We start from the raw sequence: 55,928 nt of genomic DNA, 5'->3' as shown, positions 1-55,928 counted from the left end.
TTTGTCGATGGCTGACACGGTCCGAGCTCTCGATGGCGAACGACCCTTCGGTCGGCGGCGATTCGATGCCGACCTCGACGAGTTCTATCAGTGGTAACGACGAAAAGAGACGGTCGGCGACGACAGTTCCACCGAGCGATAGTTATCCGCACGCGTCCAACTCACACGTATGGGGGAACGGGAAGACGAGGAGTTCGACCCGGAGCAACGGAGCGCTCGTGACGTGGCAACGAAGGCGGCGGGGGAGAGTTCCGAGTTCCTCTCGCTGATGCCACACTACTACCGCGGCGAAGTCTCGCAGATGTCCACGCGGTTGGACCGCTTGGACCTCACGATAGACTGGGCGATAGCGGTAATCGTGGCGATGCTCGCACTGTCGTTCGAAAGCGTGGACAGTCCGCCCTACTTCCTGCTGATAGGGATGTTCGCGATGGTCATGTTCCTGCTGTTCGACGTTCGACGGTATCGCACCTACGACGCGACGCGTTCGCGGGTGCGGATGATAGAGGAGAACGTCTTCGCGAACGTGTTCGACCCGGAGGGTGCAGTCCATCGCGATTGGCGCGAAAAAATCGGTTCGGACCTTCGCAAACCGACGGTGAAGGTGTCGCTTCGAGAGGCCCTATCTCGCCGACTGAAACGGATATATTTTCCCCTGCTCACGGTTCTCCTCGTGGCGTGGCTCTTCCGCATCACCGTCTTCGTTCCGAACGAGAGCCCGCTCGCGACCGCCGCAGTTCCGGGAATCCCCGGTGGAATCGTCATCGGCGGTGTGATTCTCTTCTATCTGCTGATGGCAATCGTGACGTTTTGGCGGTCGACGCGCGAAGCGAAAGGGGAGTTCCACGGCGAAGAGGCCGGTGAATGGAAAACCGAAGAGTAGACAAGAACGGATATATCGACACGGGGCGCCAAACGTCGAACGATTTCTCAAGTTAGAGGTTTCCAGTACGAAACGAGTCCCCGTGAGGATGTAAACGTTCGATTTTGTCAGTCCGAGCGAACCGGGTTGGCCGAATCCGGTCGCTGATCTCGCCCGAACACCCGTCGAGTGAACCGACCGAGAGGGGTCAACGCTTCACCGAGACGGCCGGCGATGCCGGTCGGTGTCGCGTAGACGACGACCGGAACACCGAGGGCGTCGGCCTTTCGGATGACTTGGTCGGGAGTCGAGCCGAGAATCCATCGTTTGAGCAACCGCGTTCGGGACGCGCCGATGAACAACGGTCCACCGTTCTCGGCGGCGACGTCTACCAATCCGTCGGCGACGCTTTCGGCCGTGACCTCGTGGCGCTCGATGGCGATGTCCGAGGGAAGCGAATCGAGGGTTTCCTGCATCTCCTCCGTCGTCCCGTTGTTGCTGGTCGGAGTGACGTTGATGACGTGAACCGTCGCGCCCGCCTTACCGAGCGTCCCGACGAGCGAGAGCATGGATTCGTGGTGCGGGCCGCCACCCGCGCCGACGTTGATTGCGTCGAGTTCCTCCGAATCTCCCGTCTCGAAGTTCTGGGCGAACAGCACGTCGCAGGGAGCGTTGTATTCGACTGCCTCCGCGATTTCGTAGTGTTCTTCGGGGTACCCCATCAGGATGAGGTCTATCCCTGTATCGCGAGCGGTTTCGTTGATGTCGAACCCGACGTCACGTGAGATGTGCCCTCCTACGGTATACTCGGCGCCGACGTCCACGGTGTCGAGACGCTCCATGAGTCGGTCGGCGCGTTTTTCGGCGGTATCCTGTACCATCTCGTACGGCGTCTGGTCGGGAATGTGTGTGACGTTGAGGACGTGAATGACGGGATTCTCGGCGCGGGCGTTCGCCAACGTCGCCGCCAACTTCACGTACTCGGGGGCGCGGTTGATGCGCGCCATCGGAACCAGAACGCGGTAGCGGTCTTCCGTCTCCCCTTCTGGCGCCTCCACGCCGGTATCCGGTTCCGATAGCGTCTCCGCTCCGGATTGGCTTTCCCCGGTCGTGCCGAGCGGTTGTGCCTGCTGTTCAACGGCGTGTCTGACTAATTCGTCCACGTTGGGCGCGCCGCCCCACACGAGGTACCCACTGATGAACAGTAGTTCGACGGCGACGCCGACGACGATTCCCGTCGGCGGCAACTTGGCGATGAGCGCGAGGTTGGCGACAATTCCCAACACGGGCAACCACGGCGAGAACGGAACCCTGATGGGTCGTTCGAGGTCGGGGAACCGACGCCGGGAGGCGATGAGCGCGACGTTGACGACCGCCAACGGCGCGAGCAGGTTCAGGTTCGCGAACCCGGTCAACGCGTTGAGACCGAGGTGAATCGGAGCGAACCCACCTTCGGCGGGAAACAGCGCGATGAAGCCCACGATGAGAACCGAAATGACCCCCGTCGTCGTGATGACGCTCCAGAACGGCGTGGCGTACGTCGGATGAATACGGCCGAACCGTCGGGGTGCTTGCCCCTGTTTTCCCATCAGGGAACCGATGCCCGACGCCGCTAAAATGGAGGCATTCGACGCCGACACCATGCTGAAGATGGCTCCGGCGACGATGAGCCACTTTCCGAACGAACCCAGGAACGCCGCGGCGACCTTCCCCATGGCGGTTTCGCCCTGCTTCGCGACGACTTCCGGCGGAATCGGGGAGTTGACCATCGCGACGATGACGAAGATGTAGAGGACCGTCACCGTGAGGATGCTCGCGGCGATGGCCTTGGGAACCGTCTTCCGCGGTTCGATTATCTCACCCGCGCTGGCGGCGATGGCGGAGAACCCGAAGAACGTGATGAACGCCACCGCGGCGACCGAGACGATGCCACCGACGTCGCTCTGAAAACTGGTCGCGAACTTTCCGACTGCTTGCGACGGTCCGGCAAATCCGAAGGCGCCAGCGATGAACACAACCAAGACGGCCACCTTCGCGCTGGTTACGAGTACCTGAAACGTACCGCTCTCCTCGGTCCCCTTCGAATTGAGGTAGCCGAGGAGAATCGCGGTGAGAACGGCGATACCGCCGTGCGGAATCGGGACACCGTGGGGAATGATGAACTGGTGGAACCATTCGCCCATGGTGGCGAGGTAGAACGCCGTGGTCGCACAGTAGCCGAGGAACAGCGACGACCCGATAGCGAACAGCAATCGGTCCTCCTCGAACGTGCGCGAGGAAAAGAGATATCCGCCGCCGTTTTCGCTGTAGATGGAGGCGAACTCCGAGTAGGTGTAAGCCGTGATGCTCGCGATGACCGCCGCGATGATGAACGAAATGATCGCACTGCTCCCTACCGCCGCCACCGCCGTTCCGGAGAGCGAGAAGATACCGGCGGCGATCATCGTTCCGAGGCCGAGCGCGAACGCTACCTTGAATCCGAGTGTACGGGTGTGTTCGACCATTTCTATAGGGAGATGACGCTACCCGGGTCGGAGTCGACCGGAGTCGATGGGCGTTCGGTGTCGGAATTCGATTCAGTCGTGCAATCGAGAGAGAGAGAAGTCGCAACGATGTGGATGGTTCGCCGAAATCGACATCGCCCTGCGAGCAGTGGTGTCTCATAGTAGTACCTTCTAACCGGATGTGGTAGTTGAGCATTATACTCGGTGTGGTTGCACATTCAAGCCGTAGTTTGGGCGACCGATTTTCGACCGCTCGATTGCCCCACGAACGAACTCGTGAGGTCCCGCGAGACTGTACGGATTACCCATGAAACAAGTCGTTTCGTATGCAATTCATCGAAGCGGTCAGAGCGATGTGAGTCGTTATCTACGTTCGAGGCGAAATGGATAGCATGGCCCACGTCACTGATCTCTTCATCACGGAAGCCGGGTCCGAACCGATGCAGTCGGTCTCGGCGGTCCACGCAGTCACCGACAGAGGACTTCGAGACGACCGATACTTCAACGGAACGGGCTACTACTCGCCGTTCGACGTCTGTCAGGTCACGCTGATAGCCCGGGAAGCCATCGAGGAGATAAATCGGGAGTTCGGCCTCGACCTGACGGCCGGCGAGCACCGGCGCAACATCGTCACCGAAGGCGTCGACGTGCACGATTTACTGGACCATCGGTTCAGGGTCGGTGACGCGCTGTTGGAGGGGACGAGACCGCGCCCGCCCTGTGCGCACGTCGAACAGCTCAACGAACAAGACGGCGTCGCGCGAGCGCTCAAAAACGGCCGCGGCGGAATCTGTGCGGACGTGGTCGAATCCGGACGGATAGGCGTCGGCGATTCGATTACCGATATCGAGTCGCTCGACAAGACCGCCGGCATCATCGAGCGACTGCGGTCGAAGTAGTCGACGTCTCCGCCGCGCTACGTCGTCGGACCAGCGACGGAATCGGGCGTCGCCACTTACTGTCGGGAATCCGTAGTGGAGTCAGTATGACCGACGGCCCGTTCGAGCCGAACATTCCGTCGACGTAGTGCGAGAGGCGGAACCGTTCCCCGAAGCGGCGAAGCCGAAATGGTCAACCTCGGTTGGACCTCGGTGAGGAGTCGCTCCAGTCGGCGGATACCGGTGAAGACGGACAGGGAGCCGAACGTTGATGGTCGCGGCATACGAGCCGAGAGTCATGACGAGAGCGAACGTGTTCGAGGAGATCGAAAGCGAGCGGGAACGATTGGTGACGATGACACAACGCATCTGGGAAAGCCCGGAACTCGGCCTCCACGAGGAGGAGTCCGTGCAGGTCCTCATCGACCGGTTGGACGAGGAAGGGTTCGACGTCGAGGTCGGAATCGGCGGAATGCCGACGGCGTTCAAGGCCGCGTACGGAAGCGGCGACCCGACGGTCGGCATTCTCGGGGAGTACGACGCGCTCCCGGACCTCTCACAGAAGGTGACGGCGGAACACGACCCCGTCGAACCCGGCGCGCCGGGACACGGCTGCGGACACAACCTCTTCGGCGTCGCCGGAGTCGGCGGAGCCATCGGGGTCAAGCGCGCCATCGAACGCGGCGACATCGACGGAACGGTCGAATTCTACGGCTGTCCGGCGGAGGAAACGCTCGTCGGGAAGGTCTTCATGGCCCGCGACGGTGCCTTCGACGACCTCGATGCGGCCATCACGTGGCATCCGTCGACCCTCAGCACGCCCACGCTGGACCGCTCGCTCGCGATGGACTCGATTCAGTTCACGTTCGAAGGCGTCTCCGCCCACGCCGCCGCGGCACCGGAATCAGGTCGCAGCGCGCTCGACGCCGTCGAACTCCTCAACACCGGTGTCGAATACATGCGGGAACACATCTCCGAGAAGGCCCGCGTCCACTACGTCATCACGGACGGCGGCGACGCACCGAACGTGGTCCCCGCGACGGCGACCGTGTGGTACTACGTCCGCGCACCGACGCGGTCCGAAGTCGAACACATCAGCGACTGGTTGACGGACATCGCCGACGGTGCGGCCACGATGACGCAGACGGACGTGAATCGCCGGTTCGTCACCGGGTGCTGGGACTACCTTCCCAACCGAACCGTCTCCGACGTCATCTGGGAGACCATGCGGGAACTCGGGGAGGTCGGATATTCCGACGAGGACCGGGCGTTCGCGGGGGAACTCAAAGAGACCATCCCCGACGACCGAGTCGAAGCGAGCCTCGAAGACGTCCCCGAGGAGTACGCCGAGGAGATACGCGACGCGACCCTCTACGACGAACCGGTTCCACCGCACGCGGAAGGAACGGTCGGTGGGGGTTCGACCGACGTAGGGGACGTGAGTTGGATAACGCCGACGGGCCAGTTCCGTGCGGCGACGTGGGCGGTCGGAACGCCGGGCCACACGTGGCAGGCGACCGCGGCGAACGGCGATTTCGGGGCGAAAGGGGCCGTCTACGCCGCGAAAGTTCTCGGTGGAACCGCGTACTCCCTCATCGAGAATCCGGCCGTCGTCGCGGAAGCGAACGAGGAGTTCGAGGACGAAACCGGAGAACAGGGCTACGAGACACCTCTTCCGGCGGAAACGGAACCGCCGTTCGACATGACGTCGTTGTGAGATGGGGCGGGCTTGTCGTCCGGTGGGAAATACGCCGAGGACATTTCCGTCCCCCTCGCATAGCAGACCGCATGCGAGTGACGGTGTACGGCCCGCTTCGAAGCGCGACGGGCGAGAAAACGGTATCGCTGGCGTTCGACGGCGGGTCCGTGAGAGAGGCGCTCGACGCCTTCGTCGAAAAATACCCCAGAGCGAAAACCCAGTTGTACGGCGACGATGGCAGTCTACAGAGCAGCGCGCGCATCTCGGTAAACGGGGAACGGGTCGACGTGAACGATGGGTGTCCGAGCGATGCGGAACTGACGGTGTTTCCGCCGGTTCAGGGCGGTTGCGAAGACGGACGGTAACGGGAATCGAACGGGGGGTCGACTTACAGGTCGTACTGTTCACGAACGAGGTCCGCGATTCCGCGTTCTTCGAGGCGCTCCATCGGCGCGAGCATCGTGAGTTGCACGACGCCGGGGAGGCGTCCGATTTCGACGCCGCCGGTGAACGTGCACCGGGCGCGCACCTCTCCTTCGGTCATATCGAGGAGGGTTCCCGCGCGTTCGAAGGCATTGTCCGTCGCGTCGTTTATCGTCGCACCGCTTCCGACGACTTGTAGCGGTCCCATCTCGGCGACGTCGTCGACGTCGTACTCGGCCGCGAGTTGTTGGCCGCGCTCGCGCTCCTGTGCCGAGTAGGGCTTGCTGATGTACGGAAGGTCCGCTTCGTTCGGGAGCAACAGCGGGCCGTCGATGTCGAGGCCCTTGATGACTTCGACGTCGAACTTCGCACGGCCGCTCACGTCGGTGGTGTGAAGCGAGAGTTCACCGTCGCCCTGGTTGGCGTGCATGTCGCCGACGTAGACGCCGCCGCCGTCGATTTTGACGGGACAGATGAGGACCGCTCCTTCGCGGACGGCGTTGATGTCCATGTGACCGTCGGTTCGTCGTGCGAGCGCGTCCTCGTCCGGAAGCCCCCAGTCGTGGTCCGCGCCGATCAGGAACTGGCCGAAGTCCCCGGCGTTGTGGGAATCGGGGATTTCGATGGGCGGCGTCGTCCCGACGTTGCCGATAAACGGTCGGAGATGACCTAACGTGCCCGGCATCTCCGACGGTTTGTACAGGAGAATCGGATGCTGACGCGAGTTCTCGGGGAGCGCCATCGCCTCGTCCGCCCGGTTCGCCAACTCGTCGGCACCCGCTTCGCCGACGGTTAATCCGACCGTGTGCTCGTCGTCGAACGCGACCGTGTACCCGTATTCGAATCCGAACGAAGAGGCGTTTGCACCACACTCGGCGCATTTGATCGACTCCTCACCGGTTCCCTCGACGAGGCTCTCCGGCCACTCCGTCCCACAGTCCGGGCATTTGTGGTCGACGAACGGGTCGTCGCCGAACGCGCCGTCGCGCTCCCGCATGCTGCCGGTACTCGTCGCGATGCTCGTCACGTCGATGGCTTTGATTTTGAGCGCGATCGCATCGCCCACCTCGGCGTTCTCCACCCGAATCGGACGGGTCACTTCGTGTCCGCCCCTGAACTCGGGTGTTATCATCGGTCCCCAGCACGCCGGCGGTGTGTGCGTTTCGATGGTGCCGCCATCAGCGACGGTTCCGGCCCACTCCTGTTCCGGGCCGACCAAACCGAGCGTGTATCGGTCGACCGTGAGTTCCTGTTGGACTTCTTGCTGTGCCATACGACGAAGGTACGTCGTGAGCTACCAAATACCTTGGATGCGTCATCGTTCGCTCGCAGAGGAGGTACAGTCAGCACTGTTTCGGATATCGGGGGACAGAACGCTGTATCGACGGAGTACAGGCTCGTCGACGTTTCGTCTCGATATCGCGTCGAACCGTTACGAGGAGAGTGAAGTGCGCGGTAAAAGCAGACGTCGTGTGACGCCTACCCTGTGGCGTGGACGACAGGCAATCATTCCTGAACTACCTTGGTTGTAAAGCTGTACGACGACAAATCCATGTTAGAGAGTATCACACATAACTGTTACTATTAGACAGATACAGTGTGTACCAAGAGAGCAAGTCCGTTTCGCTCACTACGATAGGGACACCGCACCCACTCTCGGCGGGTAGCGGCAGTCGAGGGAAAAGATGGAGTGCAAGCCGTGCGCTCACAGGCAGTCGGTGAAAGTGGTGTGTCCGAGTGATGGCGCCGGACCGTGTGTCTCTGTTCAAGCCGTGTGAGTGCATCCAAATCGACGACCCGGGATCAAAAATAGCTACCTGAAGCACAAAATTTGATTTTAGTATCCGACCTATGGAATCATATCGGGACCTTTACCCACGGCTACTGGACCGAACTGGTAGTATACGGGTTGTCCATAGACAAACGACATCCCGAACTACGAAGCGATCGTCGTGTAGGTCCCGATTTATTTTCATCGCCATTCGACGTTATTCCGGAGTAATCGGCTATTACTGAAATAGATGGGGACAAAATAGAAGGTATGCCGAGTAAGGCAAGTGTCACTGAGGCGACCTGGTTCGAAGACGAGTGCAACTGTCCGGGTCCGAGCGTACCACCCCAGTACGCCTTGCAACGGACACGTTCCGTCGGCCCAGACGAATCCCTAACGGTGAGTCTCGTCGAAGCGGTCGTCGATACGTTGGAGCCGCCGGAAAGACAGGCCTCACTTTGCTTGTACGAGTACGTCAATCCGGAGGCACTGGAGGACCTCATCGAAGCGAGTGGAGCGAAAGAGAGCGGCATCGAAGTGCGATTCACGATCGATGATTATCTCGTCACCGTTCGTAGTAACGGGACTATCCTCATCCACGAGCGGATACTGTGACACCGAGACGGGGATACAGTGGAGAGAGCTACGGCTCGGACCTCGACTCGAACGTTCAGGCGGCCGGATCGTCCCGTTCACTTCCCTTCTTTCGCGACCCGTCAGATGCAACGGAGCCACACTCGTTGTCCAGTCAGGATTCCCCGTAGTCCCCGCCGTATCGCAGGAGGAAATACCCGATTCCTAAGACGAACGCGAGCGCACCGGTGGCTGCCAGGCCCAACGTCTTTGCCTTGCTCGGAATCGCTGGTTGGGACGAGCCACTCGAAGCGCCGACGGTGACGGTGCCGGTCATGCCGGCGCTCCGATGGGGCACACAGTAGTACTCGTACTCACCGTTGGTGTTGAACGTGTGTGAGTAGGTGTAGCCGGTGTCGTACAACTTGCTCTGGCCGCCCGGCGTTCCGTCCCAGTTCCCGCCGTCGGGCTGATTTTCGACGAAGATGTTGTGGCCGTCCGAATCCCAGACCCATTCCAACGTCGTTCCGGGCGTTATCGTCACCGAGTCCGGGTCGAATATGAGGTCGCCACCGGGACCGACTTGCACCGTCTGTGTCGTGCCACCGCCGCCGCCCGAACTCCCGTTTCCGGAGCTATCGTTCCCTCCCGACCCTCCTTCCTGTGCGGCCGTCGGTTCGGACGCAGCGGTCGCTGCGACGCTACTGGCCCCGAGGAGAAATCCTCGTCGTGTAACCGATGTATCCGCCATCCCCCCTGTCATGGACCTCATATCGGTACGACGAACACTGAGTGTTATGGTACACTCTCCGGGCCAAGAGGGAACCGACCGGTACGTCCGGGTCGAAAGGGAAACCAACGGTACGCCGCTGTCGGCGAGTGACCGTCTCCAAAAAATCCGTTCCGTGTGGCCGACTCGGGACGTCAGTCGTCGGCTTCCGCGAGCGCCGGACTCCGTTCGAGGAGTCGGTTGAACGCGTCGAGCATGACGGTAACGCTGGCGCGAGTGATGTCCGAATCGCTCGCGCTCACCGTCACCGAATGGTCGCCGAGCGACACTTCGACTTCGACGGTGACGAGCGCGTCCGTCCCGCCGGTAATCGCATCGACGTGATACGATTCGAGCGTCGCGTCGATGTCGAGCGCTCGTCGGGTTGCGGTGATGGCGGCATCGACGGGACCGCTCCCGACGCCGCTCGCCACCTGCTCTTCGCCGTCGACGGACAGTCGAACGCTCGCGGTCGGTGTCGCGCCCCCGCTCGTCGCCGTGAGGTCCAGCAGTTCCACACGCTGGTTCCGTTCGCGGCCCTGTACCTCGTCCGCGATGGCGAGCAGGTCGGTGTCGGTTACGCGTTTTCCTCGCTCACCGATTTCTTTCACCTGCTCGACTATCGCGTTCAGTTCCTCCCCTGTTACGCTCACGTCGTGTTCGTCGAGTGCCGCACGGACGCCCGCTCGTCCGGCGTGCTTTCCGAGGACGAGTCGCCGCTCACGCCCGACGGTGCTCGGGGAGTACGGTTCGTACATCGCATCGTCTTTGAGCGTCCCGTCAGTGTGGATTCCCGACTCGTGTGTGAACGCGTTCTCGCCGACGACGGCTTTGTTCGGTGCGAGCGGGACGTCCGTCGCCGTCGCAACCGTCTGTGCGAGGTCGTACAACTCCTCGGTCGAGACCGTCTCGACGTCGTAGCCGTGGTCGAGCGCGACCGCAACCTCTTCCAGCGCGACGTTACCGGCGCGTTCACCGATGCCGTTCACGGTGGCGTGAACGAGGTCGGCCCCGGCCGCGATGCTCACCAGCGCGTTCGTCAGCGCCAATCCGAGGTCGTCGTGGGTGTGAGTACCCGTGGGACCGAGGGGTGCCAATCGGGAGATGACGTCCGCCGTGTGGTCCGGCGTCGCGTGCCCGACCGTATCGCAGTAGCAGATGCGGTCGGCACCGGCATCGAGGCCCGCACGCATCAACCGTTCGAGGAAGTCGAGGTCGGCGCGCGAACCGTCCTCGCCGAGGACTTCGACCCACAGGCCGTGGTCCTTGGCATATTCGGTGAGCCGAACGGCGGTATCGACCACTTCGTCGCGTGTCGTCCCGACTTTCCCCTCGATATGGCGGTCGCTCGCCGGGACCACGAGGTTGACGCCGTCGACTCCGCAGTCGAGCGCCAAGTCGATGTCGCCCTTGATGCCGCGAGCGAAGCTCGTCACCGTCGCGTCGAGGCCGAGGTCGGCGACGCGTGAAATCGTCTCTCTCTCGCCCGCTCCCGTACAGGCGCTGCCCGCTTCGATGACGCTGACGCCGGTCGCATCGAGTTTTCGTGCGATTTCGGCCTTGTCGGTCGGCGTGAGCGAAATGCCGGGCGCTTGTTCGCCATCACGGAGCGTGGTATCGAGGAACTGTACGTCAGAATCAGAAGGTGGAGTTTGTTCGGGGAAGTCCCCGAATAAATCGATCCCTGGTCATGATATCCAGTTGTGTGTGGTACCCAGACCCATATAAGATGAGCGAGTCTGGCAGATATTGTTGTTTGAACGCAACACTAATAAGACGGACGACGGATTCGCGTGAGAGGATGCGATGGTACCCAGCGGCAATCGTCCGTGCGATGGTGCGTACTGAGCGCCGGATCGGATAGAGAGGACAGTTAGAACAGGCACCAAAGGTGGAATAGGTACAATAGGTATCTATGAAAACGATTGTACCTATCCCTCTCCGTTCGTCCTCGATATCCATGTATCATACCTCGAACCGGAACCCATCCCAGTGGACGATACGGGTCAGTGTTACATCCGTCCGGATGTAATGGTACGCTTCCGAAATTGTAACAGCGGGAACCTTTATCCATATTCGTGAAAATTAGAGAATATGGAAGACGTTCTCGTGGGGCGACTGATGTCTACCACGCTCCAAACGGTCACACCCGAAACGCTCGTGGAGGAGGCGGCACAGAAGATGCTCTCCAACGAAGTGGGGTCGGTAATCGTCATCGACGACGAAAACCGCCTCGAAGGAATCCTGACGACGACGGATTTCGTCAAAATCGTCGCCGAACGCCAGCCCAAGGACGAAACCCCCGTCTCCACGTACATGAGTACCGACGTGATTACCGCGACGGCACAGGATTCGATTAGTAAAGTCTCCGACCGCATGGTCGAGCGCGGATTTCACCACATGCCGGTGGTCGACGAGACCGAAGGCGTCATCGGAATGATCACCACGACGGACCTCACGGGGTATATCTCACACGTACAGACGTCGAGTCCGTCGTAAACGGACTCGACGCGGTATTCATCTCGAATCGGCACCTTTCAGCCCGTGCATTCCTGTGGCGATGCCACCGAGAGCGAGAGAACCAGCTCGTTTTGACGGAGATTGCAAGCCCCTCGCCGAGGGGGAGGACGTACGTCTCGAACTCGTCGGCAGCATCGAGATGTTCGTAGAAATCCGCGACGAATCGGGTACGGTCGTTCGGAGCGTCCTCGCCGTCGAGTGCCGCCAGTAGTCCAGCGGGCGTGAGAACATCTTCGTAGCAAGCGACGTTGTCCGTGACGATGGCCCCGCCGGGTTCGACCAATTCTCTGACGGTTTCGAACCCGCACACGTATTCGTGGGTATCGTCATCGACCGGAGCGTAACGAGCGACACCTGAGGCGGGTACGCCTTTTTCATTCGAATGGCAGTCCCTGCCGTTACCAACGTTATTTAGTCTCCGTCCCTACGACGGACCAGTATACGATGGTACAGGCTAGCGTTATCGGGTGTGGAAACATGGGAGGTGCCCTCGTGAAGGGACTCTCCAGAACTGGAAACCACACCGTAGTTGCATACGATATAGACCCGGAGGCCCTCGATGCAGTTTCGGAGTATTGCTCGGAGACGACGATGGACGTCGACGTCGCAACCGAGCCGGAAATCGTGTTCGTCGCGGTCAAACCCGACTTGGTCGGGGACGTCGTCGCGGAACTCGAACTCGGCCCGGAACAGACGCTGATCACCATCGCTGCGGGCGTTCCGACGGCGATGCTCGAAGCGAACACCGACGCGACGGTCGTTCGGGTGATGCCGAACCTCGCGGCGGAATCGGGAACGATGGCGGCGGCGGTCGCCGGAGCGGCGGTCACGGACGACGTCGAGTCGCTCCTCGGAGACGTGGGCATCTTCGTCGAAATAGACGAAGCACAGATGGACGTCGCAACCGCCGTCAACGGAAGCGGACCCGCGTTCGTCTTCTATCTACTCAACGCGGTACAGCAGGCCGGGGTGAACAGTGGTCTCAGCCCGGAGGACGCGAGGGTTCTCGCCGCACAGACGTTCAAAGGCGCCGCCGAGACGGTGCTCCGGTCCGACGAGAGCATCGACGAACTGATAAACGCGGTGTGTTCACCGAAGGGAACGACGATAGCGGGGATGGAGGTCCTCCGCGACAGTTCCGTAGAGGAAACGATTGGGGAAGCAGTGACGGCGGCGGAAAACCGCTCCAAGGAGTTGGCACCCGACTATGACGATGAATGAGGCGAGCGAAACACGGGCACTGGGACGGGCGCGGCGGAAGGCGGCGACGGCCGACAGAGTCGTCATCAAGGCCGGAACGAACTCGTTGACGGACGAGACGTCGAAGCTCGACAACGAAAAACTAGACAAACTCGTGGACGACGTCATGAAACTCCGTGAGCGCGGCCGGGACGTCCTCTTCGTCTCGTCCGGGGCCATCGGCGCTGGGAAGGGCCGAGTCGGGTATCCGAACGATACCATCGAAGAGTCACAGGCCCTCTCGACGGTCGGTCAGTCCCACCTCATGCGTCGGTACACGGAGAGCTTCGAGCGCTACGACCAGAAAATCGCCCAGATACTGGTCACGCAAAACGACCTCGACAGCGCGGAGCGGTTCACCAACTTCAAGAACACCATCGAAACGCTGCTGGGGTGGGGAATCGTCCCGATAATCAACGAGAACGACGCGGTGGCGACCGAGGAGATTCGGATCGGCGACAACGATATGCTCTCGTCGTCGGTGGCGGTCGGCGTGGACGCGGGACTGCTCGTCACGCTCACAGACGTCGGCGGCGTCTACACCAGCAACCCGAAGGAAAATCCCGCCGCGGAACGTATCGAAGCGGTGGGACACAACTACGGGGACGTACAGGAGATGGTCGACGAGAGCGCGAGCGCGAAGTTCGGCGGCATCCAAACGAAGGTGGCCGGTGCCCATTCGGTGAGCGAACGGGGAATCCCGGCCATCATCGCGCGATCCACGAAGGAGGACGTCGTCGAACGAATCGTCGACGAGAAGGCGGTCGGAACGATATTCGTCCCGGAGGACACCACCGATGACTGAGAAACCCACGGAAACGAAAGTCGAAGAGGCAGAGAGCGCCGCGCTGGAACTCGCCAAGCTATCCGACGACGAGCGGTCGGCGGCGTTGAACGCGATTGCGGATGCTCTCATCGAGCGAAGCGACGAGATACTCGACGCCAACGAACGCGACGTTAGCGAGGCCGAAGAACTCCTCGCGGCGGGGGAGTACAGTCAGGCCCTCGTGGACCGACTCGAACTCTCCCCGTCGAAACTCGACAGCATCGCCGAGATGGTTCGGAGCGTCGCCGACCAAGACGACCCGTTAGGAAAGACCCAAACGGCGCGCGAACTGGACGAAAACTTGGAACTGTACAAGTGTACCGTCCCCATCGGCGTCATCGGAACCATCTTCGAATCGCGGCCCGACGCGCTCGTTCAAATCGCCGCCCTCGGCCTCAAGTCGGGGAACGCGGTGATACTGAAAGGGGGGAGCGAGGCGAGCCATTCGAACCGGATACTCTTCGAGGTTATCCGGGAAGCGACGTCCGAGATGCCCGATGGATGGTCACAACTCATCGAGGCACGGGCGGACGTGGATACGCTGCTCGAAATGGACGACGCCATCGACCTCCTCATGCCGCGGGGCAGTTCGGAGTTCGTCGGCTACATACAGGACAACACGAGTATCGCCGTCCTCGGGCACACGGAGGGAATCTGTCACGTCTACGTCGACGACGCGGCGGACCTCTCGATGGCGACGGACATCGCGTACGACGCGAAAGTGCAGTACCCCGCCGTCTGTAACGCGATGGAAACCCTGCTCGTCCACGAGAGCGTGGCAGAGGAGTTCCTGCCGGAGATAGCCGAGCGGTACGAGGACGCGAACGTCGAGATGCGAGGGGACGAAGCGTCCCGCGAAATAGTCGCTATGGAAGCGGCACGGGAAGACGACTGGTCGACGGAGTACGGCGATTTGATTATCGCCGTCAAAGTCGTGGACTCGCTCGCCGATGCCATCGAACACATCAGCGCGTACAGTTCGAAACACACGGAGTCCATCGTGACTGAGGATTCCGAGCGCGCGCGTCGCTTCATGCGCGGCCTCGATTCGGCGAGCGTGTTCCACAACGCCTCGACCCGGTTCAGTGACGGTTATCGGTTCGGTCTGGGAGCCGAAGTCGGAATCAGCACGGGCAAGATACACGCGAGGGGACCGGTCGGCCTCGAAGGCCTGACGACCTACCAGTACTACCTCGAAGGAGACGGACAGGTCGTCGGAACCTACGCCGGGGCGGACGCGAAGCCGTTCACCCACGAGGACTTCGACGGGTCGTGGAATCCGGGGTCGCTGTCCGACCGGTAGGAGTTCGGGCGGCGGTCACTGAAGTTGCATTTGGTCGGCGTGTTCGGCCGCGAGGTCGGCGATTTCGTCGGCGGTGACGTCGGAGCGGTCCGCGAGTACGCGAAGCAACATCGCCAATTGGGTGACGGTCATCTCCTGTAGTTCGTCGTTTTCTTCGACGTCGTTTCCGAAGTAGTACTCCTGTTCGCCGCGGTGGTGGACGAGTCCGACGTATACGGACTTGAGGTCGTCGCCCTCGACCGCATTGGCCGCTCGCTTCTGCAGTTCTTCGAATTCGGGGTTTTCCATCGTTCGGTAAACGGAACGAAGCTCCGTCAATCCACGGGTAGAACGGCCGCTCGCACACCGATTCCGGAGTCGACGGGTCGTTCTATCACGTTCGAACGATACCGGATTGGTACAAATCCTTATGCTGTTGCATATCCTATATGTAGTTGAAGAGGGACGAGGGAGGGTTTCTATCGGGGGTACGACGGTAGTACAGTCGGGGGCGGCTGTCGGTGAAAACCGAAAAATCGGTGAACCACCCGTCGGACATCCAACGTCCGTGACTTCCCATCGACTTTCGTATTCCGTCTCGCAGTTCTGCGGCGGATTCCACGCATTCCTACTCGACAGAGGGGGTGTCAAACATGACGAACAAGAAACAAGAAGTGCGGTCCGAATACGACCGTGGCTACGACGAGGGGTACGAACAGGCACAGAATCGCACTCGCCGGTCGAATCGACGGGGAACCTTGGGCATCGTTCTCGGGACCATCGTCGTCGTCTTGATGGCGATACTGGTGATACTGGCCGTCCTTTTGGGCGGGATTTGGCTCGGCTCGCTCGTCGCCGACCGGCCAGCGAACGCGCCGGTCACACCCGTCGTTCCGGCAGGCACGGGAGTCACCGGCGACGTGACGGTCGTAGAGGGAGACACGACGGTGACGGTCGCGGGGACGGGCGTGGCGAGCGTCCCCAATCCCGGTGGCGGTCACGTCGTCATCACGGTCGAACCGACGACCGTCACGGTCCCGACGAACGGCGACCTATCGGCGATTTCGATTCGAACGGGCGGCATCACCGTTCGCGGATGACGTCGTTTCGAACGGCGAGCGACGGTGAGACGGCGGGTACCGTAACAGCACGGATAGTGCCGTGAGACCGACACTAGTTATCTCGGACGGGGGCCGGTCCGCGGAATCGTCGACCCCTCCATCTCGGCCATCCAGTCCGGGTACTCCTTGCGCTCGGTTCCCTCGAAGTCCGGGTCGCCGGACATCGCCTTGATGGCACGGGCGTCGTCGAGGCTCCAGACGGCACCGTCCTCGTGAAAGAGGCCGTTCACAACGCCTTGTTTGCGGAAATGGAGTTCCGAGGCCGGGCGTAACATGAGCGACCAGAAGAAGTTCCCGACGTTCGCTTCGTGAATGAGCGGGGCGAGCGACGAGTAGTCCGGAAAGCGTGCGTCGCCGGTCACGTCCGCGAAGAATCCCTCTCCCGGACGAACCCGCTGCCATTCGGAGAGCCACACTTGTCTCCCCTGTCTGGATTTCGTGAGCGCCGCCTGTTCGAGTACTCGCCGGAACAACTCGGGGGTCTGGACGAAATTGTAGTGGAACTGGAGGATGTCCAACCCCCAATCGAGGTATCGGGTGTTGTTCGAGAGACTCGTCGACCCCATCGTGAGCGGTCTCGACCCCCGATAGAGCGTCAGTACCTTCGCCATCGCCTCGACGAACTTTCGGGACGACTTCTTCCACCCCGGTTCGTTCGAGAGTTCGATGGCGAGCAACCGTTCGTCGTTCCGGTATCGACGCATGAACCACCGGATGAAGTCGCGGGGTGCATCCCAGAGCTGTTTGTCGAGCATCGTTCTCGTCGACGGGGAGAACGTCTGAACGGCGGAAAGGAGGTCCGAGCCGTACAAGTTCTCGAAGGTGGGTTCCTCGCCGATACTGTCGAACAGTCCGAGGAGGACCTGAATTCCGTACGAGTCAGCGGTTTCGAGGAAATGTTCCAATCGCTCTTCGTGTGCGGTGCTGTCTTCGAGCCAGAACTCGTAGCTCAGCCACGTTCTGATGGCGTTGAGGTTCAAATCGGCGGCGTAGCCGAGGTCGCGTTCGATAACCTCGGGGTCGTACTCGCTCCACATCTGGAACCGGTTGAACGCCCGCGTCGGGATGTAGATGGCCCCGCGGACGTCCACTGGCTCCCGATTCGACGCCAGTTCGCGCGACCTGTCGACGCCCCGTGTTCGTTTCGTTCCATCGGCCGGCGACGTCGACCACGTGTTACAGCCGGCGAGACCGACGGAGGACGAGGTTGCGCCTACTCGGAGGAAATGACGACGAGTCATCCGGGAATCCATTCGTTGGAGGGCGATTGGTCGAGTCGTAGGATAAAGACTGTGCCCGCCGGAAATGATTTTACGGATTGTTGAGTAGTGTTTCCCCTAACTCGCCTGAGAAAAGGGAACGCGGACGTGGTTACACGCGACGTGAGTCACCCCGCCGGGCGAACCCGAACGACCAGCACCCCCGGGTTCTCGTACGAGATTTCATATCGGGCGCTCCGTTCGAGCGACCGGCGCATGCGGTCCGATTGAACGGTGGAGATACCGCGTACCGTGTACTCCCCTTTCGGGATGTAGAGGTACGACGGTCGATACCCAGTCGAGCGGAGCGTATGGGTCAAACAGCGTGCAGTGTCGCAGTCCGAAAGGTCCTTGTACGCGTCCATCTGGCGCTGGTAGGCCGTCGGCGTCTTCCATTCGACGCCCCACGGACCGACGAGAATCGTCCGGTCGGTGAAGTACGGGAACCATTCCGCGGCGTCGCCGACGACGACGAACTCCGCGTCGGACGGCGTCTCCGCTTGCACCCACGACATCGCGGTCGTATCCTCTCGGTCGATGAACGCCGGCATCGCATCGTGGTTCGTGACCGACTGACCCGCGACGAACAGGCCGCCGAGACTGACGAGCAAACAGAGGACGACTGCGGTAATCGCTATCTGAGAGGTGGCAGTTCGTTTCGAAGCGGACCCGGAGAGGCGGGCGTAAATGGCGGGCAACACGTCCGTCAGCCCTATCGTGAGAATCATGACACCGGGGATGAACGCGAACCGTATCTCGTCCATCAGGAAGACGGAGGCCACGAACCAGAGGGGAAGGAAGTACCGTTTCCGCCGGACGAAGGCGTAAATTCCCAAGAGAAGCAATACGTACCAGACGACGGTAGCGGGGGTCGCGACGAACGGGTCCCCGAGTCGGTCCAAAAAGACGGTTACTCCCGCTCCGAGGCCGCCGTGTGTCCCCGCCGCCGACGTGAAAACGTCGAGGCCGTGCGTCGAGACGACGCGCAGTATCCACGGGCTTGCTATCAGCAGTCCGCCGGCGGCGACGACGAGTCCCCGTCCGAGACCGTCGAGCGACCGCTGCTCCCGGAGGAAAAAGAGGACGTAACTGGCCGCGAAAAACGTGGAGTACGTCGGGTGTGTGAGCAACATTAGTCCGAAGAGGACGGGTGCAACGGTGAGCGACAGACGGGTCCGATAGCGAAACAGCCGAACGCCGACGTACAGGCCGGACAGGAGGAGGAAAAACGCGGGCGCACGGACGATACCGCCGGCCGAGAGATGCCACTGCAGGAGCATCGGGGTGACGGCAGCGATGATCGCGGCAACACCGGCCTTCCCCGACGAGGGAAGGAACTCACGGGCGAGATAGAAGTAGGGAACGAAGGCGATGGACGTCACCATCGCCGGAAGCACGCGTGCGATTCGGAGGGGACTCACTCCGAGGTCGAGGAGGACGGCGTTGACGTAGAAGGCCAGCGGTGGATACGCGAACGGAACACCGTTTCGCGTGTAGCCCACCACTCGGGCGGGAAACGCGTAGTTTCCACTCACGATGGTTTCGGAGATCTTGAGGAAGAGTCCGGCACCGTACGCGGGATATCGGTGCGTCAGGAGGTACGTGGAACCGATGAAGACGGCGGTAGTGAGGACGAGAGCCACTTTTCGGTTCCCCCTGAACAGCGTGGTTTCGAAGAGTTCGTACGATTTTTCGAGGAGATACTCCATGCTTCCCGTATATTCGTCATCGTCGCGTTCGATATTACTCATTGAAGAATGGGATTAGTGTATCGGAGAGGGCCATCGAACGGTATAGGAATTGTGGCCACCGGACTACAGGACCGAGGGGAGGCGTCACCGAGATATCCGTACTCGTACGGCAGGGACACTCTGTGAAGTCGGTTAGATCGGGAAATTTGCTCCCCCGGCTACCGAAAGGAAGTGAAGAAATACTGAAGTTTCGGTGGCTGGTATTCTTTTATATGTGTTCAACGCTTTTGGGCGAAGTCACGTTTCTCGCATTGCAAGCTTCTGAGCCCGATATCGTCGCCCGTTATCAAGCGTTCCTCTACAAACTCCTCGTATTCGCCGTGACGTTCGTCGTCGTCACGCTCCTCGCACGGGTCGCGGCGATTCCGCTCATCGAACGGCTTCTCGACAACGAACGCGTCAGCCTCACCGTTCGCCGACCCGCGATTAGAACCGCTCGCGTCGTCAGTTACTTCGTCGCGTTCATTCTCGGACTGTTCTTCGCCCGGTTGGAATCCCTGTTGACGGTGACGGGTGGGTTCGCCGCCGCGTTGACCCTCGCCATCGGTTTCGCGTCCCGTGATATCCTCAACAACGTCGTCGGCGGCCTGTTCATGATCACCGACCCGAAGTTCAACATCGGTGATTGGATCGAATGGAACAGCGAAAGCAGCGTCGAGGAGACCAGCAGCGGGGAAAACAGCAGCGAGGGAATCATCGAGGACATCAGCTTTCGCGCGACGCGAGTACGAACGTTCCAGAACGAACTCATCACCGTTCCGAACTCGACGCTCGCCGACACCATGGTGACGAACCACGACATCAGGGACAGGCTTCGAATCGACCATCCGTTCAGCGTCATGTACGACGGTGATATCGATGTCATGCGGACGGTCCTCCTCGAGGAGGCCGAAGCGGACCCGCGAATTCTCACGGACCCCGAACCGACGGTGGTGGTGGACGGCGTTACAGCGGCTGGCATCGACGTTGTCTCTCGGTTTTGGATTTCGAGTCCGAGTCGGGAGAAGTATCTCACCGTTCGGTCGGCGTACTTTCAAGCGGTCAAAGAGCGGTTCGAACGCGAAGGAATCGAGATGTCGCCGGACCTCCTCGAAGTGACGGGGGACGTCGGTTTCGGCACCGCACCGGTCGCCGTGCAAACAGGGGACCGAGAAACCGACTGACCCGAAGACGGCCTCCATATCGCTGCAGTTGAGACACCCCCGAAAGAACACGTATCATATTCAACATCGAGAGACGGCGGACGCGGGAACGAACCGTATGAACGGTACGCATCGGTATTTTACGAGCGGAACGAGAAGAACTGGGCGTGACCGAGACAGTCGTGGTTACCGGCGGAAGCGGCCGGGTCGGACGCGGGGTGTTAGCGTACTTGAACGAGGAGGGCTACCGAACCGCGAACCTCTCGCGGGGCAAGCGTGACGAGAAGCACTCGGACGTCTATCTTCGGACGGACTTGGTCGACGCGGGAGAGGTGTACAGTTCGCTCGCCAAAAGCGACGCCGATGCCGTCGTCCACTTGGGAATGATTCCGACGCCGGACGAAACGCCGGGCTATCGGACGTACGAAAGCAACGTCATGTCCAGCTATCTCGTTTTAGAGGCGGCGGGGGCGCTCGGAATCGACACGGTGGTTCTGGCATCGAGTTTCAGCGCGGTCGGTGGCGGATTCGAACCCGAGCGAATCACCGTCGACTACCTCCCGCTCGACGAAAATCACCGTTCGACGCCGTCGAACCCCTACGGACTGGGAAAACAGACGCTCGAAATCACCGCCGATGCGTTCGCCCGCCGCGTCGAAGACCGGCCGCGGACGATACTCTCGCTACGATTCCCGTGGGTGGTCGACGATAGCTTGGCGCGCGAGACGTTCGTCGAGGCCGACCGAACCCTCGAAGGGATGCGAAACTCCGACAGTTTTCACACGCAGCGAAACACGCTGTTCACGTACGTTCACCTGTCGGACGCGGTCGAAATCGTTCGGTTGGCGGTCGAGGCGACCGTTCGGGGCCACGAGCGTTTCTGGGTGTCAGCGCCGGATACCAGCGCCGAAACGCCCACCCGCGAACTCGTCAGGGAAGTCTTCCCCGACGTCGAGGTTCGTGATTCGCTCGGCGACGGCGAGTACGCGTCGCTGGTCGATACGGGGAAGGCACGGGAGATACTCGGATGGGAACCCGAATGGAGTTGGCGACAGTCGGCGTGACTGCGGTTGTGGTAGCCGACTCACCGATGGGCGCATTTCTCGAAGTTCCGTCCTGAGGGCTGCTATCGGTCGAAATAATCCGTCGAAAGTTCGGCCGCGAGCGGACGTAATTCCGGCGCACAATCGAGTTCGAACCGGTCAAAGACGGCTGAGTGGATTCAGACTGGCGAAATCGAACGAGAGACGGGAGTTCGGAGTCAGCGCTCCGAATACCACGCCTGCTTTCGCTCGTCACCGTCGGCACCCTCGCCGTCAGGAGCGTTGCTTTTCTCGGGGTGCTGTTCCAACTCCGTAATCCGCTGTTGAAGCTCGTCTATCTCCTCGCCGAGCGTGGTTATCGTCTCGCTGAGAACGCCGATTATCTTCCGTGTGTCCGGGTCAAGACCGCGTGCGGCCTGCATTTCGTTCACCTGCTGTAGTAGTTCGTCGTGTGAGTCAGTCATGAACGGAGCATGGGAGGGAACCATCACAAATCATTTGGTCGATTATATGAGTTATTTAATTTTCATATTCAAACAAGAACAAAATTGTGAGGAGGGAACGATCAGACATCGGTCAATCAGTTCGAAGAGAACACGTCGTCACGAGGCGGACTGACGCCGTTTATCTTCGAACCAGTAACCGAACGGCGTCGGACAGCGCGTTCACTCGCGCGGCATGCTCGTACGACTCCTCGCGGATGCCGTTGGTCACGTAGGCGAAGCCGACATTCAGGTTCGGGTCGCCCCAGCCGAAGATGCTCCCGAGTCCGGCGTGTCCGAACGTCCGCTCAGTGCTGACGGTACCGAACATGTCGTTTGGCAAGCCGCCGGTCCAGAAGCCGAGCGCGTACCGAGCCGGCCGCGAAAGCGTCCCGTCGGACTCGGTTTCGGCGTGCGTTCGAGTCGCCGTCTCTACCGTCTCTTCCGTAAGAAGTCGAGTTCCGTCGAGTTCGCCTCCGTTCGCGATACACGCGTAGAACCGTGCCATGTCCCGCGCCGTCCCGATACCGTTTGCCGCCGGAATCACCGCCCGATGGACGGCCTCCGAATTGAACGCCTCGGCCGATTCGCTGGCCGGAATGCCCAACCCTTCGCCCGGGTCACGACACCGGTCGAACACTTCGAACCCGGAAAGGGTGGCGACGTCGTCCGCCTCGTCTTCGTCGAGGCCGATGGAGGTGTCGTCCATACCGAGGGGTTCGAACACGTTTCGAGCGACGTACTCGTCGACAGGGTGGCCGCTGATTCGGCGGACGAGTTCGCCGACAACCCAGCCATAGTTGAACGCGTGATACGCGGGTTGTTCACCCGGCGGAAAGACGGGGTCGATGTCCTCCATCGCTTGCACGACGGCGTCCCAGTCCCCCCACTTATCGGCCCGTTCGTCGAACTCCCCGTACGGGATGCCGGCGGTGTGGCTGAGGACGTGTCGAATGGTGATGTCGGCCTTTTCGCTCCCCTCGTCGGCGAATTCGGGCCAGTGGTCGACGACGGGGTCGTCGTACTCCGCCTTGCCCCGTTCGATTAGTTGGTGCAACCCGACTCCCGCGTAGGGTTTCGTACAGGAGAAAACGATGTGTGGGGTTTCCGTGGTCGTCGGCTCGCCATCCGGGGCGGTCGAACCGCCGGCAAAATTCACCGCGAGTTCTCCGTCTACGTACACCGCCAATTGGGCACCGTGATGCAACCCGACGTCCAGTTGCCGGTCGAACGCGGCACGGAGCTGTCGCTTCTGTGCATTCGAAATCAGTGACATAATAAACTAGTTTCGCTGATGTCGCTTAACGCTATTGTAAGGATACATAGAACGACCATCGAACCGATCCGCCGAGGCACCTACTTTTTACGTCGGTTCCACACGGAGGTCGGGTCCGAGGAGAAACGACAGGGATACACGGCCCGAACCCTCAGGGACGAAGGGATGGTTCGGGAGTTCCTTCGTGACCTCCGACGCGGCACGCTACCGCAGTTACGGCGGTTCGTCGTCGTCGGGAGCATCGCCGCAGGCGTCCAACTCGTCCTGCTGTGGATGTTCGTCGATAAGGCCGGACTCGACTACTTGCTCGGCGCGTTGATCGCCATCGAAATCACCATTTTGTTCCAGTATACGGTCAACAACGCCTGGACGTTCCGAGCGACTCGAAACGCCACGACGAGCGACTATCTCACCGGCTTGCTCAAAACGAACGTCGTGCGTGGGACGGCGATTCCGATTCAACTCGGTATCCTCTACGTCCTCGTGAACTCGGGGGACATCCTCTACCTCGTAGCGAACGCTATCGCAATCGTAATCAGCGGCGTCTATCGGTTCGCCCTCGATTCGCGTTGGACGTGGGGGTGATGCGGGAAAGGGGGGGAGTAGCATCGAACGACGGCGAACAGCCGATTTTCCCTATTCGAGAGACACGTACGGCAACGTCGCCAGCGCTTCAGCGGAGTAGTCGAGTGCCGCCTCTTGTGAATCGTCCGCTGTTGTAATCACGTCGATGAGCAGCGGCGCTTGGTCGACGGCATCGGCCTCGGCACCGCCGAACCGGTGGCCGGTGGCCGCCGCGAGAACGGGCCTGAATTTGCCGTACTCTTCGGAGCCGACACCGGCGACGATTTCCAGGTTTTCGAGGTCGGTTCCGCCGAAGGCGTCGTGAGCGATATCCAGCGTGACCGTCCCGGCATCGAAGTCGACGTTGGGACGAAGGGCGACGGCGTTTCCGTTCTCGTCGGTCAACGCGGAGCCTCCCGCGTTGACTGCGGCCATCGCCCATCCGGAGATGTGCAGGCGGTAGTGCCACGGTCGCTCGAAGGAGACGTTCGCCCCGAGGTCGTCGAGGCTCTCGGTCGTTCCCCCGCTCATGTCGGGGTCGCGCAACCACAAGACGAACATGTGCGGCGAGAAGCGGCCACCCCACACGTCGTAGAGGTTCTCGACCTCGAACGTGAACCGGGCCAGACTGGGCGTCTGTGCGACCGAAACTGACGACAAGTCGAACGCTCCGTCGCGGTACGCGTCGGCGGTCGGATAGGTGTACGCGCCGGGACCGTCGTCGTCGCCGGTCGCGTCGTCGATGGCGGCGACGGTCTCCGGCGGCGTGACCGTCACTGTTTCCGTCGCCAGGGTGTCCCCGTCCGTCGTCCGAATCGTTACTTCGTAGGTCCCCGGTTCATCGAGGGCGTAGGCGAACTCGTCGGTCGCCTCCGCGGTGTTGGGCGGGAACCGAACGTTCGATACGGTTCGGACTTCGCCGTCGACGACCACTTCGACGGTGGTGCCGCCGATGTAGTCGCCGTCGTTCGACCCCGTCGCCGTGACGAACGGCTCTCGGATGAACGTCCCGTCGTCGATGTCGACCTCGACGTCCTGTTCGGGTCGCTCGTACGTCGGTAACTCGTGAATTTCCCGGCCGCGAGCGGGACGAAGCCGGACGGCGGTACCGCCGCTTCCGACCATCGAGGCCACAAGCGTCGTGTCCGGCGTTACGATGGCTTCGTCTACGCGAACCGGTTCGAGGTTCCCGTCGTAGCTCGCGTCGATGCCGTCCGAATAGATTTCGGCGACGTACTTCGGTCCCCTCGGACAGTGGCAGTCGCCGCGTCCGTGTCGTCCTCCCTCTCCGCGCCGTCCGTCTTTTCCATGCTTCCTTCCGTTTCCGTGGTTTCTCCCGTTCCGGTGCTTTCCACCTCTTTTATGCTTCCTCCCGTTTCGATGCCTCCTCCCCCTCCCCGACTGGGGGCTGAGGAATCCGAGGTCGATGTCGAGCGCGCGACCACCCTCGTCGGTCATCGCACCGACGTACCAGACATCGTCCTTCTTTCGTGCCGTAACCATGTGGTCGCCGATGGCGGAATCGAGGACGCGGGTGTCGCCCCACCCTGCCGCGGGAACGTCCTCGATGAACTGGAAGGCGTCGACGGTCGGGCCACGAATCGGCGCTGTTTCCGGTTCCGGCATCGGTTCGCCGGTGTCGGTGAGGGCGGCCGAATCGAGGTTGAATCCGCCGCTGTCGGCCTCGGAGAGCAGAACGCCCACGGTCTCGGTGTCTTCTTCGAGCGTCACGGTCGCCGAGACGGAATCCCAGACGTCCCAGTAGTCGGTCGTCGGGAACGTGACCTGTGCAGCGGGTGAGCCGTCGACGGTGATGGTGGCAGTTCGTGGCTGGTCGGCGGGCACGGCGTTGTTCTCCGCGTCGCTGGCGTACCGCAGGTGCATGTCGTACTCGCCCGTCGCCGCGTCTTCGAGCGTCCACGTGACCGTCGAACCGGGGGCGGCGCTGTTGGGGTCCACCTCGACGTACCGCTCACCTTGGGCGTTGGCCCAACTCGAAGCCGTACCGAAGCCGTCGTTGTCGCCGAACTCGGCCTGCGCGACGTCGCCGACGGAGATAGTGGGAGGCTGGTCGGCCAAGTAGGAACTCGGGAGGTCGGCGACCATCTGGAGGCCGCTGAAGTACGTCGGGTACATCGCGAGCTGTTTCGCTCGCGTCGTCTCGATTCCGCCCGACCCGGAGTCCATGTCGAAGATGCCGGGGGTGAACTCGACGGGGCCGCCGAGCATCCGGGTGAACGGGAACGTGACGTGGTGAGACGGCGGAACCTCGCCGAAGGAGTCGTACTCCTGTCCGTACACGCCCTCGCGGGTCATCAGGTTGGGATAGGACCGTCGACGCCCCGTGGGGTGAATCGGCTCGTGCATCTCCAACAACTGCCGGTTGGCCGCGGCCGTCCGAGCGACGAGGTGATGGTGGTTTACCAGTACCTGATTGTGGTGGTTGTGTCCCTCGCCGGCGAGGTCGCCGTCGTCGTTGACGTACCCCATCTTGACCGTGTGAATCCCGAGGTCGTCGTACAGCGGGAACGCCTCGTCGAGTTGGGACTCGTAGTTCTCGAAGCCGCCCGCGGTCTCGTTGTGCATCGTCATCTGCGTCGGCGGGTCAAGGCTCGGCCCGTAGCTCGTCACCTCCCGTAGGTCGAAGTCCGGGTACGGTTCGGTGAAGTCGAACGACCCGCCGCCGCCGTCGGGATAGCTCGACCAGCCTTCGTTCCACCCCTCGACGAGGACGCCGGAGATGTCGTGTTCGCTCGCGAAGTCCATGTACTGTTTTACCCGACCGGTCTGGGCACCGTGATTGCCGGTCTGCATGCCCTGATACTCCCACTGGGCGCGACCGGTTATCATCAACCACCACACGCCGATGAACTTCTGTGGCTCTATCCAATCGACACCCTGCGGGAACTCGTCGGGGTCGTACTCCTCGTTGAGGTTGACTATCAGGTTCGACTCGACGAGGTCGCCGGGGCGTTCGCCGAGTTGAATCGTCCGCCACGGCGTCCGATGTGGTTCCGAAGCCGCCACTTTCGTCCCGTCGGGCAGCGGTGCTAACGCGGTTTCGAAGGTCGTACCCCCGTCCGAAGCGGGTTCGACTGCCATCCCCGCGTAGTCGACGAGGTCCGCCTCGTGGACGCTCACGTACAGGTCGTCGGCAGCCTGCATCGTGATTGGCGTGTGCGCACCGCCGAAGGAACTCTCGGCACCGATGTCGCTCAGCGGCGTCTCGTTGTACGTGTACTCGTAGCTGTTGAAGTCATTCGGAATCCACCACGCGGCATAATCGTCCGCGAAGGCGAACTCGGTGCGCTCGGCGCTCACGACGAAGTCGCCGAAGCCACCCTCCTCCGGGAAGACGTATCGAAACCCGACGCCGTCGTCGAAGGCGCGAATCTCCACCGTCAGCGCACGTCCGTCCTCACCGGACTCGGCCAAACCGAAACGCAACTCCTCGTAGTGTTCCCGAATCTCGTCGTACTGGTCCCACACCGGCGTCCACGTCTCGTCCGTCGTGGAGCGTTCGCTACCGGTCACGGTGAGTCCCTCGACGAAGTCCGGTTGGTCCTGAAATTCGAAGCCCAATCGCGCGTCGTCCACGACGGTCGTTCCGTCGTAGGCGACGCTGTACCTCGGCACGCCGTCCGCGACGTCCGCTAACACCTCGACGGTGCCGTCCGGCGACCTGAGTCGTTGTGTTGGCCTATCGTCGCCGTCGGTTACCTGCGCGGCCGTTTCGTCCGCGACGGTGAGCGAAAAGGCCGACGCCGCGACGAGCGACGCCAACCCACCGACGAAGCGTCGTCGGGTCGTCGCGTTGGCTCCCGCCGTCGGCCCTTTGTTTCCCAGTGCATCCGTCTCTGTACTATCTCGTCTTCCCGCTTCATCCGTGCTTTTCGGAGGATTATCTTGTGTCATTAGCGCCTTCAAATAGCAACTCGGGGGCGAGTGATATAATAATTGAGGGTGAAAAATTACTTCCAAGATGTATACTGACGTTGACGGCCTTCGGTCGGCCTCCGAAGCAGCGCAGTTCTCGATTTCGACGATATTTCCTTCGTCAGTAGAAGCTAACGGGCCGACGAAGAGGTAGGTGGTTTTGTCAGTAGCAACTGCCACGAAATCGTCGCCGTGAGTACGATTACGAGACGTCGAATTCGACGATTTGGGACGACCCACAGACAGGACAGGTTTGGTCAGCGGAGTCCAACGTCGTTCCACAGTGCCGACATTCGTAAATCAGGCCGCTATCGTCAGCTAACCACTGCCGCACTGCAGCAGAGAGTGACATGACCTCTGCGCTTCGTCATCCAACATAATAAGGATTTCTGTGTCGGTCGTGGCACCGGACGGCGGAGCGTGTTCGGTGAGAACGGACGCCGTTTGTTTGTGGCTAAAACAGCGATACTAAACGAAATCGGCCACACAGTCGGCACCGCACAGCACCGATTCTTCGAAACGGTCATCGTCGTCCGCCTCTGGACGGGAAGCGGAGACGTATTTGTGTCGCTGGTCGAGGTTCACTTCGACCCCACAATTGGCACAAAGAGCGGTTCGTGAGGTCATCAGTACACGAGTAGAAACGTGTACGAGTTCGGGTGATCTATCTCGCTGTGATACTGTACTCATTGCTACCTCCTGACGTAGTCATCCGGTATGAAGGAAGTGACCACGCCACATTTTGCCACAACTGCTCATCCCGGTGTCAGGTTTCGGCTAGAAGGAGGCGGAATAGCTTCCGATATCGGTGGAGTCAAGGTTCTGTTCGTATAACGTGATACTGAAAGAGAGTTTCTATGGATATTCCCGACGAATTACTTGGCGTATTTAGTGCGACGGTGAACGAAGACGGCGATTCGTACACGATCACCATCCCCGAACGGGAGATTACGAAGGGTGACGTCGAACGTGGTGAGGCGTATCGGATAGCCATACTCGGACCAGTCAACCGCCCCGACTCGGAGAACGAAGAACCGGTGACGTCGAGTAAACGGCCACAGCAAGCACAACAGCAACAACAACCACAACAGCAACAAGAGCCACGGCAAGCACAGCAAGAACCGCCGGTCGAGGAAGGGGACCGTCACACGGTCGAAATAGAAGGTATCGGCGACCAAGGCGACGGAATCGCCCGTATCGACCGGGGCTACGTACTCATCGTTCCCGACACCGAAAAGCGCGACCGTGTCACCGTCGAAATCACCAACGTCGCGCCGAACGTCGCTTTTGCGGAGGTCGTCGAACGAAAACCGTACTACGAGTAACCCGCGACCGCTATTCGGGAACCGCGTCCACCGTCGTATGCACCGACAGTTCGGGATACGGCTTCTAGCTACGCGTGCGGGGTCGTTTCGCCGGTCTCCCGACCCCATTCTTACTTTCTGAAAATCATCGGTTCGACTATCGTGTATGCCACTCACAGTCATAGCGAGACCGAAGCGGACGGAGTCGTACAATGGAACAGCGAACACGATCCCCTGACCGGCAAACCGAAACGGATCACGAGAGCCGCGAAAATCGGAACGTCGATACCGGCGCTCGCGAGTGTCCGGAGTGTGAAGCGCAGATTACGGCCTCGAGCGATGCGGCCGAGATAGTCTGTGATGACTGCGGACTCGTCGTCTCGGAGAGCCGAATCGACCGCGGCCCCGAGTGGCGTTCGTTCTCTACCGAGGAGAACCAGCAACGCAGTCGGGTCGGAGCACCCATGACGTACCAACTCCACGACAAGGGGTTGAGTGCGAGAATCGGCCAGCGAAACGTGGATGCGTACGGGAACGCCCTCGCGAACCGAAAGCGGCGGAAGATGCAGCGACTCCGGACGTGGGACGAACGATATCGCTCGAAATCGAATCGGGAGCGGAATCTCAAACACGCGCTGGGAGAGATCTCTCGGATGGCAGCGGCGCTCGACATCTCGAAATCGAATGCCGAAACTGCCAGCGTCATTTACCGACGGGCGCTCGAAGACGACCTGCTTCCCGGACGCTCCATCGAAGGGATGGCGACCGCGAGCCTCTATGCGGCGGCTCGACAGGGGGACGTACCGCTCAGTCTCGACGATTTCGCGGTCGTCAGTCGAGTCGAACGACGACGCATTCAACGGGCGTATCGCTATATCACGAGCGAGTTAGCCATCGGAATCGCTCCCACCGACCCGACGCAGTTCGTTCCCCGATTCGTCTCCGAACTCGATTTGAGCGACGAATCCGAACGGCAGGCTCGTGGACTCCTCGATGCCGCGAAGCGTCACAACGTACACAGCGGGAAGAGTCCCGTCGCGCTCGCGGCGGCGGCGGTGTACGCGGCCGCAACGCTCAGCAACGAACCGGTGACACAGGAGCGAGTCGGAACCGTCGCCCGCGTCGCCCCCGTGACCATCAGAAAACGATATACAGAGCTGTTGGAGGTGTATGAGGACTGAACGCCGACCGAATACCGCCGTTCGTCTGTGGATAAAATCCGTGAGAATTACGACGAACACGACACAATATATTTCCGACGCTGTGTCCTCCCCAGCGTATGGAAACGGTCGCCGACGACGAAACCGTCGCGAATTTCGACACCCGTCGCTGGTGGACGCTGGCGATTTTCGGGTTCATCGCGCTCGAAGGGGCCGCGTTGCAGATGCGGGGGGCCATCATCCCCATCCTCCGGGACAATTTCGGTACCTCCCAGTGGCAGTTGGGGTTGGTCGCGCCCGCGGGGACGGTCGGATTCCTGATTTTCGTCGCCGCCGTCGGTGCGGTCGCCGGACGGTACGATACACGGCTACTCCTGTTGCTCGGTATCGCCGGTGCCGGCGTCGGCGTCCTCGCGATGGGGTTGGTCCCGTCGTTCGGATTCTTTTTGGTCGCCTTGGTCCTTCGGGGGTCGTTCAGAGGCATCGGGCGCGGGAGCGATAGACCGCTGTTGAGCCACCTGTATCCCCACAGACGCGGTCAACTGTTCGGCTACTACGACATGATGTGGGCCGTCGGCGCGACGCTCGGCCCGCTTGCCGTGACTGCCGCGCTCTGGGCCGGTAACTGGCGGTTCGCGTACTATGCGCTGGGCGCGTCGTTTCTCCCGGTCGTCGCGCTCATGTGGTATCTCCCGAGGCCGTCGGTCGATGGGGGCGACGACCCGCTGACGGTAGCGGGGTTGCGCCGAATCAGTCGCAAGCCTGCGGTGTTGGTGATGGCGGCCTGTATCCTGTTCTCGACGGGCGTCGAGGGAGGGCTGTTCACGTGGCTCACGACGTACACCCAAGGTCGGCTTCCCGGGTCGTTAGTAACCGTCTCGCTGAGCGTGTTGCTGGTCGCCTATATCCCCGGACGGTTCGTCGCGGGGTCGCTCGCGGAGCGATTCGGCTACGTCCCGCTGACCTTCGGGTTAGGAAGCATCTGTCTGCTGTCGGCAGTCTATACGTTCGTGTTAGCGTCGGGGGTCACCGTACTGGTCGGCGTCTTCGGTATCGGACTCTCGCTCTCGGGGCTGTATCCAACGTTGCTGGCGTACGCCACGGAGAGTACGCCCGAACACAGCGCGCCGGTCAACGCTATCGCCCTCGTCGTCTCCTCCTGCGGTATCGCGGGCGTTCCCGCGGCGATGGGATTCGTCATCGACGGGGTGGGCGTCGTCCGTGCGATGCGACTCCTGTTCGTCCCGCTCGTCGGATTACTGGTCGTCACCGCCATAGCGTGGGTACGAATCGGCACGGTCGACCGCACCGACGCGTAATCCGACGCGATTCACTTCGACCCCCACCGTCGACTGCCGGTGAGCGAACCCTTTTGCCACTGTCTGTAAATAGCTAGCACATGACGATACGGGAACGGGAGTCCGAGAAGGAGACGGTAAAGGAGGCGTTGTTCGACACCATCGAAGCCGAGCGTGAGCGATTGCAGACGGTTGCCCGCGACATCTGGGAGAATCCAGAAGTCGCGCTCCGGGAGTCCGAATCGAGCGAACGGCTCCAGTCGGTTCTCCGGGAGGAAGGGTTCGAGGTGACGACCGGCGTCGGCGGCATCGAGACGGCGTTTATCGCCCGATACGGGGAGGAAGAACCCGTGGTCGGGACCATGGGCGAATTCGACGCCTTGCCGGGGATGAGCCAGACGGCGACCGCCGAACGCGAACCGATCGAAGCCGGTGCACCGGGTCACGGCTGCGGTCACAATCTCTTCGGCGTCGGTAGTCTCGGCGGTGCCATCGCCGTCAAGCGCGCCATCGAAGGCGGCGAGTTGTCAGGGTCGGTCGTCTTCTTCGGCACGCCAGCGGAAGAAGCCGGAGGCGGGAAGGTGTACATGGTCCGCGACGGGGCCTTCGACGACGTGGGCGCGGTCGTCTCGTGGCATCCCGGCTGGTACAACGCGCCCGGAAAGGGGTCGTGTCTCGCCGTCGATGCCTTCGACTTCACGTTCCGCGGGGAGACCTCACACGCCGCGGCCGCGCCCGAATCCGGGCGGTCGGCGCTCGATGCAGTACAGCTCCTGAACATGGGCGTGGAGTTCATGCGCGAACACGTCGCCGACGCCGCGCGTATCCACTACGTCATCCAGAACGGCGGCTCCGCGGCGAACGTCGTTCCCGGCGAGGCGAGCGTGGAGTACCTCGTACGTGCCCCCGAGCGCGAGGAAGTGGAACGGATTTCCGACTGGGTCCGCGACATCGCCGAGGCGGCCGCAGCGATGACGCGAACGGACCTCGACGCGACGAAGACGTCCGGGATGTACGGCGTCCTGCCGAATCACACCCTCGCCGACGCGATTTTGGAGAACATGAAACGGGCCGATTTCCCGCTCGACGACGAACAGGAAGCGTTCGCCGCCGAACTCCGCGAAACGCTCGGCGACGTGGAGGGAGCCCTCCAAGAACTCCCCGAATCGGAACGTGGGGGCGCCCGAGAGGAAGCGATATTCTCCAAGCCCATCGACGCGCCGGACGAGGGACGAACCGGTTCCTACTCGACGGATTCCGGCGACGTCTCGTGGAACGTCCCGCTCGGTCGGTTCAGGGCCGCGACGTGGCCCGTCGGCACTCCCGCTCACTCCTGGCAAGCCGTGGCGTCCGGGAAGAGTTTGGGGACGGCGGGAATGGAGTTCGCGTCGAAGACCATCGCGGCGACGCTCGCGGACCTGCTCGAAGACGAAGAACTCCGACAGCGGGCACATGCGGAGTTCGAGGAGCGGGTGACAGGCCACGAATACGAGAGTCCGCTTCCCGACGGAGCCGACCCCTACGAACTCGTGAGCCGCTAACCGTCCCGGTCGAGTTTTCCCCGATTCACGTGATAAAGTGCGATTCCGTACCAGCCAAAGACATTTACGTGGCGATATTGCAGTACGCGTAATGGTTAGCAGATCTATATATGTTGGTGCGTCCATAACGGCTGTGAGTAGCGCGTTCGCGGGTAGCATCGGTGGAAGCGGTGCCGTCGCACCGTGGGGGATACTCGGCGGACTGGTCGCCGGATGGACCGCGGAAACGATATCGGATGGGATGTTCGATGGCGGTCTCGCGGGGCTTCTCGGCGGCGTTGCAACGATGGTACTATTGGGGGCTTTCAGCGCGGCGAGAACGGTTCTCACTACCGCCGACATCGGGACCGGTGGCTTCGTCGGCGCGTACACCTCCGTCGTCGTCGGACTGATGATCATTCCCACCTTCGCGGTCGAGGGAATCGTTATCGGTCCCCTTTCGAGATACCTGAAGGTCTCTTTCGAGTGACGGGCGGAGTACGAACAGAGGGTCCCTGCGAGGGATTACGCTATGGCACGCGTGCAAGCAGGGGGACGTGGCGGGGCGGGTAGGGGGTGGGTCGGGAGTGATGGCGCCAGACCCGAGAGACCTAATCAGGGTGTCGAAGACGACCGCGCCACAAGTGGTCCTTTGTGGGTTATGGTAAATGCTTTGTGCAACAGTTAGGATATGAGACAGTCCGATTGGAGACCATAAACGGCGCCGTCCGTCTGGGGAATATCATCGAGTGTCGCTCACTTTTCGAAGAGAGAACCACAGCAGAAGCGAGCCAATACAATGATAGATAGCTGGGTTACCTACTATACCTATTGTAGCAATTATACCTATTACATCTATTCTTAGAGACCATCTGATTCCAGACGCGCGATTTTCCAACCTTCGGAAACCGTTTTACGCTGTCATGGTACGCAGCCCGAAGGTGAGATGCAGGTCTCCGATGCCAATTATTGCGTTGGTGCCGGCCTGTGCCACGAGACTACCGAATCGACACTGGTAACAATATGTCGATACGGAAAACGAAACGAGAACCGCGAACAGGACAGATGTTTTTATAGAATATTTATCATGTTGTGGAACCTATCCTTATCCGATCATGAAAATAGATTGGAGAGCTGTCATCACCGGATTCCTGACCGCGTTCATCCTCGGACTACTCGCTGCTTGGTTCATCCCGCTCACGGCGATGTCGGGACTCGTTCACGCGTTGCCCGGCCTCATCGGCGGTTTCGTCGCCGGCTACATGGTCGTCGGGACCGAACGCGGCGCGGTCCACGGTGGACTCGCCACCGTCATCGGAGGGGTGGCCCTCCTCGTCGTCTGGGCGGTGTTCGGTGCCCTGTTCGCCGGACTGTTCCCGGCGTTCACCGGATTCGCACTCGGACTGTTCATCCTCCTCATCCAAGCGATTCCCGGTGCCATCGCCGGTGCCATCGGTGGGTGGGCGAAGGGTCGCAGCGCCACGACCCGTGAAACGGTCGAAACCGCCCGCTGACGGGAATAGGTCGGTTCTGACCGGTTCCATTTTTCATCGAGATTGCGTCAGTAACCGAGTTGCGGCTTTTTCCACGTGTCCGTGACGGCCAGACGAATTCGTAGTGGACACGGCTAGAAGTGTTTCGAAGCGCAGTCGACTGAACGCCCGTCGTTCGACTCCGTCCGCAGGTTGCTCCGTTCGGAAGACAGTAGTCGTATCCGATGATAGGTTCGCGTATGGTCCGAACCTGTAACGACCACGGGCATTTTGTAGGTGAGTCGTGTCCCGTCTGTGGCGATACGGGAGAGACGGTTCTCGGAGAGAATCGACGCGTTCGCCTCTCGAAGTTCATGAGTGGAGTGCTACGCCATTTTCCTGCCGACGTGGGGCTTACGCTCGATACCCGAGGATGGGTCGATTACGACGCGTTCGTCGACGCTGTGACGGACAACTACTCGTGGGCAAAACCCCAGCAGGTCGCCGCGGTGGTCACCACCGATTCGAAGGGCCAGTTCGAACGCCTCGACGACCGGATTCGGGCCGTGTACGGCCATTCGGTTGACGTAAGCATCCAAGCGACGGAGGCGGACGTCCCGACTCGGCTGTATCACGGGACGGCACCTCGAAACCTCGACAGCATCGCCGAGGAAGGGCTCAAACCGATGAGTCGCCAGCATGTTCATCTCTCGAAAACGCCACGGGAAGCCCTCGCGGTGGGCGGGCGTCACGCCGACGAGCCGGTAGTTCTGGTAATCGACTCCGAAACCATGGCGCGGGACGGCTTCGAAATCGACAAGCGCGGTCACGACATCTACACCGTCGACTCCATCCCACCCGAATACATCGAACAGCGCGACGAATCGTCTCCCACTGGCCAGTAGCGCCAACCCCTCGTCCACGAGTTTCATCGAGGCGCTTCGAGGAGTGACATCCAGCAACGGATGTGCGGGAAGATACCCCATCCGACGACGTGTGACTCACCGAATCGTGGCTACGTCGAGCCGAATATCGCCGGCCGAGCGACCGATTTCGACGACGTATTCCCCCTCGTCGACGAGCCATCCTTCGTTTTCGTCGTACCGACGGAAGGCCGCGTCGTCGAGCGAAACGGGAACGGAAACGGTTTCACCGGCGGGAATCTCGACAGCGGTGAAGCCACCGAGTTCCCGAACGGGCCGACTGACCCCGTCGACTTCCGGCGGCGAGACGTATGCCTGGACGACTTCGCGGCCGTCGCGGTCGGCGACGTTCTCGACGGTGACGGACACCGTCTCGTCGTCGGTCAGTTCGGCGTGGCGGTACTCGTAGTCGGCGTAGGAGCGACCGTGACCGAATGGGAAGGTCGGTTCAACGTGCTCCGCGTCGAAGTACCGATACCCGACGAAGACTCCCTCGTCGTAGTGGACGACGTCGTCGACGCCGGGGAACGCCCGCTCGTCCGCCGTCGGATAATCGCTCTCCGGTGCGAACGTGACGGGGAGGCGACCGCCGGGGTCGGCGTCGCCGTACAGTATCGCGGCAATCGCGTTCCCGTCGGCTTGGCCGGGATACCAACTTTCGAGGATGGCTGCGACGTCGTCTCGCCACGGGAGTTCGACCGGTCCGCTGGATTGAACGACGACGACCGTGCGGTCGTTCGCTGCGGCCACCGCCTCCACGAGTTCGTCTTGGTCGCCCGGGAGACGGAGGTCCTCCCGGTCGATGGCTTCGGATACGGTGTCGCGCACGACCACCACCGCAGCGTCGGCGTCTTCGGCCGCGGCCGTCGCCGCTTCGATGTCGCTTTCGTCCGTGCCGTCGTCGCTCTCCTTCGAGTCCTCGAAGAACGAGAACTCCTCTATTTCGGCGATTCCCCGTTCGACGGTCACGGTGCCGCCCGCCCGCCCACGGATGCCGTCGGCGGTCGGTATCTGTTCGAACGGGTCCATCTCGGAGGAACCCCCGCCGCCCAACATTGCCGTCGTCGCGCCCGAACCGAGGACGGCCACGTCGGCGTTCTCGCCGAGCGGAAGCGTCCCGTCGTTCGTCAGCAGAACCGACCCGCGACGGGCGATAGATTCCGCGAGACTGCGGTGTGAAGGCGTATCGAGTTCGCCCTCCCTCTCCTCGTCATCGAACAGGCCGATGCGTTTCAGCTGACGAAGGAGACGCGCGACCATGTCATCGAGACGGCCCTCGGGCACGTCTCCGTTCTCGACCGCTTCACCGAGCGGTCCGGCGAACAGCCCCGTCTCCGTGGCGTTGGGCATACCGTCGTGGTCCTCGAAGTCGAGCGAGTCCTCGATGCCGAACGCCGTCCGGAGTTCCTCCTGTGAGATTCCGGGCATTTCGAGGTCGAGGCCGGCGTTCGCGGCACCGACGGTACTCTCGGTCCCGAACCAGTCGGAGACGACGTACCCGTCGAACTCCCACTCGTCCTTCAGAATCTCGGTGACGAGGTGATGATGGTCGCTCGTGTGCGTTCCGTTGACGCGGTTGTACGAGGTCATCACGGCCCCCGCTCCCGCTTCGACGGCGGCACGGAACCCCGGAAGGTACAACTCGCGGAGCGTTCGCTCGCTCACCGCCGCGCTGACGGTTGTGCGACCGGTTTCCTGATTGTTCGCGACGTAGTGTTTGGGCGTCGCGACCACGTCTTCGGCCTGGGTACCCTCGACCACCGCCGCGGCGAACGCGCCGGAGAGGAGCGGGTCCTCCGAGAAGTATTCGAAATTTCGGCCGCAGTGGGGCGTTCTGATGATGTTGAGTCCCGGCCCGAGGACCGCGTCTTGCCCGTGTGCCTTGGCCTCGCGCCCGAGTGCGACGCCCTGACGTCGCGCGAGGTCGACGTCGAACGTCGCCGCGAGGGAAATCGATGCGGGAAACGCGGTCGACGAGCGGCCCGGGACCCGTACCCCGAGCGGCCCGTCAGCGAGTCTGAATTCCGGTACGCCGAGCCGTTCGACCCCGGGAACGTATCCCGTTGCCGTTCCGTCCGGGTCGACGGCACCGTGGACGAGGCGGAGCTTCTCTTCCATCGTAAGCGCCGAAACGATGTCGTCGACGGCAGTGGTATCGACTGGCATGAATGTGCTAGCGTTCAGTTATTCTCTACTTAGTCATTGGCATCGAGTCCCATTTCCTCCCGTCACGACCGACGGGCGGGACGACCCTCAGAGATTATAATTATGTCTTTCTGATGCCGAAAGAAAAAAAACTGGTCGGGAGCTCAACCCTATCTAAATGCATCGAATCGAAAGGGACTCGCATCAAACTATCGACGAAGCGAGTACCACGTCACATCACGTTGCACTCTTTTCGCTCCCGGCGTACGGTCACGTCAATCCCACGCTCAGAACGGCGCGCGAGCTCAACGAGCGGGGTCACGAAGTCACGTACTACTTGCCGGAGCGGTTCGCGGCGGTCGTCGAACCGACCGGTGCGACGTTCGAACGTCTCGACGATGGCTACGATTTGATGGGTCGTATCGACGCCAAGAAGCCCAGTACGGATTCGGCCGATAACGGCGCTGACGAGCGCCGAGAGCGCCTCGTTCAGTTCATGAGCGAGAGCCTCGACGACGTCCCGTCGCTCGTGGACCGCGTCGCTGCTGACGGCGCCGACTGCGTCGTCACGGACCCGATGTGTCTGTGGGGTCGTGCCGTGGCCGACGAACTCGGCGTGCCGACCGTGTCGTTCAACACGTCGTTCGCCATGCGGAAGGGGTCGCCGCTGATAGAACACATCCGTTCGTCGGACGGCGGGGACACCCCGCTTCCGAGCGCGATAACGGACGTACTCACTTCCATCGACATCGACGACCCGGACCCGAGCGACTTCTTCGTCGCGGACGCCGACCGGTCCATCGTCCCGCTCACCCGGGAGTTCCAACCCGACGCCGAGTCCTTCGGTGACGACCACGCCTTCGTCGGTCCGATGGTTCGCGCAGGAGACGAGCAACGAGACGCCGGGCTGCCGCTCGACCGACTCGCAGAGCGGACCTCGGTGTATATTTCGCTCGGAACGGTCGTCCACGGGGACGACGACTTTTTCGAGACATGCATCGAAGCCTTCGACGACGGCAACTGGGAAGTCGTGTTGAAGGCGAAGGGCGATGCTGAACGCCTCGACGCCGCGAGTCCGGAGAACGTGCACGTCCGCTCGCGCGTTCCGCAGCTCGACGTGCTCGAACGGGTCGACGCGTTCGTCACTCACGGCGGGATGAACTCGACGATGGAATCGCTCTCGCTCGGGACGCCGCCGGTCGTCGTCCCGCAGATGGCCGACCAGTATCTCGTCGCCGAACAGGTCGAAACGTCGGGAGTCGGTATCGCTCTCGGTCGTGACGACCCGACCGCCGCAAAACTCCGCGACGCAGTCGAAACGGTCTCCGCTGCGGCGTACTACGGCGCAATCGAGGAGTTCAACGCGTCCGCTGGTGCCGCGGGAGGTGCCGAGCGAGCGGCCGACACCGTCGAACGGGCGATGGGTAGCGAATGAGACGTCGATAGAACGCGCTCGCACGACCTATTCGGCGAACAGCTCCGATGGTTAGACAGAATTTTGACAACAGAGGGGGAGAAAATCAACGGGGAACAACCCCGCCTGATAGACCCATATTGTAAATTGATTAATGTATGGTGAAGTCGTTTGTGCGAGTGGATGCCAACGCAGAAGTTTCGAGGTTCGGTTTTTATCATACTTCTAGTACTTCTCGCGCCCGTCGTGGCGAGCGGCGTGATGCACGAGGACTTGACCGTCTCGAAGGAGGGGAGTCAACAGGCCGACGATATCCCCGCCGAGAACGTCACGTTCGTCTCCGCGCAGGGGAAGGAGTTCCCCACGGGACAGGCGAGATTGGTCGCGTTCGACACGGCGACGAACGAGCCCATCTGGATGCACAGCGAGTACGACCGCTATATGGACGTCGACCCGCTCGGGCCGAATCGCGTCCTGTTCGTCGCGCGGGATGGGAGCATGGAGAAGTCCGCATTTTCGTTCGACGTGACGTTTTACGCCATCGAGATGAACTGGCGAACAGGGGAGGTGCTGCGGAAGTTCGAAATTCCGCCCGGAACACACGACATCGACTACCTCGGCGGTGACCGGTACGCTATCGCCGACCTGAGCAGGGACAACCGCGTTTTCGTGTACGACCGCTCCGAAGACAGGGTCGTCTGGGAGTATCGGTTCCGCGAACACTTTCCCAAGAGCGCGGGTGGCGGACCCGGTGGCTACACCCACCTGAACGACATCGACGCGGTGGATAACGGCTCCGCGTTCCTCGTCAGTCCCCGGAACTTCGACCGCGTCATGCTCATCGACCGGGAGTCAAAGCGCGTTCGCTGGACGCTGGGGGAGGAGGACAACTACGACATCCTCAACGAACAGCACAACCCGGTCCTCCTCTCGCAGGACCCCGTCACCGTCCTCGTCGCGGACAGCGAGAACGACCGCGTCGTCGAGTACGAGCGAACGAAGAACGGGTGGAAACGGACGTGGAGCTACGGGAAGGGGTTGGACTGGCCGCGGGACGCGGACCGCCTCCCGAACGGAAACACGCTCATCGTCGACAGCAACAACAACAGGGCGCTCGAAGTGACGCCGGACGGTGAGGTCGTCTGGGACGTCGATATCTCGTTCGAACCGTACGACGTCGAACGGCCGGTGTACGGTGACGAACCGGCGGGACCCACGATGAGCGAACTCGAAGCGAGAAGCGACGTCGGAACGACCGGAGTCAAGGGAGAAAGCGATAGCCTCGTCGACAGACTCGGTGCGCGGTACACGTACGTCTACACGACCGCTCAGTGGGTTTTTCCGACGTGGATCGGCCCGCTCGAATTCAACCTCCTCGTCCTCGCGGCGCTTCTCGTCGGGGTGTGGGGGACGGTGGAACTGTTCCACTGGAGGAACTGGACACTTCGGAGTCACACGGGTCCCCGAGACGACCGCTGACGGCGATTATATCTTCGAGTGATGGTCGCCACTCGCGACCGAGAGGTGCAAACTCAATTTTCGGACAGTTACGTTCACGTCTTGGTCGTCCCCGAGACACATCATGGCGGGGTCACTGGGCGCACGCTTCTCGTCGACGACGCGACCGTACTCCTCTCGGTTCCCACCGAGGACGACCGCTCGGCCCGTTCGAGGAAGTCGAGCACGGGCCGCGAACACGAGCATCGGTCACATCCTCACGCGGTTCATAGGCGACTATCCGGCGGACACACAAGAACGAAAGTGAGTCTCTCGACGGTCGGTCCCGCTAGGTTACAGGATTGAGAAGGCGGAATACAGTATACATACCCACGAAATGGTCGCAAAGACGATTCCGATGAGGAGTCCCATCCACGTCTCTTTCGTCCCACCGATATATCTCCCACTTTCCCACTGCAGTTCGTGCGGGACATCATCACAAACGTCCATGTAGAATACGTATCCCTCCTTCCCCATATTTATTCTGGTAGATTCGGTTTTGACGAAACGGGAGTGATGACTATCGACAGGAAACGCAACCGGATTCCGGGCCGTCTATCGCTGAACGGACTAGTGGGTTCATCTCCATTTCGAACGTAGTAGGAGCGTTATGCAGCCCACCGAGGATGCGCGGGTCGTGGTCGTTACCGGCGCGAACGAGGGAATCGGGTATCACGTGCTCGCCACGCTCGTCGAGAACGGCTATCGCGTCGCCGGACTCGACGTCAACGGGGAGGCCATCGAATCGCTCCAAGAGGCCCATCCCGCGCGTGTTCGGTATTACGAGTGCGACGTGACGATGGATGAAGGGGTCGAGACGGCACTATCGGCGGTCATCGAAGAATGGGACCGGATCGATATCTTGGTCAACAACGCCGCGATCCTCGGCTTCGGGTTTTTCGAGGACCAGACCCTCGCGGACACGAAACGGGTGTTCGAGGTCAACTACTTCGGATACGTTCGGACGATACGCGCCGTTTTGCCCCACATGAAGGCCCGTAATCGGGGAATCATCCACAACGTGAGTTCCGGCGTCAGTCGGGTCGGCAATCCGGGGCTCTCGGGATACGCGTCCACGAAGGGAGCCATCGAATCGCTCACGCGCTCCCTACGGCACGAACTACGCCACGAGAACGTGTCGTGTACGATAATGCATCCCCGACTGGCGGAAACGCGGTCGGCGACGAGACTGGGGTATCCGGCATCGCAGATGAGCGACCCCGCGTACGTTGGACGCAAACTCGCCGAGCAGATAGAATCGACCCGTCCCGTCATCTACACCGATTGGATTACGCGGATGGGACTCTTTTTCGCCCAACGATTTCCCGTCCTCGTCAGGAGAGGCACCGAACGGTTCCTCGAGGAGCACGAGACGACCGGGGGCGCGGAGGGTCGTTTGTAACGCCGAGACGAACGGGCAATGGCTGACGTGCTAGGTGCGGGGTATCCGAAACCGCCGAACACGATGGAGCGGCCTTCACCGGTTCGGATACGACGGTGGAAGCTATTTTCCGTCGCTACGCTGCTTCCCGTGGTCCGCACAGAGGATGTCGCCAGTCTCCGTATCGAAGAAGAACGGGTCGCCCGGCATGATGCGTTTCCCGTCCTCTCCACAGCCGTCTTCGTGGTTGAGGAAGTATTTTCCCTCCTCTCGACCGCTCTCCAAGCGGCCCGCTTTCACCGCGAATCGCACGAGACCCTCGCCGATCTGTGTCCGTTCCGTCGAATCCGCGGTCTCGAATCGAAGCAGTGGCATGCGTTCTCCCTCTACGACCCGCGCACAGGACGAATAAATCCGGCACATCGTTCATCCCGAAACGGAAATCGAACGGTGTGTAACGCCGGTTTCGGACTCCCGATGGACGGTTCAAGTGTCCGCTATCCGTGACGAGCGCCGTCAACGCTATCCATATCCCCGTAGAGCGGCGTCCTATGGACGTCATTGACACGACCTCGATTCACGAGGAGTTCGACGGCGAGCGACTTCCGCCGGGGCAGCGACGCACCGAACAGTTCCCCGTCCTCTCGAAGAGCGGCGTTCCGGAGTGGGATATGGAAACGTGGGAGTTCACCGTCACGGGCGCGATCGATACCGACCTCTCCCTTTCGTGGTCGGAGTTCACCGACGGACCGCGCGAAACGCAGCGTCAGGATTTCCACTGCGTGACGGGATGGAGTCGATTCGACAACGAGTTCACCGGCGTCCCGTTTCCCGCGCTGGCGGACCGTGCAGGCGTTCGCGATGACGCGGTTCACGTCCTGTTTCGCTCGTTGGACGGCTATTCGACGGACCTACCGCTGGACGAGTGTCTGCGCGAGGAAGTGCTGTTCACGTTCGAACTGGACGGCCAACCGCTCCCGTCCGAACACGGCGGTCCGTTGCGCGTCGTCACGCCACACAAGTACGCGTACAAAGGTGCGAAGTGGGTCACGGGCGTCGAATTTCTGACCGAATCGAAACGCGGGTACTGGGAGCAACGGGGCTATTCGACGGTCGCGAACCCGTGGAAAGAGGAGCGCTACAGTTCCTGGTGATGGCATCGACGCGTCGCAACGGCATCCCATTGGTAAGAGGTAACACGATAGGCGTTGTATATCCGAGCGGGGACCGGTCGGCTAGTCGTCCGAGGCGGTCACGATACCGAGGCGTCCATCGAGACTCGGTAGCGCATCGTTCACCGAACTAACGAAGAGTCGAAGACGCATGAGTCAGGAAAAACACATCCCGGGAATCCATCACGTAACGGCAATCGCGACCGACCCGCGGCGGAACTTCCGCTTTTACACCGACGTCCTCGGGTTGCGGTTCGTGAAGCGGACCGTCAACTTCGACGACAAGTACACCTATCACCTCTACTACGGCGACGAAGTCGGTCATCCGGGCACGATACTGACATTCTTTCCGTGGCCCGATGCCGCGCCGGGGCGGCGAGGAGTCGGGACGGCGGACGCGACCGCGTTCCTCGTCCCTCCCGATTCGTTCGACTTTTGGACCGAGCGACTGGCGGCCAACGACGTCGAGTACTCGGGTCCGACGGGGCGATTCGACGAACGGGTGGTCGAGTTCTCCGACCCCGACGGTCTCCGATTGGAACTCGTTGAGCACCGGGAGGCCACCGACGTCGACCCGTGGCGAGACGGTCCCGTTCCGACGGAGTACGCTATCCGTGGATTCTACGGCGTGACGCTCGCCGTGGAGGGATACGAGCGGACGGCCTCGTTGCTCGAAGACACGATGGGGTACGAGTACATCGGCGACGAAAACGGGCAACGGTTCCGATACCGAGCGACCGGTTCGAATCCCGGGACGGTGCTCGATTTACGATGCGTGCCGGACCTGCAACCGGGACGCGTCGGAGCGGGAACGGTGCATCACGTCGCGTTTCGAACGGCCGACGACGACCAGCAGTTGGAGTGGCGGGAGGACCTCGTCGCACGCGGACTCAACGTGACGCCGGTCATCGACCGCCAGTATTTCCGGTCGATTTACTACCGAATTCCCGCCGGAATCCTGTTCGAAATCGCCACCGACCCGCCCGGATTCACGAAGGACGAACCGGTCGAAGAACTCGGAACGAACCTGAAGTTACCGCCGTGGTTCGAGTCGGAGCGGGAGGCTATCGAGGCGAGGCTTCCGCCGCTGTGACGCCGACTCGTGTTGCTCGAAGACCTGCTCCCGAGAAGCGGCGATTCGTTCAGAACGACAGGACGTCCGAGAACCGCGTTGCGAGCCAGCTTTCGGCGCGCTGAAGCCGATACTGGAGCGTCGAGCGTGGAACGCCGATATCGGCCGCGACCTCGGCGACCGACGTTTTACGGGGCAGTTCGTAGTAACCGCGTTCGGCCGCGGCGATGAGCGCCTCTCGCTGGGCGGATGGGAGGTCCGCGACGGTTACCGTCGTGTCGCGCCACCGCGTCGTCGTTCCGACCTGGTCGAGTTCGATTCGAACCCCTGACCGAAGGTTCCGCTGAATCCGGTCGTAAAGCGCCCCGACCGCAGCGTCCTCGCGCATGAGGATACGCCACCTGTACTCGTTCTCCCGACGAGTCGTCTGAAACAGCAACCCGTCGCCGAACAGTTGGACGGCGTAGTACGGAATCGAGTGGCACCCCTCCATCTCCGTACGATACGCGTATATCGTCCGCGTGCCGGTATCCGTCTCCAAAATCTCGTAGTCACGGCGGGAACCGCAACCCGTTCCGCCGACGCACTCGTTGCAGTGGTCCGTATCGAGATACACCGATTCGAGCGCCGACAGCGCCTCGTTCGACCCCGTGATTCGGTCCACCCGCCACATGCTCCGCTTCGTGACGCAACAGGACAGCGATTTCGCCAGCATCGACGGGTGGTCGATGAACCGGTCCGTGAGCGGGTCGATACCCCGGTCGTATTTGATCGTGAAGACGAACTCGCGCATGGCGTACCTTGGCGTATGATGAAGAAGTGGATTTCGGCGAGGGAACACGAATCGCGCTAGCAGCACGTATAGACCGCGAATCCACTCGGAATGCTCCCGGAAGCCGTCGTTCGAGCGACCGTATTCGGTTCATGCCAACCGAATACTCATCCGCGTTGGCCACCTATATGAGAGTGCAGCGAACGGTAGCCCGGGCCATCCACCCGACTACCGACGACGCTTTCCAGGATACCGAAGCAATCAGACAGTACGCAGCGGAATCGCACACGAACACAGATATCGAACGCGAGGAGCAATCGAGAACGGCGGCCGAAGAGCAGTACGTCTGTCCGGAGTGCGGTGGGACACTCACGCAGGACTCCGAACACGGCGAAACAGTCTGTCGGGAATGCGGTCTGGTCGTCGACGAAAACGAAATCGACCACGGCCCGGATTGGCGAGCCTTCGATAGCCAAGAGCGCGACGAGAAGTCTCGCGTCGGCGCGCCGACGACCGAACTGCTGCACGACAGGGGATTGTCGAGCAAAATCGGATGGCAGAACCGTGACGTCCACGGGAGAACCCTGTCGACTCGCCAGCGCCAGAAGATGCAACGGCTCCGAACGTGGGACGAACGCTTCCGAACGCGGAACCACAAGGAGCGGAACCTCAAGCAGGCGCTCGGCGAAATCGAGCGAATGGGGTCGGCGCTCGGGGTGCCGAAGAGCGTTCGCGAGACCGCGAGCGTCATCTATCGTCGGGCGCTCGACGAGGACCTCCTTCCGGGACGGTCGATAGAGGGAATCGCGACCGCCGCCGTCTACGCCGCGCTGCGACAAGCCGCGATACCGCGTTCTATCGGCGAGGTCGTGAACGTGAGTCGCGTCGACGAGATGGAGTTCAAACGGGCCTACCGATACATCGGGAAGGAACTCGGCCTCGAAATCCAGCCGCCGGACCCCGAAGACTACGTCGCCAAATACGCGTCGGAACTCGAGGTCAGCGACGAACTCGAAGCGCGTGCACACGACCTTCTCCGAAAGGCGAAGGCGGAAGGAGTCCACAACGGGAAAAGCCCCGTCGGACTCGCCGGAGCGGCGCTCTACGCTGCCGGAATCGTCACGACCGAAAAGTTGACCCAAGACGAGGTTTCGGAAGCGACGGGAGTCAGTAACGTGACCATCCGAAATCGGTATCAGGAACTCCTCGAAGTCGCCGACCAAACCGAAGAGCCCGCCACGGCAGACTGATGACGAAATTACTCGCGTGTCAGAACTGTAGCGCCCTCGTCGACGAATCCGCTCGGCGCTGCCCGATGTGTAACGCCACCTATTTCACCGACGATTGGGCGGGATACGTACGAATCGCGCATCCGAACCGGAGCGAACTCGGCGGCCGTCTCGGTATCGCCGAACCGGGGCGGTACGCGCTCAAGGTTCGGTGAAAGACCGAGTTCCCCTCGCCGAGTGTCCCGGAATTCGAGGGATAGCTCGGCGGTCGAAACGCTATCAGTTCCGAACCGCTCAACGGTCGCTTCGGGCCGGGCGTCGAAGGTGCCGTTCGACGCGTTCTACCTTTTCGTCCACGTCGAGCGTTTCCTCCCGGAAGTGGTCTACTTTCAACGTCGTCAGCGTCCGTGACGCATCGACGGCCTCCGTGGCCGCCCGAGCGGCGGCGAACACTTCCGAGAGTTCGTCGGCCTGAATCGTCGTCTCCATCGGATGCGTCTCGTACCGAACGTCGAAGTCGTCCAGCGCGTCGATGGCCTTCGCGATTTCCGCGTCGAAATCCACGGTCGCGTCGTCGAGCGGCGCGACGGTTAGCATCGCCGTGACAGTCATGTATCGACGTTCGTATCTCCGGATGATATAACTAAGTGATCGGCGGCTCGTTTCGGAAGTGAGTCCCGAAACACCCTCTGTTTCCGATCAAAATACGAAAATTTATTAATTAATTCTGGTAAGAACTACTATTACGGTGTGTTGTGTATGTGCATGGCATGGCCCCTCACTTCGGGATACTATCGCTGGTACCGCCGCTGTTAGCCATCGTACTCGCCGTTATCACGCGACGAGCGATGTTGTCGCTATTCATCGGCGTCTGGACGGGTGGCATCATCTACGGTGGGAGCATCGGCATCGCACAGACGTTTGATTGGATAGTTTCCTCCATCGGTGAGAGTACGTTCAACGCGAAAATCCTCGTCTTCACGCTCCTGTTAGGGGCTGGAATCGCGCTCATCTGGCGGTTGGGTGGCGCGTTGGCCATCACGCGCTTTGCCACCCGGCGAATCGACTCGCATCGAAAGGTCGGCATCGCGGGGTGGTTGCTCGGCCTCCTCTGGAACTTCGACGACTACGCCAACAACGCCATCGTCGGCAGTTCGCTGAAGAACATCGCCGACGAGAAACGGATGTCCCGCGAGAAGTTGGCGTACATCCTCGACTCCACGGCCGCGCCGATGGCGACCATCGGCATCTCCAGTTGGGTCGCGTTCGAAATCGGGTTGATAGCGGACCAGTACAAGAAACTCGGAATCGCCGAACAGACACCCAGCGCGACGGCGACGTTTCTCCAAAGCGTTCCGTACAACATGTACTCGATACTGGCGCTGGCGATGGTCGGTATCATCGTCATCAGCGGGCGGGATTTCGGCGAGATGCTCGACGCCGAAAACCGCGCACAGCGAACCGGGAACGTCATCCGTGACGGTGCGAACCCGCTCCAAAACATCAAGGAGGACTTGGGCGAACCGGCGGACGACAACGCGCCCCTACGGACGTTCGTCCTTCCCGTCTTCGCGCTCGTCTCCGTGGTCATCGGCGGTGCGGTGATGATGGGCTACGCGCCCGGCCGGACGACGATAGAGATGGTGAACAACACCAACATCGCGACGGCGCTCGTCTGGGGGTCGTTCTCCATGGTCGCGACGGCCATCGCGCTGGCGGTCGGGGAAGGTGTCATGACGCTCGACGAGACGATGGACACCATCCTCGACGGGTTCGGCACGATGCTCCCGGCGGTCAGCATCCTCGTGCTGGCGTGGTCGATCGGTTCGGTCGCGGACGCGCTCGGCACCGGTGACTTCGTCACACAGTACGTGTCGGGCGTCGTTTCACCGACGGTACTCCCCGTCGTCATCTTTCTCACGTCCGCCGTCATCTCGCTCTCCATCGGCACGTCGTGGGGGACGATGTCGATAATGACACCCATCGTCATTCCGTTAGCGTGGGAAGTCGGGGGCAGTTCGCCGCAGTTCGTCGCCGTCGTGGTCGGTTCGATGTTCAGCGGCGCTATCTTCGGGGACAACTGCTCTCCCATCTCCGACACGACCGTACTCGCTTCGACGTTCGCCGGGTCGGACCACATCGACCACGTCCGCACGCAGATGTACTACGCGTTCACCGTCCTCATCGCCACGGCGTTCCTGTATCTGTTGTACGGGTTCACGAGCCTCAGTCCGCTCGTTTTACTCCCCATCGGTCTCGTGACGCTGATAGTGCTAGTGTACGTGTTCTCGAACGTAGACGCTCGGCGAAAGAACCTCTCGGCGAAACCGGCGTCGGACGGGACACCGAGCCAAAACCTGATGAGCGACGACTGACCCCACGGAATCGGTTTCGCACACGACCAACCCGTACACCCACGCCGTCCGTTCATTTCTCGTAGTCCGACGAACCCCATATCGTCACAAAGACTTTTTCCGAGAGTTCACCTGTGGAGTACTCGAATTGGAAAGTACGAACGGTCTCGAATGAGAAGAACCCGCTCACACCGCTCGCCCAAGAAGCGCTCGACGCGCTCGTGAGGGCTCTCCCGGACGAGAACTCACGTATGAACGCGCGTACTCGATTCTCTATGCAGAAGAAGATCTCGAGCGGCCCGCTGCCGAGGATATCGTCGAACGGCTTTACATGAAGGGACATCTCTACGAGATAGGGGGCGGCTCCGGCTCACCGACCCCGAGTCCGAACGTCGGCGCTCGAACGGAGGTGAGCGCCCGTGGAGCGAACTGATTCGACGTATCGTGACCTCCTTCGAGCGATGGAGAGCCGTTGGGAGGAGTATCGACGGGGACTCCGTAGTGCCGACCAGCAGGTGTTCGACCGGCTCTTCGAGTTCGCCCGAGTACACGCGGATGCGGGCGGGTTGCAGACGCCTCGGTTCGTGGAGATTCCCGCGCTCGTCTCGATACTCATCGAACGGCAAAAGCAGATCGACGACCTCGAAGACCGTCTCGATCACCTCGAGGTCTATTTGAACGATAGAGGATAAGACGGAGGTGTGCGCGGTCGGCTATGTCGATGGCATCGCGCTCACGTGGTCGGTGTGGTCCCGTTCATCGACTCATGTTGTGTATAGCGCCTATTTTTACGCACCGAATATTCTAAAATAATCATAACCGATATCATTTAGGCACTATTGTACGAATTAACGATTGGATAGTAGTAACGAATACCGGTCACCCGGAGATGAGTTCACGAAATGATTCCACCACAATACTGGTTCGACGATGAACTGCCTCGCTAGCACAGCTGTTGGCGACTCGAAAGGGTCGCGAGTAGAGGAATCGCTGCGGATGAAACACACGAATCCGTATCCAATACGATGATTCTGACGGTCACACCCAATCCCGCAGTCGACCATACGCTGCAACTCGAAGACGACCTGGTTTCGGACACCGTTGCACGAACCGATGACGTACGGCTTGATCCGGGAGGCAAGGGAATCAACGTCTCGAAGTACCTCGTCGAACTCGACGTCGAAACGGTCGCCACCGGTTATGTCGGAAGCTTCTTGGGGCAGTTTTTACAAGAGGAACTGGCGACACGCGGTGTTCGGAACGATTTCGTCGAGATACCCGGGTCGACGCGGTTGAACACGACGATTCTCACTCCGCAATCCGAGTACAAAATCAATCAGAACGGTCCCACCATTCGCGAGAGCGACGCGAATCGTGTCATCGACAAGTTACGACACTACTCCCCCGAGACGGTCGTGATTGCGGGAAGCCTCCCCGCCGGTGTTAGTGTCGAAACTATCGACCGAATCGCGGAGGAAGGTTCGTGGGAAACCGTCGTCGACGTCGGTGGCGACGTGCTCCGAGATTTGAACGCGACGTATGCTCTCTGTAAGCCCAACCGTCAGGAGTTGGAGGCCGCAACCGGGCGGGATGTCGATACCCTCGACGGTGCAGTCGCCGCAGTTCGGAGACTCAAAGAGGAGGGATTCGAGCGTGTGGTTGCATCTCTCGGTAAAAACGGAGCGATCATGGCAACGCCCGATGCCGTCCTTCACACCCCCGCACTTGACGTCGACGTCGTCGATACGGTCGGCGCGGGAGACGCACTGCTTTCCGGCGTGCTCGCCGAACGTCAACGAGGTGGGTCCGACGAAGCCGCACTCCGTACTGGCGTCGCTGTCGCGTCGAGTGCGATCAGTATTTCCGGGACGAGCGTTCCACCGCTTAGTAACACGGTTGCAAACGCAGAAGAAATGCCGGTAACGGCGTATTAACGGGATATGACGAGAAACGATGACTCCGAAGACGGCGACCTTTCCACCGGACAGTGAACAGATTCGAGAATGTTTCTATTGGAATGATATGGAATAATCGTATTCGGAGATATTATTGAACAGTATTATGAACGATAGTGATGGAACACGACTATGACACAAAGCGACGTGATTGAGGGGGCATTGCGATCACATGTCACCTCCGTAAAGGAACACCTGATGACCGGAGTGTCGTTCATGATTCCGTTCGTGACGATCGGCGGAATCTTTCTCGCACTGGGATATGCGCTCTCGACGTTCCTCGGCGGGACGGAGGCGACCAAGACGATTTTCGATGCTACCGGCCGTCCCGATTGGTTCCTCGCACAGATCGGCACCGCTGGCTTGACGTTTATGGTTCCCATCTTAGGGGCCTATATCGCGTACGCCATCGCGGACCGTCCCGGGCTAGCACCGGGGTTCTTACTCTCGTACATCATCCAGCAAGGAAACATCCTGAAAGCCGCGGGCGACGTTATCGGGCTTCAAGGCGGTTCGGCCGGTGCTGGCTACCTCGGTGCGCTCGTTGCCGGTCTCGCCGCGGGATACGTGGCCCGGTGGATAAAGCAACGGAACGTCCCCGACATGATTCAGCCGATGATGCCCGTCCTCATCATTCCCGTGCTGACGATGGCGATACTGTCGCCCATCGTCATCTTCGTGATCGGAGTTCCAGTCGCAATCGCGAACGCGGGGTTGACATCGTTCCTCCGCGGAATGCAGGGGAGCCAGGCGATACTCGTCGGTGCTATCCTCGGCGGCATGATGGCGTTCGACATGGGCGGGCCTATCAACAAGGTCTCGTACGTGTTTGCCGTCGGATTGCTGACCGAACAGATATACCAACCGATGGCCGCCGTGATGATCGCCGGGATGATTCCCCCGTTGGGAATGGCGTTGTCGAACTTCATCGCCCCTCAGAAGTACACCGCGGAGATGTACGAAAACGCAAAGAGCGCCATTCCACTGGGACTCGCCTTCATCACCGAAGGTGCGATTCCGTACGGTGCTTCCGACCCGCTTCGCGTCATCCCGAGCATCGTCGCCGGAAGCGCCGTCGGCGGAGCCGCTTCGATGGCTCTCGGCGTCACGATGCCCGCCCCCCACGGCGGCATCTTCGTCTTTTTGCTCTCGAACCATCCCGTTCTGTTCCTCGCCTGTGTCGCGGGTGGTACGATCATTACCGCCACTATTGCGACGCTCCTCAAGAGCGACTTCGAGGAAACGGTCGCTTCGGCCGAAACCACGACGACGACACAGACGAACGACTAACCGTTTCAAGAGATCACCGATACCAAACACATGAGCTCAGAAATCGAACAAGACGATATCGACGACCTGATTCCAGAATCGCATATCTCGCTCGACGAACCGCCGAGCGAGAAAGACGCCTGCATCGAACACCTGTTGGACCTCATCGTGAGTACAGACCGGGTAAATGAGCGTGACGTGGCGCTCGAAGCGTTGTTCGCTCGCGAGGAGGAGACGACCACCGGGGTCGGAATGGGAATCGGAATCCCGCACGCGAAGACGGATGCCGTCACTCGCCCGTCGGTGGCGTTCACCCGCTCGACCGATGGCGTCGACTTCGGAGCGATGGACGACAAACCCGCGAAGCTGCTGTTTATGATTCTCGTCCCCGAGTCGGAGGCCGAAGACCACCTCACCATCCTCAGTTCGCTTTCGCGCGCGCTCATGCACGAGGAGGTCCGTAACGACCTGTACGCCGCGGAAACGCCCGCTGAGGTGCAAGCCGCCCTTCGGGAGGCGGTCGCATGAGCGAGCGAGTCGTCGAAATCGTCCCGGAAGCCGGGTTACATGCACGACCGGCCTCGAAGTTCGTCCAAACGGTCAACGAGTTCGACGCCGCGGTCGAAATCGGTCACGCGGATTCCGACGACCTCGTTTCCGCCGCGAGCATGATCGCGATAACCAGTCTCGGGGCGAAATGTGGCGACGACGTCCGTCTTGTTGCCGAAGGCGAAGACGCGGACGAGGCGCTCGATGCGCTGGAACGGGTGTTGACGACCCCGGAGGGTGAACTGGCCGATACATGACCGAACGGACGCTTACGGGGGTCGGTGTCACACCTCGAACGGGAACGGGGACTGTGGTCCGATATCGACCGGACACCTCGACGAGCGATGCCCTCGACGACGAAACGGTTCCGTCGTCCGAACGGTCAGCCGAACTCGAACGATTCGAGAGGGCACGTCGACGAGCGCGTGATGAACTCGAAGACGAACGCGAACGAACGGCGGAACACGTCGGCGAAGAGGAGGCTTCCGTCTTCGATGCCCACGTCCAGTTCCTCGAAGACCCCCAAATCGAGGACGGCGTTACGACCGCCATCGACGCGGGTTCACCGGCCGAATACGCGGTACAGACGGCATTCGAGGGTCCGATCGAACAGTTCGAGGGGATGGACGGGCAGATGGCGGAACGGGCGGACGACCTTCGCGACGTCCGTGACCGTCTCGTTCGGTTGCTCACCGGTACCGAGCGCGTCGACCTGACGGAGTTGCCGGAGGGGTCAGTTCTGGTAGCCGAGCGACTAACGCCGAGCGACACCGCTCGACTGGACCCGAATCAGGTGGCTGGGTTCGCCACGGTTACTGGCGGGCGTACCTCGCACGCAGCCATCTTCGCCCGCTCGCTCGCCCTGCCCGCCGTCGTCGGCGTCGGTTCGGAACTCGAGAGTATCGAAGACGGGTCGAACGTCATCGTCGACGGGACGACGGATGCAGTCGTCGTCGATCCGACTGACGAAACGCTCGCCGCCGTCGATACCGGAGCGAACGTCGACGTGCGTCCTCATCGCGTCGAGACGACCGACGATACCGAAATCGAGGTCGCCGCAAACATCGGACGGCCGACCGAGGTGGAGCGCGCCGTCGAGAGGGGTGCCGACGGCGTCGGTCTCTATCGAACGGAGTTTCTCTTCCTCGACAGGGAGACCCCTCCGACCGAGCGGGAACAGTACGAGACGTACGTCGAAGCGGTAGAAGCGTTTCAGGACGGTCGAGTCGTCATCCGGACGCTCGATATCGGCGGGGACAAACGGATTCCGTATCTCGATTTGCCGGACGAGGAGAATCCGTTCCTCGGGGAGCGTGGTATTCGCCGCTCGCTGGGTTCCGACGAGGACCTGTTTGAAACGCAGTTGCGCGCGCTTCTACGAGCAGCGGCGGACGCTTCGGGTGGAACGCTGAGCGTGATGTTCCCCCTCGTGTCGACCGTCGCCGAACTCGATGCCGTGCTCGACTACGTCGATACGGTCGCCGAGTCGCTCGAGACGGAAGGAATCGAGTACGCGATTCCCAAATTGGGCGTCATGATCGAAACGCCGAGCGCCGTTTTTATGGCGGACGAATTCGCCGACCGCGTCGACTTCCTGAGCGTCGGGACGAACGACCTCGCACAGTACGTGATGGCCGCCGCCCGCGAAAACGAGCGAGTGGCGGACCTACACGACCCGTTGCACCCGCCGGTCCTTCGGGCACTCCGTCGGAGCGTCGAGGCGGCACACAGCAACGATATCTGGATCGGTATGTGTGGGGAGATGGCCGGTGACCCGGCCCTCACCGAACTCCTCGTTGGACTGGGATTCGACGAACTGAGCATGAGCGCGGTGACGATTCCCGAAGTGAAATCCAACGTCGAAACGACCGAGAAAGCGCGTGCTTCCGACGTTGCAGCACGTGTTCTGACCGCAAATACAAGAAGCGACGTCACGAACGTCATCGATACCCAATGAAACTAGTCGCAATCACATCCTGTCCGACCGGAATCGCTCACAGCCAAATGGCCGCGGAAAACCTGCAGACGACTGCCGAACAGATGGGCCACGACATCTCTGTCGAAGTGCAGGGGGCGATGGGTGCCCAAGACGAACTCACTCCCGACGAAATCGAGGCCGCGGAGGTCGTCATTATCACCGCCGATACCGCCGTGAGCCGCGACCGGTTCGATGGGAAACCGGTCATGAAAGGAACCGTCAAAGACGCCGTCAACGACGCCGAGAGCGTGATTCACGACGCCGTCGCGCTCGCAGAATCGGGAACTGTAGAAGAAACGGAACTGCAAGCGGACGATACAGAGGAGACGGAGCCGGATACCGCACCCAAACAGGAAGAAAAACAGCTGGGTGGTGACCCATCCAAAGGGTTGTTCGCTCGGCTCAAACGGCTATTCAACTGAGTCACTCGGAGAGTCGGGTCTATGTGGCGGCTCCATCGACGACACGCACGTCGGCGTTTTCGAACCACTGGCGATGTTTCTCCGACAACTCCTCGTCGGTGACGAAGACGTTTACGTCCGCGAGCGTCCCGAATTCCTTGAAACTTCGTTCCGCTAATTTTCCCGCGGTGGAGACGAGTACGACCCGTTTCGAATTCTCTATCATCAGCTCCTTCATTCGGGCCTCTTGGGTATTCGGAGTCGTGAGAACGCCCTCCGCACCGATTCCGTTCGTCCCGATAAACGCGACGTCGAAGTTAGACGATTCCATGAATCGTTCGGCTGTCGACCCTATCAGCGAGAGTGTCCGCTGGCGAAGCGACCCGCCGGTAAGCTGGACTTCACCATCCCGTTCCCGCAGTTCGAGCGCTATCAACGGGGAGTTCGTAACGCCGACGAACGAATCGCCTGACGGCGCCTTTTTCGCGACTTCCATCGTCGTCGTTCCGGAATCGAAAAAGACGACGTTCCCTTCGTGTATCTCTTCGATAGCTCGTTCGGCGATAGCGATCTTCTGTTGGAGATTGTAGACCTTCTTCTCGCGAACGTTCTTTTCACCGCCGACACTCGCGACGGGCAGGGCACCCCCGTGGGAGCGTTTTATCAGCTCTCGCTCCTCGAGATCGGTCAAATCCCGTCGAATCGTCGCCGGTGAACACTCCATTTCCCGCGCGAGTTCTTCGACGGAGCAACCGTCCTGCTCCGAGATGTACTCCACGATTTCTCGTTTCCGTTGTTCCGGTAGCATCCTCGTTCGGTCTCCAATTTTCGATCGTTTCTCCGCTTCTATATTTGTTTGTTTTCAACCGCGATGGTTTCTGATTGTGGCAGTTCGATATTTAACGACGTGTGGAAGAATAAACCGCAGGCAGTGGATGAACGACACCGACCGAATGGAACGAGTCTCACTCGGTGTCCGCACGACACTATCGATATGAGATACCGAAACACCCTGAATCTGCAAGCTTCTTCCTTATGCAGATGCGAATCCAATATACGCTATTTGTGAGGTGGTACCACATAACAAGGAAACAGACACACGACCTGCGAAGTCACGGAGGATTTGTCGTTGGACGAGGATTT

55 protein-coding genes (1 of these 55 cut by a window edge) are annotated in these 55,928 nt (G+C 61.0%); 36 read left to right on the top strand and 19 right to left on the bottom strand.

Going from position 1 to position 55,928, the window contains the following annotated elements; genetic code table 11:
* A protein-coding gene (locus AC1XDK_RS16100; RefSeq protein WP_483350951.1) for a DUF6653 family protein crosses the window boundary here: on the top strand, window positions 1-15 show its 3' portion. Its footprint begins 486 nt before the window's first position; only the last 15 of its 501 coding nucleotides appear in the window; the start codon falls outside the window, past its left edge; its stop codon occupies window positions 13-15.
* Between the two features lie 154 nt (window positions 16-169).
* On the top strand, window positions 170-883 hold the full coding sequence (locus tag AC1XDK_RS16095; protein ID WP_483350950.1) for a DUF2270 domain-containing protein: 714 nt from the start codon (window positions 170-172) through the stop codon (window positions 881-883).
* Window positions 884-990: 107 nt separating this feature from the next.
* On the opposite strand, the gene AC1XDK_RS16090 is transcribed toward AC1XDK_RS16095, so the two are convergent.
* Window positions 991-3,366: an amino acid permease gene (locus tag AC1XDK_RS16090; RefSeq protein ID WP_483350949.1), complete on the bottom strand. Its 2,376-nt coding sequence runs from the start codon at window positions 3,364-3,366 to the stop codon at window positions 991-993.
* A 392-nt stretch (window positions 3,367-3,758) separates the two neighbouring features.
* Between AC1XDK_RS16090 and AC1XDK_RS16085 the strand changes: the two genes are divergently transcribed.
* On the top strand, window positions 3,759-4,265 hold the full coding sequence (locus tag AC1XDK_RS16085) for an MOSC domain-containing protein (protein WP_483351066.1): 507 nt from the start codon (window positions 3,759-3,761) through the stop codon (window positions 4,263-4,265).
* A gap of 56 nt (window positions 4,266-4,321) precedes the next feature.
* On the opposite strand, the gene AC1XDK_RS16080 is transcribed toward AC1XDK_RS16085, so the two are convergent.
* Window positions 4,322-4,528 carry a hypothetical protein gene (locus AC1XDK_RS16080; RefSeq protein ID WP_483350948.1) on the bottom strand — a complete coding sequence of 69 codons (207 nt, stop codon included), beginning with the start codon at window positions 4,526-4,528 and terminating at the stop codon, window positions 4,322-4,324.
* A gap of 14 nt (window positions 4,529-4,542) precedes the next feature.
* On the opposite strand from AC1XDK_RS16080, the gene AC1XDK_RS16075 reads away from it, so the two are divergent.
* Together AC1XDK_RS16075 and AC1XDK_RS16070 are read left to right on the top strand one after the other, a co-directional pair.
* Entirely contained in the window at window positions 4,543-5,961 is a 1,419-nt protein-coding gene (locus tag AC1XDK_RS16075) for an amidohydrolase (protein WP_483350947.1), read from the top strand.
* A gap of 71 nt (window positions 5,962-6,032) precedes the next feature.
* Complete coding sequence (locus tag AC1XDK_RS16070) at window positions 6,033-6,308, top strand: ubiquitin-like small modifier protein 1 (protein WP_483350946.1); 276 nt, start codon at window positions 6,033-6,035, stop codon at window positions 6,306-6,308.
* Window positions 6,309-6,331: 23 nt separating this feature from the next.
* Here the strand turns inward: AC1XDK_RS16070 and AC1XDK_RS16065 are convergent, their stop codons facing one another.
* Window positions 6,332-7,639, bottom strand: coding sequence for an acetamidase/formamidase family protein (locus AC1XDK_RS16065; RefSeq protein WP_483350944.1), 1,308 nt, complete (start codon window positions 7,637-7,639; stop codon window positions 6,332-6,334).
* Window positions 7,640-8,407: 768 nt separating this feature from the next.
* Between AC1XDK_RS16065 and AC1XDK_RS16060 the strand changes: the two genes are divergently transcribed.
* Window positions 8,408-8,752, top strand: a complete 345-nt coding sequence (locus tag AC1XDK_RS16060; protein ID WP_483350943.1) for a HalOD1 output domain-containing protein — start codon at window positions 8,408-8,410, stop codon at window positions 8,750-8,752.
* A 133-nt stretch (window positions 8,753-8,885) separates the two neighbouring features.
* On the opposite strand, the gene AC1XDK_RS16055 is transcribed toward AC1XDK_RS16060, so the two are convergent.
* Window positions 8,886-9,482 carry a plastocyanin/azurin family copper-binding protein gene (locus tag AC1XDK_RS16055; protein WP_483350941.1) on the bottom strand — a complete coding sequence of 199 codons (597 nt, stop codon included), beginning with the start codon at window positions 9,480-9,482 and terminating at the stop codon, window positions 8,886-8,888.
* Window positions 9,483-9,634: 152 nt separating this feature from the next.
* Window positions 9,635-11,161, bottom strand: a complete 1,527-nt coding sequence (locus AC1XDK_RS16050) for a (R)-citramalate synthase (protein WP_483351065.1) — start codon at window positions 11,159-11,161, stop codon at window positions 9,635-9,637.
* 412 nt (window positions 11,162-11,573) lie between these two features.
* Between AC1XDK_RS16050 and AC1XDK_RS16045 the strand changes: the two genes are divergently transcribed.
* A complete protein-coding gene (locus tag AC1XDK_RS16045) occupies window positions 11,574-11,978 on the top strand; it encodes a CBS domain-containing protein (protein WP_483350940.1) in 405 nt (134 codons plus the stop codon).
* Here AC1XDK_RS16045 and AC1XDK_RS16040 read toward each other — a convergent pair.
* Window positions 11,935-12,309 (bottom strand): O-methyltransferase, encoded by a 375-nt coding sequence (locus AC1XDK_RS16040; RefSeq protein WP_483350939.1) that lies wholly within the window; start codon window positions 12,307-12,309, stop codon window positions 11,935-11,937. The two genes, AC1XDK_RS16045 and AC1XDK_RS16040, sit on opposite strands and share 44 nt — an antisense overlap.
* A gap of 134 nt (window positions 12,310-12,443) precedes the next feature.
* Between AC1XDK_RS16040 and proC the strand changes: the two genes are divergently transcribed.
* Genes proC through AC1XDK_RS16025 form a run of 3 tightly spaced genes read left to right on the top strand, consistent with a single transcriptional unit; the run spans window position 12,444 to window position 15,367 of the window.
* Entirely contained in the window at window positions 12,444-13,220 is a 777-nt protein-coding gene (gene proC, locus AC1XDK_RS16035) for a pyrroline-5-carboxylate reductase (RefSeq protein ID WP_483350937.1), read from the top strand.
* A complete protein-coding gene (proB, locus tag AC1XDK_RS16030; protein WP_483351064.1) occupies window positions 13,213-14,043 on the top strand; it encodes a glutamate 5-kinase in 831 nt (276 codons plus the stop codon). Before proC ends, proB begins: the two co-directional genes overlap by 8 nt.
* On the top strand, window positions 14,036-15,367 hold the full coding sequence (locus AC1XDK_RS16025) for a glutamate-5-semialdehyde dehydrogenase (RefSeq protein WP_483350936.1): 1,332 nt from the start codon (window positions 14,036-14,038) through the stop codon (window positions 15,365-15,367). Before proB ends, AC1XDK_RS16025 begins: the two co-directional genes overlap by 8 nt.
* 15 nt (window positions 15,368-15,382) lie before the next feature.
* Here the strand turns inward: AC1XDK_RS16025 and AC1XDK_RS16020 are convergent, their stop codons facing one another.
* Entirely contained in the window at window positions 15,383-15,655 is a 273-nt protein-coding gene (locus tag AC1XDK_RS16020; RefSeq protein WP_483350935.1) for a DUF8113 family protein, read from the bottom strand.
* Between the two features lie 344 nt (window positions 15,656-15,999).
* Here AC1XDK_RS16020 and AC1XDK_RS16015 point away from each other — a divergent pair, with 344 nt between their 5' ends.
* Window positions 16,000-16,446: a hypothetical protein gene (locus AC1XDK_RS16015; RefSeq protein ID WP_483350934.1), complete on the top strand. Its 447-nt coding sequence runs from the start codon at window positions 16,000-16,002 to the stop codon at window positions 16,444-16,446.
* A gap of 77 nt (window positions 16,447-16,523) precedes the next feature.
* Here the strand turns inward: AC1XDK_RS16015 and AC1XDK_RS16010 are convergent, their stop codons facing one another.
* Window positions 16,524-17,720, bottom strand: a complete 1,197-nt coding sequence (locus AC1XDK_RS16010) for a glycoside hydrolase 5 family protein (protein WP_483350933.1) — start codon at window positions 17,718-17,720, stop codon at window positions 16,524-16,526.
* A gap of 134 nt (window positions 17,721-17,854) precedes the next feature.
* Window positions 17,855-19,477 (bottom strand): ArnT family glycosyltransferase, encoded by a 1,623-nt coding sequence (locus tag AC1XDK_RS16005; RefSeq protein WP_483350932.1) that lies wholly within the window; start codon window positions 19,475-19,477, stop codon window positions 17,855-17,857.
* Between the two features lie 212 nt (window positions 19,478-19,689).
* On the opposite strand from AC1XDK_RS16005, the gene AC1XDK_RS16000 reads away from it, so the two are divergent.
* Complete coding sequence (locus AC1XDK_RS16000) at window positions 19,690-20,640, top strand: mechanosensitive ion channel family protein (protein ID WP_483350931.1); 951 nt, start codon at window positions 19,690-19,692, stop codon at window positions 20,638-20,640.
* A gap of 146 nt (window positions 20,641-20,786) precedes the next feature.
* Window positions 20,787-21,683 (top strand): NAD-dependent epimerase/dehydratase family protein, encoded by an 897-nt coding sequence (locus tag AC1XDK_RS15995; protein WP_483350930.1) that lies wholly within the window; start codon window positions 20,787-20,789, stop codon window positions 21,681-21,683.
* A gap of 197 nt (window positions 21,684-21,880) precedes the next feature.
* Here AC1XDK_RS15995 and AC1XDK_RS15990 read toward each other — a convergent pair whose 3' ends face one another.
* Both AC1XDK_RS15990 and AC1XDK_RS15985 read right to left on the bottom strand, forming a co-directional pair.
* Window positions 21,881-22,126 (bottom strand): hypothetical protein, encoded by a 246-nt coding sequence (locus AC1XDK_RS15990; RefSeq protein ID WP_483350929.1) that lies wholly within the window; start codon window positions 22,124-22,126, stop codon window positions 21,881-21,883.
* Window positions 22,127-22,286: 160 nt separating this feature from the next.
* Window positions 22,287-23,420 carry a serine hydrolase domain-containing protein gene (locus tag AC1XDK_RS15985; protein ID WP_483350928.1) on the bottom strand — a complete coding sequence of 378 codons (1,134 nt, stop codon included), beginning with the start codon at window positions 23,418-23,420 and terminating at the stop codon, window positions 22,287-22,289.
* Between the two features lie 165 nt (window positions 23,421-23,585).
* Between AC1XDK_RS15985 and AC1XDK_RS15980 the strand changes: the two genes are divergently transcribed.
* Window positions 23,586-24,005, top strand: a complete 420-nt coding sequence (locus tag AC1XDK_RS15980; protein WP_483351063.1) for a GtrA family protein — start codon at window positions 23,586-23,588, stop codon at window positions 24,003-24,005.
* A 51-nt stretch (window positions 24,006-24,056) separates the two neighbouring features.
* On the opposite strand, the gene AC1XDK_RS15975 is transcribed toward AC1XDK_RS15980, so the two are convergent.
* Both AC1XDK_RS15975 and AC1XDK_RS15970 read right to left on the bottom strand, forming a co-directional pair.
* A complete protein-coding gene (locus AC1XDK_RS15975) occupies window positions 24,057-27,899 on the bottom strand; it encodes a glycoside hydrolase family 97 N-terminal domain-containing protein (protein ID WP_483350927.1) in 3,843 nt (1,280 codons plus the stop codon).
* A gap of 489 nt (window positions 27,900-28,388) precedes the next feature.
* On the bottom strand, window positions 28,389-28,547 hold the full coding sequence (locus AC1XDK_RS15970; protein WP_483350926.1) for a DUF7576 family protein: 159 nt from the start codon (window positions 28,545-28,547) through the stop codon (window positions 28,389-28,391).
* A 230-nt stretch (window positions 28,548-28,777) separates the two neighbouring features.
* On the opposite strand from AC1XDK_RS15970, the gene AC1XDK_RS15965 reads away from it, so the two are divergent.
* The 7 genes from AC1XDK_RS15965 (at window position 28,778) to AC1XDK_RS15935 (ending at window position 35,579) form a co-directional block, all read left to right on the top strand.
* A complete protein-coding gene (locus AC1XDK_RS15965; protein ID WP_483350925.1) occupies window positions 28,778-29,245 on the top strand; it encodes a TRAM domain-containing protein in 468 nt (155 codons plus the stop codon).
* Window positions 29,246-29,436: 191 nt separating this feature from the next.
* Window positions 29,437-30,405 carry a transcription initiation factor IIB gene (locus tag AC1XDK_RS15960; protein WP_483350924.1) on the top strand — a complete coding sequence of 323 codons (969 nt, stop codon included), beginning with the start codon at window positions 29,437-29,439 and terminating at the stop codon, window positions 30,403-30,405.
* Window positions 30,406-30,503: 98 nt separating this feature from the next.
* Window positions 30,504-31,703, top strand: a complete 1,200-nt coding sequence (locus AC1XDK_RS15955) for an MFS transporter (protein ID WP_483350923.1) — start codon at window positions 30,504-30,506, stop codon at window positions 31,701-31,703.
* Window positions 31,704-31,783: 80 nt separating this feature from the next.
* On the top strand, window positions 31,784-33,223 hold the full coding sequence (locus AC1XDK_RS15950; RefSeq protein WP_483350922.1) for an amidohydrolase: 1,440 nt from the start codon (window positions 31,784-31,786) through the stop codon (window positions 33,221-33,223).
* Between the two features lie 133 nt (window positions 33,224-33,356).
* Window positions 33,357-33,692, top strand: coding sequence for a hypothetical protein (locus AC1XDK_RS15945; RefSeq protein WP_483350921.1), 336 nt, complete (start codon window positions 33,357-33,359; stop codon window positions 33,690-33,692).
* 625 nt (window positions 33,693-34,317) lie between these two features.
* Window positions 34,318-34,716 (top strand): DUF5518 domain-containing protein, encoded by a 399-nt coding sequence (locus AC1XDK_RS15940; RefSeq protein WP_483350919.1) that lies wholly within the window; start codon window positions 34,318-34,320, stop codon window positions 34,714-34,716.
* Window positions 34,717-34,934: 218 nt separating this feature from the next.
* Window positions 34,935-35,579 (top strand): RNA 2'-phosphotransferase, encoded by a 645-nt coding sequence (locus AC1XDK_RS15935; protein ID WP_483350918.1) that lies wholly within the window; start codon window positions 34,935-34,937, stop codon window positions 35,577-35,579.
* 96 nt (window positions 35,580-35,675) lie between these two features.
* Here AC1XDK_RS15935 and AC1XDK_RS15930 read toward each other — a convergent pair whose 3' ends face one another.
* Window positions 35,676-37,763: a beta-glucosidase family protein gene (locus tag AC1XDK_RS15930; protein ID WP_483350916.1), complete on the bottom strand. Its 2,088-nt coding sequence runs from the start codon at window positions 37,761-37,763 to the stop codon at window positions 35,676-35,678.
* Window positions 37,764-37,920: 157 nt separating this feature from the next.
* Between AC1XDK_RS15930 and AC1XDK_RS15925 the strand changes: the two genes are divergently transcribed.
* Both AC1XDK_RS15925 and AC1XDK_RS15920 read left to right on the top strand, forming a co-directional pair.
* Window positions 37,921-39,177, top strand: a complete 1,257-nt coding sequence (locus tag AC1XDK_RS15925) for a macrolide family glycosyltransferase (protein ID WP_483350914.1) — start codon at window positions 37,921-37,923, stop codon at window positions 39,175-39,177.
* 240 nt (window positions 39,178-39,417) lie between these two features.
* Window positions 39,418-40,635: an outer membrane protein assembly factor BamB family protein gene (locus AC1XDK_RS15920; protein ID WP_483350913.1), complete on the top strand. Its 1,218-nt coding sequence runs from the start codon at window positions 39,418-39,420 to the stop codon at window positions 40,633-40,635.
* A 6-nt stretch (window positions 40,636-40,641) separates the two neighbouring features.
* Here the strand turns inward: AC1XDK_RS15920 and AC1XDK_RS15915 are convergent, their stop codons facing one another.
* Window positions 40,642-40,860 carry a hypothetical protein gene (locus AC1XDK_RS15915; protein ID WP_483350911.1) on the bottom strand — a complete coding sequence of 73 codons (219 nt, stop codon included), beginning with the start codon at window positions 40,858-40,860 and terminating at the stop codon, window positions 40,642-40,644.
* A 403-nt stretch (window positions 40,861-41,263) separates the two neighbouring features.
* Here AC1XDK_RS15915 and AC1XDK_RS15910 point away from each other — a divergent pair, with 403 nt between their 5' ends.
* Window positions 41,264-42,055 (top strand): SDR family NAD(P)-dependent oxidoreductase, encoded by a 792-nt coding sequence (locus AC1XDK_RS15910; protein ID WP_483350910.1) that lies wholly within the window; start codon window positions 41,264-41,266, stop codon window positions 42,053-42,055.
* A gap of 102 nt (window positions 42,056-42,157) precedes the next feature.
* Here the strand turns inward: AC1XDK_RS15910 and AC1XDK_RS15905 are convergent, their stop codons facing one another.
* The gene (locus tag AC1XDK_RS15905) at window positions 42,158-42,409 is read right to left on the bottom strand and encodes a DUF8075 family protein (RefSeq protein ID WP_483350908.1); all 252 of its coding nucleotides are present in this window, start codon (window positions 42,407-42,409) and stop codon (window positions 42,158-42,160) included.
* 176 nt (window positions 42,410-42,585) lie between these two features.
* On the opposite strand from AC1XDK_RS15905, the gene AC1XDK_RS15900 reads away from it, so the two are divergent.
* Together AC1XDK_RS15900 and AC1XDK_RS15895 are read left to right on the top strand one after the other, a co-directional pair.
* Complete coding sequence (locus AC1XDK_RS15900; protein ID WP_483350907.1) at window positions 42,586-43,188, top strand: sulfite oxidase-like oxidoreductase; 603 nt, start codon at window positions 42,586-42,588, stop codon at window positions 43,186-43,188.
* 169 nt (window positions 43,189-43,357) lie between these two features.
* Window positions 43,358-44,299 (top strand): ring-cleaving dioxygenase, encoded by a 942-nt coding sequence (locus AC1XDK_RS15895; protein ID WP_483350906.1) that lies wholly within the window; start codon window positions 43,358-43,360, stop codon window positions 44,297-44,299.
* 49 nt (window positions 44,300-44,348) lie between these two features.
* On the opposite strand, the gene AC1XDK_RS15890 is transcribed toward AC1XDK_RS15895, so the two are convergent.
* Window positions 44,349-45,071 carry a helix-turn-helix domain-containing protein gene (locus AC1XDK_RS15890; protein WP_483350905.1) on the bottom strand — a complete coding sequence of 241 codons (723 nt, stop codon included), beginning with the start codon at window positions 45,069-45,071 and terminating at the stop codon, window positions 44,349-44,351.
* Window positions 45,072-45,238: 167 nt separating this feature from the next.
* Here AC1XDK_RS15890 and AC1XDK_RS15885 point away from each other — a divergent pair, with 167 nt between their 5' ends.
* Together AC1XDK_RS15885 and spt4 are read left to right on the top strand one after the other, a co-directional pair.
* Window positions 45,239-46,300 carry a transcription initiation factor IIB gene (locus AC1XDK_RS15885; RefSeq protein WP_483350904.1) on the top strand — a complete coding sequence of 354 codons (1,062 nt, stop codon included), beginning with the start codon at window positions 45,239-45,241 and terminating at the stop codon, window positions 46,298-46,300.
* Window positions 46,300-46,494 (top strand): transcription elongation factor subunit Spt4, encoded by a 195-nt coding sequence (gene spt4 / locus AC1XDK_RS15880; protein ID WP_483350903.1) that lies wholly within the window; start codon window positions 46,300-46,302, stop codon window positions 46,492-46,494. Before AC1XDK_RS15885 ends, spt4 begins: the two co-directional genes overlap by 1 nt.
* A 79-nt stretch (window positions 46,495-46,573) precedes the next feature.
* On the opposite strand, the gene AC1XDK_RS15875 is transcribed toward spt4, so the two are convergent.
* Window positions 46,574-46,891 (bottom strand): thiamine-binding protein, encoded by a 318-nt coding sequence (locus tag AC1XDK_RS15875; RefSeq protein WP_483350902.1) that lies wholly within the window; start codon window positions 46,889-46,891, stop codon window positions 46,574-46,576.
* Window positions 46,892-47,049: 158 nt separating this feature from the next.
* On the opposite strand from AC1XDK_RS15875, the gene AC1XDK_RS15870 reads away from it, so the two are divergent.
* The 8 genes from AC1XDK_RS15870 (at window position 47,050) to AC1XDK_RS15835 (ending at window position 54,806) form a co-directional block, all read left to right on the top strand.
* Window positions 47,050-48,654: a Na+/H+ antiporter NhaC family protein gene (locus tag AC1XDK_RS15870; RefSeq protein WP_483350900.1), complete on the top strand. Its 1,605-nt coding sequence runs from the start codon at window positions 47,050-47,052 to the stop codon at window positions 48,652-48,654.
* A gap of 440 nt (window positions 48,655-49,094) precedes the next feature.
* On the top strand, window positions 49,095-49,325 hold the full coding sequence (locus AC1XDK_RS15865; protein WP_483351062.1) for a DUF8156 family protein: 231 nt from the start codon (window positions 49,095-49,097) through the stop codon (window positions 49,323-49,325).
* Between the two features lie 333 nt (window positions 49,326-49,658).
* Complete coding sequence (gene pfkB / locus AC1XDK_RS15860; protein WP_483350899.1) at window positions 49,659-50,567, top strand: 1-phosphofructokinase; 909 nt, start codon at window positions 49,659-49,661, stop codon at window positions 50,565-50,567.
* A 153-nt stretch (window positions 50,568-50,720) separates the two neighbouring features.
* The gene (locus AC1XDK_RS15855; RefSeq protein WP_483350898.1) at window positions 50,721-51,878 is read left to right on the top strand and encodes a PTS fructose transporter subunit IIC; all 1,158 of its coding nucleotides are present in this window, start codon (window positions 50,721-50,723) and stop codon (window positions 51,876-51,878) included.
* A gap of 30 nt (window positions 51,879-51,908) precedes the next feature.
* A complete protein-coding gene (locus AC1XDK_RS15850) occupies window positions 51,909-52,385 on the top strand; it encodes a PTS sugar transporter subunit IIA (RefSeq protein WP_483350896.1) in 477 nt (158 codons plus the stop codon).
* Entirely contained in the window at window positions 52,382-52,663 is a 282-nt protein-coding gene (gene ptsH1, locus AC1XDK_RS15845) for a phosphocarrier protein HPr (RefSeq protein ID WP_483350894.1), read from the top strand. Before AC1XDK_RS15850 ends, ptsH1 begins: the two co-directional genes overlap by 4 nt.
* Window positions 52,660-54,363: a phosphoenolpyruvate--protein phosphotransferase gene (gene ptsP, locus AC1XDK_RS15840; protein WP_483350893.1), complete on the top strand. Its 1,704-nt coding sequence runs from the start codon at window positions 52,660-52,662 to the stop codon at window positions 54,361-54,363. Before ptsH1 ends, ptsP begins: the two co-directional genes overlap by 4 nt.
* Entirely contained in the window at window positions 54,360-54,806 is a 447-nt protein-coding gene (locus AC1XDK_RS15835; RefSeq protein WP_483350891.1) for a PTS fructose transporter subunit IIB, read from the top strand. Before ptsP ends, AC1XDK_RS15835 begins: the two co-directional genes overlap by 4 nt.
* A gap of 19 nt (window positions 54,807-54,825) precedes the next feature.
* Here the strand turns inward: AC1XDK_RS15835 and glpR are convergent, their stop codons facing one another.
* Window positions 54,826-55,593, bottom strand: coding sequence for an HTH-type transcriptional regulator GlpR (gene glpR / locus AC1XDK_RS15830; protein WP_483350890.1), 768 nt, complete (start codon window positions 55,591-55,593; stop codon window positions 54,826-54,828).
* Window positions 55,594-55,928 lie beyond the last annotated feature (335 nt).

It is taken from the genome of Haladaptatus sp. HS23, from assembly GCF_056892285.1.
The sequence above is the reverse complement of the archived record's forward strand: the minus strand, read 5'-3'. Positions and strand labels throughout refer to the sequence as shown.

What these genes read in the sequence shown, in the direction of transcription:
- AC1XDK_RS15850 (WP_483350896.1), top strand. Translation starts at nt 51,909, where the DNA reads ATGAGCTCAGAAATCGAACAAGACGATATCGACGACCTGATTCCAGAA.
- AC1XDK_RS15910 (WP_483350910.1), top strand. Translation starts at nt 41,264, where the DNA reads ATGCAGCCCACCGAGGATGCGCGGGTCGTGGTCGTTACCGGCGCGAAC.
- AC1XDK_RS15950 (WP_483350922.1), top strand. Translation starts at nt 31,784, where the DNA reads ATGACGATACGGGAACGGGAGTCCGAGAAGGAGACGGTAAAGGAGGCG.
- ptsP (WP_483350893.1), top strand. Translation starts at nt 52,660, where the DNA reads ATGACCGAACGGACGCTTACGGGGGTCGGTGTCACACCTCGAACGGGA.
- AC1XDK_RS16015 (WP_483350934.1), top strand. Translation starts at nt 16,000, where the DNA reads ATGACGAACAAGAAACAAGAAGTGCGGTCCGAATACGACCGTGGCTAC.
- proB (WP_483351064.1), top strand. Translation starts at nt 13,213, where the DNA reads ATGAATGAGGCGAGCGAAACACGGGCACTGGGACGGGCGCGGCGGAAG.
- glpR (WP_483350890.1), bottom strand. Translation starts at nt 55,593, where the DNA reads ATGCTACCGGAACAACGGAAACGAGAAATCGTGGAGTACATCTCGGAG.
- AC1XDK_RS16020 (WP_483350935.1), bottom strand. Translation starts at nt 15,655, where the DNA reads ATGGAAAACCCCGAATTCGAAGAACTGCAGAAGCGAGCGGCCAATGCG.
- AC1XDK_RS15930 (WP_483350916.1), bottom strand. Translation starts at nt 37,763, where the DNA reads ATGCCAGTCGATACCACTGCCGTCGACGACATCGTTTCGGCGCTTACG.
- AC1XDK_RS16065 (WP_483350944.1), bottom strand. Translation starts at nt 7,639, where the DNA reads ATGGCACAGCAAGAAGTCCAACAGGAACTCACGGTCGACCGATACACG.
- AC1XDK_RS15965 (WP_483350925.1), top strand. Translation starts at nt 28,778, where the DNA reads ATGGATATTCCCGACGAATTACTTGGCGTATTTAGTGCGACGGTGAAC.
- AC1XDK_RS15900 (WP_483350907.1), top strand. Translation starts at nt 42,586, where the DNA reads ATGGACGTCATTGACACGACCTCGATTCACGAGGAGTTCGACGGCGAG.
- AC1XDK_RS16095 (WP_483350950.1), top strand. Translation starts at nt 170, where the DNA reads ATGGGGGAACGGGAAGACGAGGAGTTCGACCCGGAGCAACGGAGCGCT.
- AC1XDK_RS15920 (WP_483350913.1), top strand. Translation starts at nt 39,418, where the DNA reads ATGCACGAGGACTTGACCGTCTCGAAGGAGGGGAGTCAACAGGCCGAC.
- AC1XDK_RS15990 (WP_483350929.1), bottom strand. Translation starts at nt 22,126, where the DNA reads ATGACTGACTCACACGACGAACTACTACAGCAGGTGAACGAAATGCAG.
- AC1XDK_RS16090 (WP_483350949.1), bottom strand. Translation starts at nt 3,366, where the DNA reads ATGGTCGAACACACCCGTACACTCGGATTCAAGGTAGCGTTCGCGCTC.
- AC1XDK_RS15980 (WP_483351063.1), top strand. Translation starts at nt 23,586, where the DNA reads ATGGTTCGGGAGTTCCTTCGTGACCTCCGACGCGGCACGCTACCGCAG.
- AC1XDK_RS15865 (WP_483351062.1), top strand. Translation starts at nt 49,095, where the DNA reads ATGGAGAGCCGTTGGGAGGAGTATCGACGGGGACTCCGTAGTGCCGAC.
- AC1XDK_RS15875 (WP_483350902.1), bottom strand. Translation starts at nt 46,891, where the DNA reads ATGACTGTCACGGCGATGCTAACCGTCGCGCCGCTCGACGACGCGACC.
- AC1XDK_RS15835 (WP_483350891.1), top strand. Translation starts at nt 54,360, where the DNA reads ATGAAACTAGTCGCAATCACATCCTGTCCGACCGGAATCGCTCACAGC.
- AC1XDK_RS15955 (WP_483350923.1), top strand. Translation starts at nt 30,504, where the DNA reads ATGGAAACGGTCGCCGACGACGAAACCGTCGCGAATTTCGACACCCGT.
- AC1XDK_RS15915 (WP_483350911.1), bottom strand. Translation starts at nt 40,860, where the DNA reads ATGCTCGTGTTCGCGGCCCGTGCTCGACTTCCTCGAACGGGCCGAGCG.
- AC1XDK_RS16055 (WP_483350941.1), bottom strand. Translation starts at nt 9,482, where the DNA reads ATGAGGTCCATGACAGGGGGGATGGCGGATACATCGGTTACACGACGA.
- AC1XDK_RS16000 (WP_483350931.1), top strand. Translation starts at nt 19,690, where the DNA reads ATGTGTTCAACGCTTTTGGGCGAAGTCACGTTTCTCGCATTGCAAGCT.
- AC1XDK_RS16045 (WP_483350940.1), top strand. Translation starts at nt 11,574, where the DNA reads ATGGAAGACGTTCTCGTGGGGCGACTGATGTCTACCACGCTCCAAACG.
- AC1XDK_RS16080 (WP_483350948.1), bottom strand. Translation starts at nt 4,528, where the DNA reads ATGCCGCGACCATCAACGTTCGGCTCCCTGTCCGTCTTCACCGGTATC.
- spt4 (WP_483350903.1), top strand. Translation starts at nt 46,300, where the DNA reads ATGACGAAATTACTCGCGTGTCAGAACTGTAGCGCCCTCGTCGACGAA.
- AC1XDK_RS15940 (WP_483350919.1), top strand. Translation starts at nt 34,318, where the DNA reads ATGAAAATAGATTGGAGAGCTGTCATCACCGGATTCCTGACCGCGTTC.
- AC1XDK_RS16070 (WP_483350946.1), top strand. Translation starts at nt 6,033, where the DNA reads ATGCGAGTGACGGTGTACGGCCCGCTTCGAAGCGCGACGGGCGAGAAA.
- pfkB (WP_483350899.1), top strand. Translation starts at nt 49,659, where the DNA reads ATGATTCTGACGGTCACACCCAATCCCGCAGTCGACCATACGCTGCAA.
- AC1XDK_RS15925 (WP_483350914.1), top strand. Translation starts at nt 37,921, where the DNA reads ATGCATCGAATCGAAAGGGACTCGCATCAAACTATCGACGAAGCGAGT.
- AC1XDK_RS15885 (WP_483350904.1), top strand. Translation starts at nt 45,239, where the DNA reads ATGAGAGTGCAGCGAACGGTAGCCCGGGCCATCCACCCGACTACCGAC.
- AC1XDK_RS15985 (WP_483350928.1), bottom strand. Translation starts at nt 23,420, where the DNA reads ATGTCACTGATTTCGAATGCACAGAAGCGACAGCTCCGTGCCGCGTTC.
- AC1XDK_RS15975 (WP_483350927.1), bottom strand. Translation starts at nt 27,899, where the DNA reads ATGACACAAGATAATCCTCCGAAAAGCACGGATGAAGCGGGAAGACGA.
- AC1XDK_RS15905 (WP_483350908.1), bottom strand. Translation starts at nt 42,409, where the DNA reads ATGCCACTGCTTCGATTCGAGACCGCGGATTCGACGGAACGGACACAG.
- AC1XDK_RS15895 (WP_483350906.1), top strand. Translation starts at nt 43,358, where the DNA reads ATGAGTCAGGAAAAACACATCCCGGGAATCCATCACGTAACGGCAATC.
- AC1XDK_RS16025 (WP_483350936.1), top strand. Translation starts at nt 14,036, where the DNA reads ATGACTGAGAAACCCACGGAAACGAAAGTCGAAGAGGCAGAGAGCGCC.
- ptsH1 (WP_483350894.1), top strand. Translation starts at nt 52,382, where the DNA reads ATGAGCGAGCGAGTCGTCGAAATCGTCCCGGAAGCCGGGTTACATGCA.
- AC1XDK_RS15890 (WP_483350905.1), bottom strand. Translation starts at nt 45,071, where the DNA reads ATGCGCGAGTTCGTCTTCACGATCAAATACGACCGGGGTATCGACCCG.
- AC1XDK_RS15870 (WP_483350900.1), top strand. Translation starts at nt 47,050, where the DNA reads ATGGCCCCTCACTTCGGGATACTATCGCTGGTACCGCCGCTGTTAGCC.
- AC1XDK_RS15960 (WP_483350924.1), top strand. Translation starts at nt 29,437, where the DNA reads ATGGAACAGCGAACACGATCCCCTGACCGGCAAACCGAAACGGATCAC.
- AC1XDK_RS16060 (WP_483350943.1), top strand. Translation starts at nt 8,408, where the DNA reads ATGCCGAGTAAGGCAAGTGTCACTGAGGCGACCTGGTTCGAAGACGAG.
- AC1XDK_RS16075 (WP_483350947.1), top strand. Translation starts at nt 4,543, where the DNA reads ATGACGAGAGCGAACGTGTTCGAGGAGATCGAAAGCGAGCGGGAACGA.
- AC1XDK_RS16085 (WP_483351066.1), top strand. Translation starts at nt 3,759, where the DNA reads ATGGCCCACGTCACTGATCTCTTCATCACGGAAGCCGGGTCCGAACCG.
- AC1XDK_RS15970 (WP_483350926.1), bottom strand. Translation starts at nt 28,547, where the DNA reads ATGACCTCACGAACCGCTCTTTGTGCCAATTGTGGGGTCGAAGTGAAC.
- proC (WP_483350937.1), top strand. Translation starts at nt 12,444, where the DNA reads ATGGTACAGGCTAGCGTTATCGGGTGTGGAAACATGGGAGGTGCCCTC.
- AC1XDK_RS15935 (WP_483350918.1), top strand. Translation starts at nt 34,935, where the DNA reads ATGGTCCGAACCTGTAACGACCACGGGCATTTTGTAGGTGAGTCGTGT.
- AC1XDK_RS15855 (WP_483350898.1), top strand. Translation starts at nt 50,721, where the DNA reads ATGACACAAAGCGACGTGATTGAGGGGGCATTGCGATCACATGTCACC.
- AC1XDK_RS16005 (WP_483350932.1), bottom strand. Translation starts at nt 19,477, where the DNA reads ATGAGTAATATCGAACGCGACGATGACGAATATACGGGAAGCATGGAG.
- AC1XDK_RS16010 (WP_483350933.1), bottom strand. Translation starts at nt 17,720, where the DNA reads ATGGATTCCCGGATGACTCGTCGTCATTTCCTCCGAGTAGGCGCAACC.